We start from the raw sequence: 55559 nt of genomic DNA, 5'->3' as shown, positions 1-55559 counted from the left end.
GTCGTACCGGATCGCCCTGACTCCTAAGTCATTGGCCGTCCATTCTCCGCATATCAGTTCCAAAGGCTGATCGGTAAATTTTGTTTTCTGCCCATCCTGTTTCTGACGCTGAGCATAGTCAAGGACGAAGGATTTGTAAATATTGTTAAACTCAGTAATTCGCTTTAGTTTCCTGGCTACATTCCGCAGAGACTCTATGTACTGGGTCCTTTCAACATTGTCCTCAATCTCAAAAATCTCATAAAAGATTTCATCTGGAAATGGATCCGTCTGGTTCAATTCGGATATACCAGTTATTAATTCGTCCTTCGATCTCTCCAATCCTTCTCACCGCCTTTTTATCGTCATAAACTTCTTCCGGACATTCTTCCAAGTTCTCAAGCAGATATTCTATAAAAGTAATGTTCTGCAGGGCCTCTGTAAAATGCTCATTCTTTTCATGGATTGCTTCACAGAGTAAGATCCAGTACATGCGAACATACATTTTTGCTCTTTTTCTAAAAGCGGCAACCTCCTTCTGCCGCTTCCTTTTGCGCTCTGCTTCCCTCTTTTCCCGGTAGGTAACCGGCACTGATATTGGAACATGAAACGCTGCCGCCAATTCCTTTGCCGCTTCTTCATTGCGGATTCCCTGATACAGGGCCGCAAACTTGATCTGATCTCCTCCAGTGCCGCAGGTAAAGCAGTAAAACCCTTTTCCGTTAGGATATATCTTCATGCTGGGATCCGTATCATGGTGAAAGGGGCATAAACAAAGCCCCTTTCTATTCACCTGAAGCCCATAGTATTCTGCAACCGCCTGCATGGACACAGACTCCTTGACCTTACGAAACAGATCCGGATCACATGAATGGAATTCCCTCATCGCCGGCTCCTTCCGGAATGCTCACAAAACCGTCGCTGTCAGTAAAAGAAGGGGGTGCTGCATCTGCAGGACTTGGACGGCTTCCGCTCTGTGCCCCAACGGAAAGAAGTTCATCTTCCGGTACTTCTGCTTCATCAAGTCCCGCAACACTTCTGATTCTCCACAGCTCTGTCACAAAGGGAGTTGTCCCATCATTAGCTTCAAATTGTCTGCGGCGGAAGATTCCTCCAAATTTTTTACCTACCAGGGTCTTTTCATTTCCTTCCTTGTCCCACTGAAAAGTAAAGTTATTCGACCGTTCAATACTGGTAATTATGCCTTTCAACCAGGAAGTTCCCTTCCCGTCCATGTTCTGCTTAAAAACGCCTTTCCATTTTGCATTTTTACCATTCTGGGCCTTGGCTGCTTCAAACGCCTTTTTATAAAAATCTTTGTGTTCCCCTTCGGCAATATCGAAAAGAATTACAAACTGTTCATTACCATTCTGTGAAGTCTGTGTAGCCACCTGTACGATGGAGCAGACATATTTCCCCTTAGGAAGTTGTATAGACTCTCCGGTGTAAGCCTGGGCCTCGTCATACCCTGCTGGTTTCTTAATCATGCTTTGCATCCTCCTTGTTTATATTCTTTGGGTTTTGAATCTCATAGTATTCCCGAATGGTGTTATCCACCATTAATAAATCGTTATCTATCTCTACGCTTTCAAACATGCCCATAGGTGATTTTGAGACAGCGTTCCCATCTGACTGCGTAATAAATCTATGCTCAGATAGATTGTTCGTACATCGAAGAACAATGGTACAAAGTCCTTCAATCGTTACTTTTTCATCAAGAAGTTTTCCAATTGTTTTTGGCTTTACATTTCCGTAGTCATCCGTATCTTCGTGCATAATGATATAAACAATTTTGTCATTCGGAAGATCATCAATTACAAACTGGATCAATTTCCAAAACTCATCTGCCAAAGTATTATAGAAAGAATAGATTGCGTTTCCCGCTCCTTTGGAGCTGTGATTTCTCATAAATTCATTCGTAATCAAGTACCCTGCATCGTCAACAACAAATGATTTCTGGGGAGCTCCTTTTATAGCTCTTTTAATTTCCTCATATTTATCTGTTTCTACCTTAGGGATTTTCCCTCGAAAAGGAAGAGGCTTTTTTAGTACGTTAATCAATCCAAAATCTTTTCCAGGGCAGTTTCTCATACTAGTAGATTTTCCGCTCCCGGACTTTCCAATAATCAATACAGGTATTCCCATTATTGCCCTCCTTAATATGGCAGTTCTTCTTCAAAGTCTGCTTCCTGATCCGGTTCATTCTCTTCTCTTAAACGCCAGTCCGTCTGAAAAAAGTCCAGCTTTTCCATGCTTGGAAAAAGAACGTCCCTGGCCTTTTCTCCCGCTTCTGTTGTATGTACCCAATAAATGGTAGTGTCATTTTTCCAGTATAGGATTCCAGCACTATAATTGGGCCTGCCGGGCATACTCTCCACCGTTGTGTCCAGTTCCTTGCTGCTTATTACATCAGCAGTCATGCTCTTGTCTGCAATCTTGTAGCTTAGATTGCTATGTATCTGCAGCACAATGAAGGTGTGTGGCCATACACAATAATTTAATGGCACATAGGCTGCGTAATCTTTGGCTTCCTTCCATAATTCATAAACATTTGGATACTCTGATTGAGAATCTTGAACCACTTCCCCACCTTGATGCGAATATTTGTAATACTCTCCGGACTCCGGAATGTCTCCAATCAGTTCCATAAGGGCGGCTTTGAATTTATTGGATGCGTACAAAATATCCGTACTCAATCCCCACGTCCCGGCATGAACCAAATAGCTTCCATTGATATTTCCAACGTACAGGCCGCCGCTTTTAAGGGCTGCCTTCATGATCTTTTTTAATTCTCCTGTTTTTAAAAACATATTTCTCCCTTCTATCTTCCCTCCTGGCTCCGTTCGGCTGCCATTCGGACAAGATCAAGCACAATGTTCAGTTCATCGTAGGAAAGGTGCCAGACACCAGTTACCATTAGATCAGTGACTTTTGATGATACCTTGACGAGCTGCGCCATCCGGAGCGGCGATATCTCCAGACCGGATGTATCTGGCAGCCTGTCCATGCTCATCGGATCCGCAAGTGCTCCCCACGGGGTTCTAAGTGCGCCCAATCAACCTGTTTCTCAGTAAGAAGCTGACGGACCGCTTCTTTATTTACTACTGGCGGCTGCGGAATGGTGTATTTTGGCGGAATATCTTCCACGGTGCCGTCAATCACAAGCGGCTCTGCTCCGCCATTCTTGCAAATGGAATAACTGAACAGGGCAGTTTTGAATTTCTCTTTTCCGGTGTAGCGCATATTTTCCATAAGGTACTGCTTGATCCACTGATCCTTACTCTCCAGCTGCTTTGCCCGGAAAGCAAGCCTGTCCTGCTCTTTTTTAATTGCCTCAATGCTGGCCTGAATCTCCATATGTATCTTGGCAAGGTTATCTGATTTTTCTTCAAACTCCCCAAAGATTGACTCCAGAGTGTCCTTCATGATCTGCGGATCAACGTCCTCCGCATAGCATAGTTCTTCAAATGCTTTGTATTCCTCCGCAATGACATATAATTTTTCCATTACTGCTTTTCTCCTCTCTTTGTTTTAGTTGTTACCTTTTCTATGTAAAGTGTCTCTGAAACTCTAAAAACATTAAAATCGTCCCGGTTTTTCCGTCTCTTCCACGATTGAATTGTAGAAAGTTTTCCTTTTGCTTGTTTCGGATCATCGTATTCAAAACTCATGTTTTTGTGATTAGATAAAAGAAACTCTAATACAGTTTCGATTTCCACACTTGGGGTACGACCAAGCCTTGCTGCTTCCGGGATTTTTACATCAAAATTTATTTTCATTCCCACTTCTCTCTTACCTCCTGTCAGATACCTGACATTCTCCTCTGTGACGGTATCCTTATAAGTCAGATCATCGGTTCCCGGAATCACATCATCCAAGCTGATTGCCTGGATCTGCCTCTCTTGCTTTCTTCGGTTATTGCTTAAGGAACTGCGCACCGATTGACGTACAATAGTTTTAAAGGACCACTTCCTGAGCTCCGGCCGGGCAAACCATTTCTTCACCGCTTGGAGATAGCCAAACACCGCCACATCGTACAGGTCATCATCAAGTCCTTGGAGCCTCATGCACCATTCCAGGGCACTGTGATTCTCTTCCGCAAAGGCCTGCTCCTCCGGGGTAAGTGGGGTAAGCATGATACGTTCACACATGATTTACCCCCCCCCCTGAAAATCTGCTTCTCATAGGACTATTCCTTATTGAGATTGCGCATTACATCATCGTGTAATAGTTCAAGGGTAATCATCCGCATGGTCTTATCAGGATTTTTCTTTATTGCGGCATAAACCAATTCACACAGACCTGCAAAAATGGCAGCATCCGGTCCCTTAACAGTTACAGATCTTTTCCCATTCATACCCGATTCCTTGCAGAAACACATGACCACAGGAGCTTCCGCATCCATCTTTGCCGCTTTTTCCATAGATTTTAATAAATTTAAGAACTCATCCATCTTGATTTCCTCCGACTCTCTACGTATAATAGAGGTGAATAATATTTATCAGTTACCTTGATTCCCTGGGAGTTGCAGCTCCTGGGGTTTCTGCTTTCTCAACTTCTGTAAGGCCTCTAAGAATTGCATTAATCCATAAATCTTCATGGTTCCAGTTGATCTGTACAGGTGCTTGTTCTGCAATGGCCTGTAAAATGATCTCCGCTGCTTTACGCTTGTCCATCATTGCCCTCCTTTCTTAGCACTCTTTTATTTCAGACCTTTCAATTGTCTTGAATATGTCAACAGTTTGTCCCAGATTGAAACTTTCACCAGGAGCATAATACGCTTCCACTTCACTTCTGGTTCCGTTGATTTTGGTTGTCATGAAATCTCCATCAGTAAAAAATACCTTTACAAAGAATAGCTTCGTCTCGCTCATTACGACCTCCTTGGAACCGCCCGGCCTATCGCCCTGTAAAAATCCCTAACAATCATTTCTCGGTTTTCCGGCGTGTCTGGTGCATTACCTCCGCTAAAATCATCACCAATAAATAACTCACCATCACCATTTATTCCGCACTGCAAACCCGTTTTTTTGTCTTCCATCCAAATCTCTATCACTGCTTTCCCCTCCCTTTCACATCACTTCCAACGCACCACATACCGCAAACATCAAGATCATACTGCTGACAAATATTACCGCCGGTATAATCCGCTTGGTAATCTCCATCAAGTGTGACGGGCGGGTGTCGGTGTAATCATCTAAATTGTCATAGTACTTTCGCATGGGGCCTCCTTTCCTAAAAGGCTTGTCCTTAATTACCGGCATCAGCCGGATTTCTCTTTCTGTTCTTTTTCCTGATAAATGCTGCTTGCAATGCGTCCCATATTATCAAGAATCTGTTGAAGCTCTTCTTCAGTTTTAACAAAACAATCATCATGAGCACGAATAATAGAATTGCCTATTTTTCTTTCCAGGACTACCATATGTAACACCTACCTTTCTTTTAAACCTATGCGGCACCGGTTGTACTTGTTGCTTATTTGCAACCTTCCTTTCATAATCTTTGCATGGGTACTGTCTGCTACAATCCGGGCAACGCCCGCGGTACCGGCAGGACTTCCAAGATAATGTAATTTCTATATGTATCACCATTCTTTTCTTGTAAAATTTTCCAGTTCTCCTTATAATGTAATTACCAGACAACTATCTGGAATACTTACAAAGGAGCACTAATATGATTGACTGGTCTGCCACTGCTGCATGGGTAACTCTTGCTCTTACTTTAGTAATATCCATAGTATCTCCCGTAATCAGTACCTATTTATCGAATAAGTTTCAATTGAAAATTCGAGAATACGAAAAATCCGAGAAGGAAGTAGAACAACACTATCTTGAAAAGCGAGAAATTCTTCAAGGCTTTATAAGCAATACCGGTAAATTATTAAACCGAAGAGATTCTGACAGCCTCAAAGACTGTGGGGAGCACTTTTACTTAGTGTATACTTACCTTCCGAAAGAACATTGGAATAAAATAGACCTTTTGCACCAGCACATTCAAAACGTGGACTATGCTTCAGCACAAACCTTACTGCTCGAAGTTTCTAAAGTAATAGCCGAGTTATTAGAAGAATCAGACCGCACAAATCAACTAATAAAATCCATATAAGGCTTATTAACCATTTCTTTTTCCATATTTTCTTACAAATAGCTCCTAATGCGAGTGATAATAAAAGTAATAATAAAAAACATACAACATTTGTTTGGTCTGTCATTGTAAGCTTGTGGATCTGCCAAAACCACATCCTCTCTCACCTCCTTTGGATGATTTTGGGGTTAGTGCTTCTTCTATTTAATTTTTAACACCTCCCACCTGATTTTTATTAGTTTTAGATGATTTTAAATCATCTATTTAACAAAAAAAATATCTTCTTTTTCTTTTAAGGATTTAATATTCAATAACTCGCAAAGGGCGGAAACTTCACTAGTTTTAAATTCCTGCTTATTTTCCAATTTCAGTTGAAAACCATATGGAGATAGCCCCAAATAATCTGCTACGAACTTCATCTTCAATCCTTTTTTTGAAATTAAACTTCTTAAAAGTTCTGTATTAGTCAAAATATCACCTCCTTACTTCGATGATTTTAAATCATCTAACCATAATATAGCATCATGATGATTCTAAGTCAACTGTTTTTTTATAATCTTACAAATATAATTGATTTTAAATAAACTTTGTGCTATATTTATGTTATCAACACAGGAATGGATGGAAAATTATGGCGGATATTGGAAAGAGAATACGTGAAAAAAGAGAAGCTCTTGGAATAACGCAAGAGGAATTAGCAGTGAGACTTGGCTATAAAAACAAATCAACTATCGCCAAAATAGAAAACGGTACTAATGATATCGTTCAAAGTAAGGTGGTTGAGTTTGCAAATGCGTTAAACACATCTGTATCCTACCTTATGGGATGGAAAGAAGAATTACAAGCACAATCACAACTTCAGATTAGCCAATCGGAGCAATCTCTTCTACATAAATACCATTCATTAGATGATAAAGGCAAACACACCGTGGACACTGTGCTGGAAATGGAATATAATCGTTGCAAAGATAATTGCTCAGAAGAGTTAATAATAAAACCAAAAGAAGATAAGTCACACCTCCTCCCAATGGCTGCTCATAATGATACCATTACAGAGCCGGAAGAACTAGAAAAGACCATACGTGACCTTGCCAAACTAAAAAGACCAAAAAAATGACAAAATACAATTTAACCAGGAAGTGATTTTTATATGGAGTATGAAGAGCTGCTGACTGAGGCTGATTTAAATGGAATCTATGTTATTGAAGATTTGGAATTTGAGTCCCAGGCTTCCGGGCTCATTAACGGAGATGTAATTGGGTTAAATAAACGCCTTTCTACATATTCCGAAAAGACTTGCGTCCTTTCAGAAGAACTGGGACACTATCACACAAGCGTAGGCAATATTCTTGATCAGACGTCAGAAGGAAATAGAAAGCAGGAATATAAAGCAAGGCTCTGGGCCTATAATAAAATGATTACAATAGAAAAATTAATTTCTGCCAAGGAAGCCGGTTGCCGAAACCGATATGAAATAGCCGAACACCTCAATGTCACAGAGCCTTTTCTTCAGGATGCTATAGATTGTTACCGTTCAAAGTATGGCCTGGGATTTCAAAAGGGAGAATACATAATATTTTTTGAACCATTTAATATCTGCCGTATGGCAGAATAAATACGGTTTTAAATAAGGAAGATTAAAATAGCCTATGGCTTTTTAATAAATACAAAAGAATGAAAGAGGGAATGAATATGAAAAAGAAGTTATTCGTACCAGTATTATGTGCTGTGGCACTCAGCGCAACCGCATGTGGCAGCAACGCTTCATCTGAAAAAGCAGAAACCACTACTACCGAAGCAACAACAGCTGCTGAGACCACAACTGCAGAAGAAACCACCACTGCTCCTGAAACAGAAGCAGCAGCCCAGGCAGTTCCAATAGGACAAGCTGCTAAAATTGGAGAATGGACTGTCACTGTAAGTAATATGCAAATATTAGATAGTATTCCAGACAATTATGGAAGCTTTAGTCCTGATGAAGGAAACAAATATTTGTTAGTAACCATGACAGCATCTAACGAAGGAAAACAAGCTGATTCCTTCCTTCCCTCTTATCCTATGGATGATGATGATACCACTGCAAAAATCCTTTATGGAGATGGGTATGAATTTATTCATACAAATCTGCTAGGTTATAGTAAGTCCATGCTTAGCACTACTGTTAATCCACTATCCTCAAAAGATGGAGATATAGCATTTGAAATCCCAGATAGCGTAGCATCTGCAACAGATCCTATTACCTTAGAAATCTCTAATGGAAAAGAAAAAGTCAACTTTTCATTGAGATAAAATAACGTAAACTAATTGCTTATAAGAAAAAAATCGAATAATTTGCTGCCTTTAATTTTTTAAAGGCAGCCCTAAATATCAGGTTACTATTTTTTCTACAAGTAATACGGAATTTTAATGAATATAATAGCCTAATGCTTTAAATGTAATAACAAAAGAAAAGAGGAACGAGTATGTCAAAAATCATTCAGATTAGCAATGACATTGTTACAGTGGGGATGGACAATGGCTCAATAACAGAAGTTCGCATGTGTGATTTAAACTTTATTCCAAAAGTAAATGACGAAGTAGAAGTATTTCAGAATGAAACTAAAACTATAGTTTCAAAAAAGGAAACTCCAAAACAACAGGATATACCTGGCGGAATTAATATCAATGTTAATAATTCAAACACGGTTGGTAGTCAACAAGTAGTAGTTCCAAGTGGTAAGAAAGCTGTAAATAAAGTTGCTTATTGTCTATTATCCTTCTTTCTTGGAGGATTCGGTGTCCATAAATTTTATTCAGGCAAAATAGGATTAGGTATTCTCTATCTTGTTTTCTGCTGGACATATATTCCTGCAATTGTATCCATTATAGAATTTATTATTGCCTTGTGCAAAAAAGCAGATGATAATGGAATGATAATAGTATAACACTTAATACATAAAAAATATAAAAATGCCATGCTGATATCAATTTATCATTAAGCTGACAAATTAAAAGCAAAACCGCCCGGCGCTACCAACACCGAACGGCTTCACATAGATTTCTCTTATCAGGTATGCCCCGAAAAGATACAATCGTTCCCAAACAGATTATATCATTTCTAAAGCGTCCTGACAAGAGGGCGTATTTTTGTACCCAAATTTAAGTAAACTATACAAGGAGATGATATAATGCTTGACCCATCAGGAATCTATTACATGTACCTCCGTAAATCAAGGGAAGACCGGGAAGCCGAATCCCACGGCGAAGGTGAAACTCTGGCAAGACACGAAAACCGCCTAAAGGAATTAGCGGATCAATTAAAGATAACAATCTCCCAAGTATACCGTGAAGTAGTATCCGGAGAGACCATTGCTGCCCGGCCGGAGATGATGCGTATGCTCTCCGATATTGAAAGCGAACAGCCTGACGGGGTTCTGGTTGTAGAACTTGAGCGTTTGGCACGCGGGGACACCAGAGACCAGGGGCTTATCATGGAGACCTTTAAATATGGAAACACTAAAATCATCACCCCTTTAAAAACCTATGATCCAAACGATGAATTTGACGAAGAGTACGCAGAGTTCGGGCTCTTTATGAGCCGCAGAGAATACAAGATCATCAACCGCCGGCTGCAAAATGGACGCAGAGCCTCCACTAAAGAAGGAAAGTGGATTGGCAATGTTGCTCCTTACGGCTATGAGCGAATAAAACTTCCTCATGAAAAGGGCTATACCCTAACTCCTCTTCCGGAAGAAGCAAAGATTGTCCAGTTCATATTCCAGCTCTATACAGAAGGAACGAAAGAATCAGACAATCTTCCGATCGGTGCGACCCAGATCGCCCACCTTCTTGACGACATGAACATCCCTCCCCGCAAATCCGATCACTGGGAAACCGGTGTTATCAAAGGAATTTTAAGAAACTACGCTTACATAGGTAAATTGGAAGTCGGCAAGCGCAAACAGATAAAAACCATTGAAAATGGTGTAGTAAAGCGTTCCCGCCCGATTAACACCAATTCCGAAATATTAGATGCCCTACACCCTCCTATTATTGAAGAAAGCAAATTTTATGCGGCCAAAAGAAAATTGGACGCAAACTTCCGCCCCACAAACTTTTCTACAATAAAGTCTCCTCTGGCAGGCCTGATCTACTGCAGCGAATGCAAGAAGACCCTATACCGCCGTCCTGCCGGCGCAAAGAACCCTTGCGATACCATTCTGTGTAAAACACATGGCTGTCCCACGGTAGGCTCTTTCTATTATCTGGTGGAAGAACATTTGATTAAATTCCTTGAAGAGACACTAAAAGATTATAAAATCAAGATCAAGGGAGACAATTCCGGTGACTGGAGCGAAATGCTGGAAAGAAAAAAGATAATTTTAGACCGCAAAAAAGATGAAATACAAACCATCACCAAGCAACTGGAATCCGTATATGATTACTTTGAGCAGCAGATCTACTCTCTTGAATTATTCCGAAAAAGATCAGCAGACCTGACGAAAAAGCTGGAAAAAAGCCAGGCTTCCATGAAAGCCATAGAAGATGAAATCTCAGACATTGAAGATCGTATTGTGAGGAAAGAACAGTTTATTCCCTATTTTGAAAATATATTACATTCCTATGCCGATACCGAAGATCCTCTGAGAAAAAATGCTTTGCTGAAACAGGTCGTTGACCATGTTTACTATTCCAAAACAAAAAAAGGCAACCGCCTGGGTAATGGAGTGGACTCCTTCACCCTTGACGTATACCTGAAATTACCCTTCCGGGACTTTTGACGCTTATTACTGATATCTATTAAGTACTAATTCTTCCGTCCCAATATCCGTCAAAAGTCCTTTGCACTCCTTATAAGGCATTGCATACCTTTGAGAAAGATAACGCATGGAAGCACCCATTTCTCCATCTGGCCCACCTGATTGTAAAAACTGATAAGATTCTCAAACAGTAATCTTCACACAATATTAACTTAGACACCGCAGTTTTACGTCGATATTATAATGTAAGATACTTAAAAAATACAACAGGGAGAATATGACTATGAGAAAAGCATTATGTTACTTGACACTGACAGGCGTTCTGGCATTTGGCGGAGCATTTACAAGTTTTGCACAGGGAACCGGCTGGATTCAGAATGAAAACGGCTGGCGGTATGAAAAGACAGAAGGAAGCTATTCTTCAAACGAATGGTATTCTGTAGATGGAAAATGGTATCATTTTGATGCTAACGGAATCATGCAGACCGGATGGCTGCAGGAGGGAAACGTCTGGTATTATTTAGATCCCGCCAGCGGTTCCATGCTTTCCAATACATCAAGAACCATTGACGGAGTAAGCTATAGCTTCAATCAAAGCGGTGCCTTAACCGATAATTCCAACACCTCATCCCAGAATGACATAAGCCTGGGACACTGGGAAGGAAGAACATTTGTAAATGACTGGTCTGAATACCGTATTACCGCTGCTGACAACTATAATATTGCTGCTCCGGGTACTTCAGATGATGAGACAACCCCACTTATTTCAGATTTTTATATTGAATCACAAGATGGATACAGCGCCATTCAATGCTATTATATTAATGATGAAGGCGATGATATTTTAACCAGTAACCAGCTTATTCAATATCTTTTTAAAGAGTTGAATAATGATAATGATGTCCTCAATACTAAGATGGATCAGGATGTAACATTAGGCCGCCATACTTACAGTAAAGGTTATGCTTATCTGAAAGATAATGCTGTCATTGAGTGTTATTCCCGAAAAACAGGAAATTATTATATGCTTCTTTTAGCAGGATACTATCCGGAACAGGCGGATAACATCCATAAGATGATCAGCAGCATCCAATAATAATCTTTTAGTTCAAAAAACAGGAGGGAGCCCTCAACCAGCTTCCTCCTGCTTTTTTAATTGCTCTGCTGTTAATCTTCTTCTTCGTACACCCTTCTGTTCTCTTCATATCTCAAGGTATTTGGTCCCAGAAACTTTCCAGTCTGCCAGTGGTCCTGAAAGGTTTGAGGCCGCTTTTCTTTCTCCTCTTGTTTATTAGGAGTCTGCTCTTTGTTTTTGTCTTTTTCCATTGTCATCACCTCGAATTTAGTCTGTCCCAATGTAAAGGAAATATGTAAAGACCTCTGCTTCCATTTCTGCTTTATAAACTTACATAATTGCCCAAACCTATCCATATATTATAAAAACGATCCTTTTATGAGGCTCTTATGCAGAATATTACCAATCAGACACTTACGGATACCATGCTTTATCAGGATGTCCCTGTTCTGACCTATACAATTCATTATCCCTATTTTACCACCAACTGCAGTCAGGCAGCAGCCATGCATGTGAATAACTATTACAAATATCAGGCCAGACAAAAAGAGGACTATTGCCGGAACGTATTATATAAGGAAGCCGTGGAACAGGCAACGTATGCAACGGATCATGAATTTCCATTTAATAAATACGAATTTCTTTCCGTTTATACGGTTACATACAACAATGATTGTGTGACAAGCCTTTATTCCGACCAATACACCTATCTGGGAGGCGCTCACGGAAATACGGTGCGGGATTCTCAGACATGGGATTTTCAAACCGGCTATCAATTGAGCCTTTCCGATTATTTCCCCAACAACCAGACATTTACGCAAGATATTATTTCAGAAATCAATAAACAGATTACGGAAAGAGAAAAACAGGATCCCTCTACCTATTTTGAAGACTTTCCCTCCCTTGTACGGGGAAATTTTAATTTAGAAGGCTTTTATGTTACACCTGACGGTATTGTTATTTATTATCAGCAGTACGATATTGCCCCTTATTCTACCGGGATTCCGGAATTTTTCTTTCCATTTAGTGAATCCTCTTCCAGAACTTAAACATCGAATGTCCTGGCCGCTTTCGGCCGGGGCATTCTCCTTACCGCTTATTCCACGGACGAAAGGTCCGGATCTGGCGCAACAAAGAGGAGGGGTCTCCCCGAAAGCAGATGGCCCGGTCATCGATATAGCAGATGGCAGGAAGCTTCACCGGGGTTATGCTGTCCACCCGAATTCCATACCGTTCCAGATATTCCCTGATTGCTGCTTTTCCTTCCTCACTCGCAGCTCTGGAGGAAACCACTGCCACTTCATATCCTGCCCTTCGGATTTCAGCAATTGCATCTTTGATTCCATCTACCGGCTCATCCGGAATAATATCAGCTCTTTTAAATCCGCTTACATAACTGTGAATGACTCCGTCAAAATCAAAAACCACTGTCCTTTTCAATGCATTCTCCTTCTATTCCGGTCATATTAGTGTTTCTCTCATTACATTTTGACCCGTTCTTCCTTCTCCTATTCTTACATTCTCAGTATTTTCATCGGTTATTTTATCTTTCACTAATTCTTCAGATTGTCAGCAAAATATTTACACCGTCTTTTTGGTTCCTCCCTTTTATGGGCTATCTTTGTGCAGCAATCCGTTTCAATCCTGCAGACTTCATGATATTTTCATCCAGCATGAGCGCAATTTCTTTTCTTCGCTCTACTGACAGGGAATCCATGGGAATTTCCTCTCCATTTATTTCTATGTAATTTTCAATTTCCGGGTTTTTTAACATATTCTGCTCCCCTTCCTGGTAAAATGTATGTGACATGGATTGTACTTGTTTCCATGTTTTCAAAGCCATAACCGGAAAGAAGTGATATTGTTTGAAAGAACAGGAAATACCCGCCATCGGTGCCGCTTATATTCGTGTAAGCACAAACGACCAGACGGAGCTTTCTCCTGACGCCCAGCTGAGGGAGATAAAAAAGGCAGCAAAAGCGGACAGAATTCTGATACCGGAGGAATATATTTTTATAGAAGAAAAAGGAGTCAGCGGCCGGCGCGCGGACAACAGGAAACAGTTTCAGAAAATGATATCCATTGCCAAATCACAGCCATCCCCCTTTCAGTATCTTTACCTTTGGAAATTCTCCCGTTTTGCAAGGAACCAGGAGGAAAGCACGTTTTACAAAAGTGTTCTTCGAAAAAAATGCGGAGTGACGATCAAAAGCGTATCAGAGCCTATTATGGAGGGAATGTTTGGCCGGCTGATCGAAAGCATTATTGAATGGTTTGATGAATACTATTCCTTTAATCTCTCTGGGGAGGTCACCAGAGGAATGACAGAAAAAGCATTGAGAGAAGGTTATCAGACCACCCCTTGCCTCGGTTATGATGCGGCTGGCGGCGGAAGACCCTTCCTCATCAATGAAGAGGAATACAAAATTGTGGAATTTATCCATAAAGCATATCATGACGGCATGGATTTATCCTCCATTGCAAGAAGTGCAAATCAACAGGGCTATTTGACCAAAAGAGGAAATCCTTTTGACAGGCGTTCCGTTGAGCGTATTCTAAAAAATAATTTCTATAATGGGATTGTCACATGGAAGGACATTTCCTTTCATGGTTCCCATGAGGTAAGAAGCTCCATTTCTTCCGTTTTTATAGAAAACCAGACACGTCTGAAACAGGAGTACCGACCCAAAAGCAGGCGCGAAGCATCCGACTGCAAGCACTGGGCATCCGGCCTTTTGCGGTGCGGCTATTGCGGTGCAAGTCTGGGATTTAATAAAGCATCAAAGACCGGCAGCGGCAGCTTTCAGTGCTGGCGGTATTCCAAAGGCTTTCACAGGGAATCCTGCAGCATCACTGCACAAAAAGCAGAAGCTCTGATTCTGGAATCACTGGGAAAGGTCCTTATTGCCGATGAAAACCGATACGAATATGTACATTCTGCCACCTTTCATAAAGCACCCGAAACTGAGCTTCTAACAGCAGCCCTTACAAGAATTCCATCGAAGATGCTGCGCATAAAAGAAGCATATGAAAACGGTATCGATACGCTTGAAGAATATAAAAAAAACAAAGAACGCCTGGAAAAGGAAAAAAGTGAAATAGAACGAAAACTAAATGAGTTAAAAACCAAACAGGCATTGGAAGAAAAAGTGAAAAAAATCCAGCATATGAAAAAGCTGCAGAATGCTTATGACCTGATTTCAGATCCAGATACAGATTACGAAACAAAAGGAAACGCTTTGCGGAGCGTAATTAAAAAAATTGTTTACGACAAAGAAGATAATAAACTTAAGTTCTACTATTATATATCTTCTTAGGTCCTGACAATATAACAATACAACTTACTATCCTTTTTTGCAAAAAGGTCCACCGTACTGACTCATAATAAAGGTAGCAATCTTAGGATTGGGAGTGGTAATATTTACCGGATACTGTAATCTTTTTTCATATCTCCACATCAGCCGCACACTCCTTCCCATGGCCAGGGATCCTGAATCCAGGTCCAATAGTTCTCGTCCATGACTCCATCGGTTAACAGAGGACCACATTGCTTCTCATAAGCCTGCAGTGCCTGCATCCTTAAATCATTTACATAATGATAATAGTTTAATGCATCTTTATCGTCCGGATGAGTGTCAAGATATAAAACCACATCATCCACTGCGAAGCTGGCCTTATACACCTGCATTAATAACATATCACAATCAACATTACAATTCATCAGCGGCACCCTCCCATCGTAAATGGCTTATATAAATCCGGGAAAATGGTTCCCATGCTCAATGCCACATCAACGGAATAAACTTCCTGCCAGCACTGCCACGGCACATAGGCCATTGCAATGGGATACTTGTCGATGCATTCCGCTGCTGCTTTTGCAGCTGGAACCGGAGATACATCCGGATTTTTATAACAAGACATATCCGGACATTTCATGGGCTTTGTATAGGCTGGTTTTTCACATGCGGGCTTTTCATATGCCGGCATTTCACAGGCAGGCTTCTCACATGCGGGCTTTTTATACATCGGCCTTTCACAGGACGGTTTTTCATAGGCTGGTTTCACACAGGCAGGCTTTTCATAGGCCGGCTTTTCACAGGCAGGCTTCTCATATGCGGGCCTTTTATACATCGGCTTTTCACAGGACGGTTTTTCATACGCTGGTTTTGTACATGCGGGTCTTTCACACGCTGGCTTCACGTACGCAGGTCTTTCACACGCCCGTTTTTCATATGACGGCTTTTCACAAGCCGGTTTTTCATACGCCGGTCTTTCACATGACGGTTTTTCACAGGCAGGCTTTTCATACGCTGGTCTTTCGCATGATGGTTTTTTGCACGCAGACTTTTCACAGGCCGGTTTTTCCGGACATTTTGCAGGCATTACATAAGATGGCATCTCCGGACATTTCACAGGCTTTTCACAGGCCGGTCTTTCCGGACACTTCATTGGTTTTACACAGGATGGCCTTTCGGGACATTTCATAGACATTGGAGAAACATCCGAGGCTCTGTCGTCCTCTGTACATACAGGTCTTTTGACCTGATACCAGGGACACGGACCTGCTGGCATTTCCTGACGGCTCACCGGTATGGGAGAAGGTACTTGCCCGGAAGATTTTGCCGGGCCCGAGCCAAGGGGCATATCAGGACGAATAACTGTACCCGGGCTCATTGACATATCAAGACCCATGACAGGCTCCCATGGGGATGTACCGGTGCGGTCAGCCTCACCGGGATACCCCTGTTTCGCATAAATATCCATAGGATATATGACTCCTTTCATAACTGAAAAGTTTCTAATATCAATCTATGAAAGGAATGCTCCGTTGTGCAGGGCCAGCGCATATTTTTCCATTAATTTCAAATCCAGACCCATGACAGGGGCATTCCCATCGCTTATCATACCGGTTCCATACCAAACGGCAGCCCAAATGAGGGCAATTGACCGCCCCAGGCATGGCTCCAGCTGTCAATCCCTTTACAGACTCCAGACCGTGACTCATAAACTCCATGGCCGAAGCTTTTAAATGGTGCCTCTGGGGAGAAAATACAGCATCATAGGGCGTTCTTTTTCCTGTAATCTGCATGCTTAAAATCTTTGCTGCTGCCATGGAGGAACTCATTCCCCATTTGCCAAAGCCGGTAGCAACATACCAGTCCGGACGCAAGGAGGAATATGTCCCGATATAGGGAATTCCATCAAGCGTTTTGCAGTCCTGGGCTGTCCACCTTCCCATTTCCTTGGCCTGAGGGAATATATGCTCTGCCGTCTGTTTCATGGTTATGAAAGGATTTTTATCAGGTAACTTCCCGGTTCTGTGACTGCCATAGCCCATCAAAAGCTTATCTCCGTAATTCCGAAAGGAATATGCCTTTTGATCCACCCCAAGATACATTCCGTCAAGCGCATCCACAGGTTCCAGCTCCATTACATAGCTCTTATCCTGATACATCTTTGCAAAATAAAATCCGGGTACATTAACAAAGGGATAGTGGGAAGCAAAAACCACCTTTTCGGCCTTAATCACGCCTCTGTCCGTTACAACCTCATTCCCCCGCACGTTTAACACTCTCGTCCGTTCATAGACAGTGAGCCCGGCTGACACATCACGCAAAAATTCCAAAGGATTAAACTGTGCCTGTCCGGTAAACCGCACCGCACCGTGAACCCGGAACGGAAGCTTTGTTTCCCGGACAAAGGAAGCCGGTAGTCCAAGCCTTTTAGCAGTCTCTGCCTCTTTTAAAAGCTTTTCCGATTCCTGAACCGAATATAGATAAGCATCCTTTTGTTCATAATGGCACTGAATGGAATATTTTTTGATCAGCTTTCCGTACTCCTCCACTGCCAGCTGATTGGCCTTGCCATAAAGCCTGGCTGCTTCTTTTCCGACCGTTTTTTCTAACTTACTGTAGATCAGATTGTGCTGAGATGTAATCTTTGCAGTTGTAAATCCCGACTGACCGCTTCCGATCCGGTTCGCTTCCAAAACCACCACATGAACCCCATGTCTTTGTAAATAAAATGCCGTCAGTATTCCTGCCATTCCGCCGCCTATAACCACCACCTCCGTCCGCTTGTTCCCGGTAAGCGGATTCCGTCTGGGTATTTCTGCGGTTTCCATCCAAATTGATTTCATTGTTCTCACCTCGTACTTTCTTTCCTACCCCTTATTATTCTCCCGATTTTTAGAATAATGCCTGTAATTCTTCTGCCAATTATTTCTTGCTTTCAAATATAATCCGAATAAAAAAGCGCCCCCCAATGACTGCTCTATGGGAAACGCTTTTTTATTATTAATTTGTTCCTAAAATCAACTGGCTTTTGACAACCGTTTTTTGAACATCCTGGGACTTCTCGTAGAAATAGCGGATGATATCTTTGCGTGTAATGATTCCTATAAAATTTTCCTGGTCATCCACTACAGGGACAAAATTCTGATTCAGGGCTTTATCGATCAGGCCCTCCATATCGGAATCTGCATATACCGGACGGTTATCTGATCTTCTGTCAATCTCTGTCACCGTCACTGATTCCGACTCTTTAAGACTTAAATTCAATTTGTTCTTGATCCCCCAAAGCATGTCCCCTTCTGTTATGGTTCCAACGTATTTCCCCGTCTTGTTAATCACAGGTATGGCTGAGTACTTATGATACTCCATCTTCTCAAGCGCCTGGCGCAGAGAATCATCCTCGTAAATATAAGCCACTTCGTTCTTTGGTGTTAAAAAAAATAATATGTTCATAGCCACACTCCCCGTTTATTTATCCGTTTCAGTATAGCAGACGACTCTTAATCGCGTATGAACAATTTATTATTTTTTTATAACATTTTCCCATGGATCTTTTGGTACTTATTTCATCTGATTCAGAGGATCAACCGCTTTGTCCTCATGAGTGAGTTCAAAGAATATGTTGGCACCTTCTACGGAATAATACTTGGTAGGTTCTGCAACATAGCCCAAAACCTGTCCTTCTTTCACATATTCATTTTCTTTGATCTGCAGCTCCTTTAACTGGCCGCAGACGGCTGTATATTCGTTGCCCATATCTAAGACAACGTAGTTGCCAATCTCTTCATTGGCTCCGATTTCCTTCACCTTTGCATTGGCAGGTGCTACAACGGGTGTGCTTACATCACCCTGGATGACTACTCCTGGATTGCACTTATACTGATCCAGGGTCGGGAAATAGATGGTTGAATCCATGCTGTAGTCCAAAAGGACATTTCCCCTTACCGGCCATGTCATTCTGGTCGCGTCGGTAAAATTAAGTACCAGAGACTGGGCAGCATCTTTGTCTGTTCCGGCTTTTACTGCGGGAGCCTGTGTTTCCTGTTTGGCAGTGGCATTTCCTGAATCAACTGCCTGCATATTCTCTTCATTACTTTTTGTTGCATTTGAGTCTCCTGCAACTGCTACCTGTGTTTCCTGGGGAATGGACTCCTGAACAATCATATTGCTCTGGTCCGGCACTTTAAGATAAGGGCTTTCTCCTCCACCATTTCCTCTTTGAACAGTAATAACTCCTGCTGCAGCTACTATAGTCAGCAGGCCTAGAACCAACAGGACAAGGAATACTTTATCCTTGAACATTTGACCTATTCTCTCTTTCACGTTTATCACCTCGGTAATATTCTTACCAAGAGTGAAAGAGTTATACAGAACTTATAACAATATTTTTATAAAAATATGAGAGAATTTTTTCCGCCGTCCATCCATCCTCCGCTTTGCATTTTGCTCCAAACTGACTGAAACCGTACCCGTGGCCGATTCCCTGGCAGACAATACGGACACCTCCATCATATTCTTCAAAGGAATAGGCACAGGAAGGAAGGCTGAGCACATGCTGGACCTCTTCTCCTGTGTAGGTTTTGGTTCCGATCTGGAGCTGGCTGACATAGCCTCCTTCGTCCCGGCTGATTATCTGGATGCTTCCCGGAATCTGGTCTGCCTTTATAGGCGTATCTCCTGCGATCTGGTTGATTTTTCCGGCAAAATCCTCTTTGCTTAATTCCACGGCCGAAAGAAAGCCTTCTGCTTCCACATCCCGCTTGCACTCTACCGGCTGTAAGTAGGGGTGATTTTCATCTCCTGCCCTGGTCTTTCCAGTACTGGCCCGGTGAAAAAGGGGATCAATCAATGCATCATTATAGGTAATGACCATTTTGGCAGTCGAACGAACAGCTTCCTCGATGGCCCCGTAGCTGGCCACAAAAGCCTCGCTGCCCCATAGCTTTTCCATCTGTTTTTGTTCCAGGTATTCCATACGAAGCTCTGATTCCTTTATTTCATTCCGGCCATTCATTTTACCGTAAATATAGGTCCGCGCAATTATCGCCTGAGCTCTTAAGGCTTCCTTTCCATAATCGGCTGGAATCTGCTTCGCCACCACACCCGGTAAATATTCCTCCACATCCATGGAGGATTGTATGCCTTTCCGGTCGAGGATTACGGTTTTTCCGCTGGATTCCATTGGTAGATCCTTTTTTTCTTCAATCTTCCCTGTCCATGCCAGAGTCATAATATATGGAAACAACAGCGCAAGAATACATGCAAGGATCATTTTTTTCATCATAATCTTTCACCACCTTTATATGCGGAAACCAGCTTCCTGTTTTTAAAAGACAAAACAGACCAGACCTTGTTCAATATATGCAAAAAAACGCCACGGAATCACTTCCGAAGCGTTTTTTGAATCTTAACTTTCTTCCAGTTCCACCGTTACCTTTTCCAGATGCCAGATGTCTCTTACATATTCTTCGATGGTGCGGTCTGAGGTGAATTTGCCGCTGCATGCCACATTTAACATGGCGGCCTTTGCCCACCAGGCTTTATCCCGGTACGCCTGATCGATCCGGCCTCTTGCATCTGCATAAGACCGGAAATCTTTCAGGATAAAATAAGTATCCGCACGGTCACTGCTTTGGGTATTCAATAAGGAATCATAAATATCCCGGAACAGTTCCGGATCATTTGGAGAATAATATCCATTGATCAACTGCATTAAAACCCGGCGGATCTCAGAATCGTTGCGGAAGATTTCCATGGGATCGTACCCGCCTTCTCTCTCATAGCGGATAATTTCATCGGAGGACAGACCAAAGATAAATGCATGTTCCGCTCCCACTTCTTCTACGATCTCCACATTGGCGCCATCCATGGTTCCAAGTGTCAGGGCGCCATTGAGCATGAATTTCATGTTTCCTGTACCGGACGCCTCTTTGCTGGCTGTGGATATCTGTTCACTGACATCGGCAGCTGCAAAAATGATTTCTGCATTTGACACCTTATAATCTTCAATGAAAACCACCTTGATTTTTCCGCCAATGCTGCGGTCACGATTGATTACCTCTGCAACAGCGTTGATCAGCTTGATGGTCAGTTTGGCTCTCTTATAGCCGGCCGCTGCCTTGGCGCCGAAGATAAATGTCCGTGGCACCATATCCATATGGGGGTTATCCTTCAGCTGATTGTATAAATACATGACATGAAGAATATTCATCAGCTGGCGTTTGTATTCATGAAGACGCTTTACCTGCACATCAAAGATGGAACCGGGGTCCACATCTATGCCGTTATGCTCTTTGATATAAGCCGCCAGACGGACCTTGTTCTGATATTTGATATCCATAAATTCCTGCTGGCATTTGGGATCGTCCGCGTAAGCAGCCAGCTGGTGGATATGAGGAAGATGAACGATCCAGTCATCTCCGATCTTGCCAGTGATCCACTGCGCCAGCAGCGGATTTCCATGGAGCAGGAAACGTCTCTGGGTAATGCCGTTTGTTTTATTGTTGAATTTCTCCGACATCATCTGATAGAAATCCTTTAGCTCCTGATTTTTTAAAATCTCCGTATGGAGCCTTGCCACACCGTTGACTGAAAAGCCTCCTGCAATGGCTAAATGGGCCATACGGATCTGCCCGTCATAGATGATAGACATACTGCGTATCTTATCCTGGTTTCCCGGATACATCTCCATGATCTTCTGCTGGAACCGGCGGTTTATCTCCTCCACGATCTGGTAGATTCTTGGAAGCAGCCTGGAAAACAGATCAATGGGCCATTTTTCCAGTGCTTCCGACATAATGGTGTGGTTGGTGTATGCACAGGTTCTTGTGGTGATTTCCCATGCCTCATCCCAGCCCAAACCGTAATCATCAAGCAAAATCCTCATAAGCTCCGGAACTGCTACGGTTGGATGGGTATCATTGAGCTGGAATACCGTTTTTTCATAGAACCGGTGAATGTCTTTATGGTTCTCCATGTATTTAATCACTGCTCTCTGAACGCTGGCAGAGATGAAAAAATACTGCTGTTTTAAACGCAGCTCTTTTCCGGCATAGTGGTTGTCGTTGGGATAAAGGACTTCTACGATGGTCTTTGCAAGATTTTCCTGCTCTACCGCCTTTTGATAGTCGCCTCTGTCAAAGGAATCCAGGCTGAAAGTATCAATGGCTTCCGCATCCCAGATACGAAGGGTGTTTACCACATTGTTTCCATAACCGACGATAGGGATATCATAAGGAATTCCACGGACAGACTGGTATCCTTTCTGGACAAACCGTTCTCTTCCGTTCTCCCATACCGTATCCACGTATCCTCCGAACTTTACCTCGGTGGCATATTCCGCCCGGCGGATCTCAAAGGGATAGCCATTCATCAGCCAGTTATCCGGTACTTCTATCTGATAACCGTCTTCTATTTTCTGTTTGAACATACCGTAACGGTAGCGGATGCCGCAGCCGTAAGCCGGATATCCCAGAGTTGCCAGAGAATCTAAAAAGCAGGCAGCAAGGCGGCCCAGGCCACCGTTCCCAAGAGCCGGATCCGGCTCCTGGTCCTCGATGGCATTTAAGTCAAAGCCAAGCTCCTCTAAAACCTCTTTTACCTCCTGCTGCGACATGATGTTTATGATGTTGTTGCCAAGAGCCCGGCCCATCAAAAATTCCATGGACAAATAATACAGGGTCTTTACATCCTTTTTTTCATACGCTTTGTGGGTTGCGATCCACTCATCGATGATCACATCCTTTACTGCATAAGCAACTGCCTGGTACATCTGCTGGGGCGTCGCCTCTTCCACTGTCCTGCGAAACAGATTTTTCATATTAAACAGAACGCTTTTTTTAAAGGTTTCCTTATCAAATCCCATACTCATTCCACAAAACCTCCTGACCCTTTACCCGATCTTTTCCACACCTAAGGTTACGTTTTCCCCGTTAATGTTCCATTCCTTCACATATCCGGAGGTTTTATCAAGTATTACATTTTCTGCAAGAACTTCACTTTTTACTTCTTCTTCATGAGCCCTTAAGATCTCTGCAATCTTTTCATTATCCTTGCTGTACACCACAATGTGATCCATAACTTCAAATCCTGCTTCCTTACGCATGGTCTGTATCTTGCTGATCAGCTCACGCACAAAGCCTTCTGCCAAAAGCTCCGGTGTTAAATTCGTATCAAGTACTACGGTTATGGTATTGTCTCCTTCCGATACATATCCCTCTGTCTGGGCGGTATCGATTAACAGATCTTCTTTTGTCAAGACCACTTCGGTTCCGTCAAACGTAAAGGTGAGGGCACCTGTTTCATTCAGGGTATCCATGGCCTCATTGCCGTTGACCGCAGCAAGCGCGTTTTTAATATTACCAAGCTGCTTGCCGTACTTCGGCCCTACTGTCTTTAACTGAGGCTTGAAGCTGTAGGAGGTGAAAGCACGTACATCGTCGGTAAATACCACCTTCTTCACGTTTAATTCTTCCTCAATGATCTCCTGATAAAAGACCGGCAGGCTGTGAGGTGCTTTTACGAACATCTGTCCGATTGGCTGGCGGTTCTTGATATTGGCTGCATTTCTGGCGGCACGGCCCATGACCACAATCTTTAAGACCTCATCCATATCTTCTTCCAGCTGTTTGTCAATTTTTTCTTCCTCCACTGCCGGATAATCACATAAATGAATGCTTTCCGGTTCGGATTGATTCACGCTGCAGACCAGATTCTGATAGATCTGCTCCGTCATAAACGGAATCAGCGGAGCCGCCGTCTTGCTGACGGTCACAAGAGCGGTATAAAGCGTCATATAGGCATTGATCTTATCCTGCTCCATCCCCTTGGCCCAGAAACGTTCTCTGCTTCTGCGGACATACCAGTTGCTCATATCATCTACAAATTCCTGAAGGGCTCTTGCAGACTCAGGAATCTGATAGTTTGCAAGACAGGAATCCACAGTTTTTACCAGAGTATTCAACTTGGATAACAGCCATTTATCCATGACGGGAAGTTTTTCATACTCCAGGGTATATTTTGTAGGATCAAATTCATCAATATTCGCGTAAAGCACAAAGAATGCATAGGTATTCCACAAGGTACCCATGAATTTGCGCTGTCCTTCCATAACAGCTTTTCCGTGAAAACGGTTTGGCAGCCATGGCGCGCTGTTTATATAAAAGTACCATCTTATGGCGTCAGCTCCGTAAGTTTCCAGTGCTTCAAAAGGATCTACGGCATTTCCTTTGGATTTGCTCATCTTCTGACCATTTTCATCCTGCACATGCCCCAGAACGATTACATTCTTATAAGGTGCCTGATTAAAGATCAGAGTTGAAATGGCAAGGAGGGAATAAAACCAGCCTCTCGTCTGGTCCACAGCTTCTGAAATAAAGTCAGCCGGGAACTGCTGTTCAAACAATTCTTTATTTTCAAATGGGTAATGATGCTGGGCAAACGGCATGGAGCCGGAATCAAACCAGCAGTCAATCACTTCCGGAACTCTCTTCATCTGCTTCTGACACTTTGGACAGGTAATGGTCACCCCGTCAATATATGGGCGGTGAAGTTCGATATCGTCAGGACAGTTGGAAGACATACTCTTTAATTCTTCAATGCTGCCGATGGAGTGCTGATGACCGCATTCACATTCCCAGACATTTAAAGGAGTTCCCCAGTAACGGTTTCTGCTGATGCCCCAGTCCTGTACATTCTCAAGCCAGTCGCCGAAACGGCCTTTTCCGATGCTTTCCGGAATCCAGTTGATGGTATTATTGTTGCGGATCAAATCTTCTTTTACCGCCGTCATCTTAATGAACCAGGATTCTCTTGCATAGTAGATCAAAGGAGTGTCACATCTCCAGCAGTGTGGATAGCTGTGCTCAAAGACAGGAGCAGAGAACAACAGTCCTCTTTCTTCTAAATCCTTTAAGATCATTGGGTCTGCCTTTTTACAGAATACCCCGGCCCATTTGGTCTCTTTGGTCATCTCACCGGCTCCGTTCACAAGCTGTACAAACGGAAGGTCATATTTTTTCCCTACTTTGGAGTCATCTTCACCAAAAGCCGGTGCAATATGAACCACACCGGTACCATCTGTCAATGTGACATAGGAATCACAGGTGACATAGTAGGCTTTTTTATCTGGTTTCACAAAATCAAACAGAGGCTCGTATTCCTTATATTCCAGATCCTTGCCTGTAAAGGTTTCTAAAATGGTGTAATCCTCTTCCAAAACCTTTTCACAAAGTGCTTCTGCCATATAATAGGTATAATCTTTGCTTTTTACTTTTACATAAGTCTCAGCCGGATTGACACAGAGGCCCACATTGGAAGGAAGGGTCCATGGAGTTGTGGTCCAGGCAAGAATATAAGCATCTTCTCCCTTAACCTTAAACCGAACAATGGCAGAACGTTCCTTTACATCCTTGTATCCCTGGGCCACCTCATGGCTGGACAATGGAGTTCCGCAGCGGGGGCAGTAAGGAACGATTTTAAATCCTTTATAAAGAAGTCCTTTTTCCCAGATCTGCTTTAAAGCCCACCATTCGGATTCAATAAAATCATTTTCATACGTGACATAAGGATCATCCATATCCGCCCAGAAACCTACGGTCTTTGAAAAATCCTCCCACATGCCTTTGTATTTCCAAACGCTGTCCTTACAATACTTAATAAACGGCTCCAGACCATATTCCTCAATCTGTTCCTTGCCGTCAAGTCCCAGCATCTTTTCCACTTCCAGCTCCACCGGAAGTCCGTGAGTATCCCAACCGGCTTTACGGGGAACATCATAGCCCTTCATGGTACGGTATCTGGGAATCATATCTTTGATGACACGAGTCAATACATGCCCGATATGAGGTTTGCCGTTGGCGGTTGGCGGGCCATCATAGAATGTGTAGCTTTCTGCTTCTTTCCGGTTTTCCATGCTCTTTTTAAAGATCTCACGGTCTTCCCAGAATTTTTCTACCTCTTTTTCTCTCGCAACAAAATTCAAGTCTGCAGGGACTTTTTTATACATCTTTTGCGACCTCCATTTCTTTTTTCATAAAAAAAAGCCTCATCCCGTAATCAGGACGAAGGCTGCACTTACTCTTCGTTATACCACCTATTACCGCATACCAACATATGCTTTTCTTTAACGCAGAAACTACGTCCTGACCTACTGCATGCGCGTTCAGCCGGAAACTCCGGAGTGATATTCGTATCCTGCTACTGTCACCAGGTTTCCACCCTCCCCGGCTCTCTGTGGATTTTGCTTAAGACCTACTGTCTCCATCAAAGTTTTTCTTCTTCATATATAAGTGAAATATTATCTTATATATCTCATAATTATAGGGATTAAAAAATAAAATGTCAAGGCTAATTTTATATCATGGTTTATGCCTGTAAACAAAGAACGGGTACCGACTCACTTTCATGAAATTCGATACCCGCCCTACATGCTTTCATCCATTGGTTCCTTAATACCTTTCTCTTGTTATTTTAATACGGCACGTTTTGGATGCTCTATATGAAATTGTTCCCGTTCCTTTCGCTTAAAGTACCATTTCCAATCTGCTTTTTCTGCTTCTATCATTTCATTCTTCTATACGGTTACCCATCTGCTTTGGAATCCTTATTCCAAGAACCAATTTCTTAATCCTTAAAACAGTCCTTTACAGTGTAACCAGCTATAGGCATATATGAGACTGGTAAATTACGTCCTGGCTTCATCCATGCTTTCACATTTATTCATCACCCGGAATTCTTCTTGCAAAAGCGTAACGGTTTTTCCTGTTGCCTGTTTTTCTATTCAAAGAAACAGGCGAAGTTTACATTTTTGGTGGAATCACCCTCCTTTTATCGTTCCATCCTTTTTACCTATTATGAAAAGGTGGATGTTGTATTTATCTTTTGTTATGGCTTTATTATACCCGATAGCGCCAGCTTTTGCAAGACTTTTTTGTATTTATTTTAAAATAAATAATTTATTTTCATATTGCATATAATTATTCAGATAATTTAATTTATTAAAAAAGTTTATTTTCTTTTGACAAAACCTTAACAAGTCATTTTTTACCTTGCTTTTACTTAGGACCGTAACCGGCTCCATAAAATGTTTTATCCTCTTACCAAAGGTTACTGAACCAACCGGTTTTTATAAGTTTTTGTATACAATATCCATAATGTTTTAAACCGAAAGTTTTACATTTTCCCTTATCTGTGAAAGCATTGTTATTTTTTTATCAAACCCATTGTGTTTTTGTCATCTTATGGTATAATCCTTAAAAGGCATTTTCAGATTTAAAGTAATAAAGCAGTTTTAATCCCTAAAACTGTTTTACATATCATTCTTTCCCAATGTACTGATTGGCAGATAGGTACCTGAAATATAATCGCTGCTGAATGAAAAAAACATGATATATGGGTATGATAATAATATCCTATTCCGTATGTTGTAATTCCCTGTATGTTTAGGAATGAAGAGCCCATTTTCAGCCGCAGTACTTTATTGGACCGCTGTTTCAGTGATTCTGTATAATACGGGAAATGAATTTGCAAAAGGAGAATAATTATGAGCCAGCGCAATTTGACTTTATTAACAGACCTGTACGAATTAACCATGATGCAGGGGTATTTCAAAGAAAAAGACGCCAACGAGACAGTCATTTTTGACGCTTTCTACCGCAGCAATCCCAGCGGTAACGGTTATGCCATCAGCGCCGGCTTAGAGCAGGTCATTGAATACATTAATGAACTCAGCTTTAACAAAGACGATGTCGATTACCTTAAGTCCACCGGACTGTTTGAAGAAGACTTTCTTGATTATCTTCTTAAATTTAAATTTTCCGGGGATATTTATGCCATACCGGAAGGCACTGTCGTATTTCCCCGGGAACCGCTCATAAAAGTTATTGCACCGATCATGGAAGCACAACTGATAGAAACGGCTCTTCTTACCATTATCAATCATCAAAGCCTGATTGCCACGAAAACAGCACGAGTGGTTTACGCCGCTGCCGGAGATGGAGTTATGGAATTCGGTCTGCGCCGTGCCCAGGGACCGGATGCCGGAATCTATGGGGCCCGAGCTGCCATAATCGCTGGCTGCGTGGGCACTTCCAATGTGCTGGCAGGCAAGATGTTTGGAGTTCCCATTAAAGGAACCCATGCCCACAGCTGGATCATGAGTTTCCCGGACGAACTGACTGCTTTCCGTAATTATGCAAAGCTGTACCCCACTTCCTGTATTCTGCTGGTAGATACTTACGATACGTTAAAATCCGGCGTTCCCAATGCCATCAAAGTCTTTAAAGAGATGCGGGATGCAGGCATTCCTTTATCCAATTACGGAATTCGTTTGGACAGCGGGGATCTGGCTTACCTTTCCAAAAAAGCGAAACGGATGCTTGTGGAAGCAGGATTTCCGGATGCCATTATTTCCGCTTCCAATGATCTTGATGAAACCCTCATCAACAGCTTGAAAATACAGGGTGCAACCATTAATTCCTGGGGTGTGGGAACCAATCTGATCACTTCCAAAGACTGTCCTTCCTTTGGGGGTGTATACAAGCTGGCAGCTATACTGGATAAGAAAACAGGCCAGTTTACTCCCAAGATCAAGCTTTCAGAAAATGCAGAGAAGATTACCAATCCCGGCAACAAGGAAATCAAACGAATCTACAGCCGGGAAACAGGAAAAATCATTGCAGACTTAATCTGTCTGTCGGGAGAAATTTTGAAAGAAAGCGATTCCCTGCTCCTTTTTGACCCCATTGAAACATGGAAGAAAACCTATCTGGCACCTGAAACGTATACCATTCGTGACCTTATGGTACAGGTATTTAAGGGCGGCGAATGCATTTATCATTCTCCGGCTGTTATGGACATCCAGGAATACTGCAAAAAAGAACTGAATACTCTCTGGGAGGAATCCAGACGTCTTGTAAATCCTCACCAGGTCTATGTGGATTTATCCAAAGCGCTTTGGGAGATGAAAAACAATTTACTGGACAGCTATCATTTCCCAATTTCTTAAACACTTTTATACAAAAGCAGCAGAAGCATGCATCGTTCTTAACATGCTCCTGCTGCTTTTCTTCAATAATAATCTTTTTCCCTGTATGACGGGAGTGCAGAGGATTATTTTTGATTGTTCAGGTAATGGTAAAGGGCCCCTCTTAAATTGGAATCATTGTAATACCGGCAGGCTGTGATTTCTGGCTTTTTCACTGCCATTCCTGCGTTGGCATTTGGATGTACCTCAAAGATAACATCCATCTCCTTTTGAATTGCTTCTAATAATATAGGCTGTTGGCTGATTCCTCCGCCTATGGCGATTACTTCCAGATCAAGAAGCGTTTGGAAATTATAAATACAGCCCGCCAGTTTTTTGACATATTGATAGAAAATCCGGCATGCGGTCTCATCCTTTTGGTTGATTAGTTCAAACATTTTGATCCCGTCGATTTCTTTCGGATCCCTTCCGGTCTCCCTGGCATAATTACGCCCCAGCACCAGGGAAGAACAGGAAACCGCCATATAATTGGGGGACTGCTCCGGCTTTTCAATGTCAAGCATAATAAAACTGATTTCTCCCGCGGTAAAATTGGACCCACGGTACAGCTTTCCGTCTAAAATAAGGCCCATTCCAACGCCGGTCCCCAGCACGATTGCCGCACCGTTTTTCACGCCTTTTAAACTTCCGTCCCATTGTTCTGCCATGGCTGCACACTTTCCATCATTGTCAACCGCAGAAGGCAGTCCATAGCGCTTCTTCACTTCTTCGCACAAATTGAGTCCCATTAAATAAACCAGTCCTCCTGCCGTATGTAAAAAACCGGTATTTACATCCACCTGCCCCGGTGTGCTGAATGCAATCCCTTCCACCTCCTGCTTCCTCGGCAGGACGATTTTGTCAAGCAAATCAAAGTAATCTTCTGCTGTCTTTGAGTAATCCGGCGTGGCCTCTTTTCCTTTTTCCAGGATATCTCCGAATTCATTCATCACAGCGTATTTAATAAAAGTTCCCCCATTGTCTATTACCAAATACTTCATCCTTCTCCTCCTGTTATGCTGATTTGGCAGACCCCATGCGTTAAAACCGTCAGGTAATGCTTAGAAAGCTCTAATTGGACTTGGCTGATTTCTCCAGTTACGTCCTATCTTATGCCTTTGTGAAAAAAAAGGCAATATCTTCTTATATGTTTTTTGAGAACCTTTATTAGTAATTCCCGTTGGTTCTATTTTTCATCGCATCATTGATATGCTCTAAAAACATTTGCTGTACGCCCTTATATTCTCCCATACCTTTTAAAACACATTCTACCTGGTAGCCCTCGGATATAAAGGCGGTCTTCCATGACTCCTCTTCGTCTCCTGCCATATCATTGTTGGCGTGATCCCCTGCAACAATCATGAGCGGAAATAAAACAGCTTTCTGGTAATCTCCTTTTTTCACTTCATCCAACACATCTTCAAGGGTAGGGGTCGCCTCTACGGTTCCGATATAATAATTGGCATATCCGGATTTTTTTAATTGACTGTTTAGCTTGTCATAGACCACATTGGCATCATGCTCGGTTCCATGGCCCATGAAAACAAGTGCTGTATTTTCTTTATTGAAAGCAGAGGTCTCTTCCGCCAGGATTCTGATCAATTTATCATAATCCGCTTCCTGGTTCAGCAAGGGCTCTCCATATTGTATGGAAATAAAGCTTTTTTCATAGGATGCCGCTGCTGCCATCATCTTATCATACTCGCTGCCGCTCATAACATGGGTCGGCTGAATAATAAGAGTATCGAATCCATCGTTTATAAGGCGCCTCATGGCCTCATCCATATTATCAATCTGATCTCCATCTCTCTGCCTTATCTTATCTATGATCATCTGGCTGGTAAACGCTCTCCGAATTTCATAATCCGGATACGAAGCAGCTATGGACCGTTCCACCGCGCCAATATTCCTTTCCAAAGATTCTCTGTAACTGGTGCCAAAACTGACCACTAAAATGGCTTTACTTTTTAAAACACTCTTTGATTTTCCCACTGTATCCTCCTGTTTCATTTCTTTATTCACACAAAAAAAGATGGTTCCTATCTTCCGCAGGAATCATTTTTATACTATTACAAGCAGTTCTCCTGACTTAAGTTCATCGCTCTGTAATGCCTTCCCGGATTTGTTTTAGTTCTCAAACTCCAGTGACCTGTTTTTACAGAACTCCCTATTTACAGTGACGGGATCGTACCGGATTCCCACCGGTTTATCTATGAATCCTTTCGGAACTTGTAACGGCTGACACTCTTCAATGTTCACATTCTGGTCATAATATTTTTACAACCCGGCCAAATTCTCTTCATATTTAGCCGATATACTTTAGATATCAGATAAAGATGTTGCCAACATCCTTTAAAGAGAAATTTTTTTCATAATAGCCGGTATTCTTCAGAGGGATACCGGCTCCTCCCTTTTTAAGGGATACTTTTCTATATCTGCTTTCTCACAATGGAATATTCGTCTCCAAATTTAAAGTGTGCGCATCTTTGACAGGAATTGCTTAAAAACTGCATCATTTCATCTTCATCTAAATTGATTCCACATTCATAACATTCATATTCTTCGTTATATTCATAATACATACAGCTTTCACAGTTGCTTGCCTGAGCCATGTTCATTCCTCCTTTTTCTCCCTGCACCACCATTTATAACAGCACCCGCTGACCTTTTTAACAGCTTTACCAGCGTCTCATCAAAAAAAACCGCTGCTGCCAGGGATATTATAAAAGTAAGTACGGTTTCAAAAAATATCCTGGGTATATAATAGTGCCGGATAAATGTCTTCTCTGCCATTTCCTTAACAATCTGTCCCAATACCAGATAATGAATTAAGTAGACTGAGTAGCTGTATCGGCTGATAAATCCGGCCGCCTTTATAAGGACCGGTACTCTTATATCTCCAAACCTTTCAAAAAAGAAAAAGATGGAGACTGCCATGGCTATCATTGAGAGTGCCATATCGTGAATGCCCGGAGTAAAAGCGGGTGTTACCCATTTTTGATATAAGGTCACCGCCAATCCTGCCGCCCCCAGTCCTGCATACAGAAGATAGGAAACGCTGGGATACAACCGCTTGCAGATATACCCCAGCACAAAATAGATCAGCCAGCCTTTGAATACCATGTAATCCAGACCAGGCCCTACTTCAAAGCCCAAAGCCGGCAGATAAGTACATATTCCCTGAACCAAAAGAATCAATCCCAGAAAAACCTTAAGCTCCCGGTCCGTCATGGCTTGAAACATACGCGCAAGAAACGGCGCACATAAATAAAGAGCCATGATTACGTACATAAACCACAGATGGGGGGCCATTGGAATGGTTTCCGTAAAAAGTGCACAAAAATATTCCTTCACATGCTCATACCATGGAATCGGGTCCAAGGAAAGGTAAATATTATAATACCAGTAATAAATACCGCAATAACACGCAAATGGAATAAAAATAGCACAAAACCGTTTCCAGTAAAAGTCTATGATATTTTCCGTACCGGATTGTAAAAGGAAAAAGCCGCTGAGCATAAAATAAATACCCACAAAAGCCAGAAGCACCGGCGTCATAGCTGCCGAGAACAGCCTCTGCTTCCAGTTTACAGCCTCTGCCGGAATTGCATGTACCATAATAATAGCAAAAACTGCCAGGGTTCTCAAGTAGTCGTATTTCACTTCACGTTGTTTAAGTCCCATAGGCTGATCCTCCTGCTTTTTCTATGGAAAAGTATAGCATAAAACATTTGATTTTGACAAATTTTTTATTTATCTAAAAAAAGTGTAGACAAATGAATCATCCTATGGTATTATAATGAAGCTGTCAGCAACGACAGCAAATAAGGCCTATTGGTCAAGCGGTTAAGACGCCGCCCTCTCACGGCGGAAACCCGGGTTCGATTCCCGGATAGGTCATAAAACTAGCACTGTGTTTTCCTTATAAACAAAGGGATTTACAGTGCTTTTCTCATTTTTATATTAATACAGTTGACTACAGTTATATATTAACACCACAATTTCTTAATGAAAGTTATTTTAATTCATACCTGTCACTGAATCCTCTTTTTTCAATAATACCGTCAATTCCCTTTGAACTCTTGATTGAATATTTCTCACCTTTTGAAAAGAAACCAGAAATATCCTCCAGTTCAAAATTTTCTCCTAAGAAATTATTCGTTTTAAGTTTTCCGGTAAACGTCTCTGTAAGTTTTCCTAAATCCTCGTCAAAAAATCCATTTTCTCTGTATAGGTGCAGTTCTGCCCCTTTTGTCTTAAAATAAAATTCCATTATATCTTCCTTTCTTAATGTAATAAAATGAATTTATTCAATTTCGCTTTCTGTTGTGGTCAAACATTTTTGTAACACTTTAACCTAATATTTTTAAGCTACATATCGTGCCTGAAAAGGCGTTTTATAATTATTGTAAGAATAAGGTCTTACATAATTGTACCAGATATATGCGATATATTCAATTGCTGTATTTAATTCTTCATCTGTATGATAATAATGTAAATTAATTCGCTCATCTTTTAACGTATTATAATATCGCTCCATAGGAGCATTATCCTATGGATAACCAGCTTTGCTCATACTTTACGTAATACCTGCTGATTTACAGAAATTAATGAAGTCTTTTAATGTATATTGACTTCCCTGGTCGTTGTGAAGTATTAATGTATCCTTAATTTGGTGCTGTGATTCAAGTGCCTTTTTCAGCGTTTTTATTGTTAAATGGCTAGTTATATTCTTATCTGTAATACTGGCGACAATGCTACGATCATAAAGGACTAAAATAGAACAATTATACCGTTTACTGTCATCTATAAAAAATAGTTTTGTAAAATCAGTGCACCATTTCTGATTAATTTCATTAGCAGAAAAATGGTCGGGATATGGAGGCTTATTTGGCGTACCCAAAAACAGCATACAGTAAAATAAACCACAAAAATGGCTCTAAGTAAAGAATGGAGCGGGATTCATACGAATCCCACCCCAACTATTGACAAAGAACCAGAAAACCATGAATGAGTTACCCCCTGACGGCAATCATCCATGGTTTTACCTTATAGAAATCAGATTTCAAAGTTTATGCAAGTGATTTTCCAAGCTCGATGCACTGTGCTTCTCCATCAGCATCAGGCTCATTGTTGCAGATTACGGAATCGTGAGCAAACACTGCACCGTCTCCCTTGCAGGTATCTTCCCAGTTGCGCATCCATTCTCCGTCTCCCCAGCCATAGGATCCAAATAAAGCAATTTTCTTTCCTGACAGCTTGGATTCGCAGCTCTGGAACATAGGCTCAAACTCACCGTCTTCTAATTCCTCACTTCCCATGGATGGACATCCGAATGCTACTGCATCGAACTCATCCATCTGTTCTGCCTGGAATTCAGAAGCGTTAAACAGGGAAACCTCCGCTCCTGCTTCCTTTGCTCCCTCGGCTACTTTATTTGCCATCGCTTCTGTGTTTCCTGTACCGCTCCAAAAAACAACTGCTACTTTACTCATCTTATCCTACCTCTTCTTTCCTATTTATTTGTTCAGGCAGCTACTGTTAGCTGCCAGACCGTTCGTCCGTTCTGCCACAGGCGTGCGTATATGGTTCTGCACTTTTGATAGCGTGCAAATTTTTTTACCGCCTCGCACTCATTGCAGTATACTTTCCAGCAGCCGATGCATTTACAGTTTTTTCCTGCATTCTGGATAAATCCTATGACATCACCAAGAGGATATCCAAGAAAGATCCCTATCTCATGGGGAAAAGACCCATCGGCCTTGAGCCGTTCTTTTAATCTGCCAAGGGCATACTCTACTTCCATATGCTCATAACCGTATTTTTTTAGAAATCTGCCTACGCCCGGACTTTCCAAATCTGCTTTTAAATGAGAATTTCTGTAAACATAGATCAGGGCTTTGTTATTGCGCCGGTATAATTCCATGAGAGAAATTCCTTTTTCACCAAGCTGACTGTTTAAGTGCGCCAGCTGCTTATTAAGCTCTTCATCCGATGTAAAGGAATGATTGAACAGGCTTGCCGTCTTAATGGAAGCCAGTGTCGGGGAACAATATTGAATTAGATGCCTTTCAAGTAACATATCCGTACCTCCACAGTCTTTATTTGTTTCCCATCATTCCGAAAAGCAGGTATCTAAGGTTAGCACCAACTAACTATATATATAAATACCACATTTTATTCTTGCAATCAATACTGATTTGGCTTAATGGGAAATTTTCTACTATATCTTATTATCCGCAGGATAAGCACGTATACTTTTCCAATTTTTTACAGAATTTCTTCATTAATTTTATGCTTTCTTTAGGAGCCGGACAAAATTTCTTCACAATTTTGCAGTATTATATAATTACAAACATAGAAAAAACCCACAAAGCCGTCAGAGAGCTTGCATACATATGTTTTTACTAAGTCGGTGAAGTCGCCCTGAATGGCTTCTTTGCCGGCTCAACCTAATTATAAGTCCGGGGAGTTTGGATCAAACACCTGGATTTTACATAAAAAAGAAAGAAGGAGTCCAGGCTCCTTCTTTCTTTTTTCAATTTTGCTTTTACAGATTTTTATGAATTTTTTCCCCATAAACCTCATCAACTGCCCGAATAAATTTATCCGGCGCTTCCGTACAGGATATCAAGATATCCTTTACTCCCCGGTTCTTTAATCTTTCCAGAATTTTGATCCAGAACTCTGTTTGATCTTCTTTTTTTATGTAAACTCCAAGAAGTTCATTACACCCATTGAGCGTAATTCCGTATAACATATATACCGTACGTTTGGGGTCAGTACCTTCCGGTTTTATATAATAAGACATGGAATCTAAAAAAGCAACTGCATATACCTCTTTTAAGGGACGCTGCTGCCAGTTGCTCATTACGGACCTGACCTTTTCTCTGATACTGTCCGCCAGTTGCTTTGAAATCTCTTCTTCGTATAGGCTCCGTACCTGGTCCTCCATCTCAAGGTCTGATAAATTCTCTGCATATAAAGAAATCAGTTTTTTCTCCATTCCATAGTTAATGGAATTCTGATATTTTTTAATAATTACAGGCTCAAACTTTCCCTGACGGTCTCTGGGCATATTGATTTTTATATCACCGGCACTTGTGTGGATATATTTTATAAAATGACCGTTTCTGATATTTTTGGTATCCTTATTCCGGTTGTCATATCTGGAATAACCGAGCACTGCATCCATTTCTTCATCAAGAATTCCGTTCACAAGAACCGAAATCATGTCCGATCTGGTGGCTTTCATATGCATTTCATCTAACAGCTTATTGCCGTGCTTTTTAATATAAGTACACAGAAAATCTCTGATAGCAGTCTTTATCGGCATGTATGTTTCGTTCTTCATAAAAGTACCTTTCGTAATTCTGCTCTTTTCTTTGCAAGCAAAAAACCGGGCAATGTACCTGATAACAACCGCCTGTTACTCTTAGCGGAAGCCTTTAAGGGCTGGACACTGCCTGGCATTTTAATTGTTAAACTTTCTGCTGTATCGTCTTACTGTCCGCGGTTATCAGCCCCAATGCAAGAGCTGCGCTTTTTTCCAGTTGCTTTACCGTAGTGAATTCCTTAGGAGTATGGACTTCATTCATTCCGCAGGCAACCACAATCCCTCGAATTCCGTTGCGAACAAAATGATTGTTATCGCTGCCTCCCAGAGTATACCGGGTCTCTGCTTTGAGATGAAGCTCCTTACAGACCTTGCGGAAGCGCTTTACGACCTCTTCTTCCTCTCCAATCTCATAGGCTTCGATCTGCTTTTCATACTTCAATTCCACACTTCCCTGAAAACGGGCAGCTGTCTGTTCAAAAATGTCTCTTAATTTTTCCAGTTCCTCCATGGCCCGGTGATCCTTTAGGCTTCGGATCTCACCCAAAGCGATGCACTCATCGGAAACAATATTGGTCTGTTTTCCGCCGCTTATTCTTCCGATGTTGACAGTTGTCTCCTCATCCACCCACCCCTGCTTTACTTGGGCTATGGCATGGGCACCGATTTCAATGGCATTGATTCCAAGCTCCGGGCAAAAGCCGGCATGGGCATTTCGTCCTTTTACCCTTATTTCAAAAGATATGAGGGTAGGTGCCGCAGTTGCTGCCAGTCCGATCTCTCCGCTCAAATCGAATACGTACGCCTGTTTGGAACGAATTCTTGAATAGTCAAGCAGCTGGCTTCCTTTTCCATAATTTTCTTCTGCAACCGGAAATAATACTTCAATGTCGGGACAGGATAGATCTTGTTCTTTTGCCACCCGCACAGCTTCCAATATGGCTGCAATCCCGGAAAGGTCATCGGCGCCTAAAACCGTATCTCCTTCTGATGTGATCACTCCATTTTCATCTTCCACCGCACGTTTTCCGATTCCTGGTCGGACGGTATCCATATGAGCCGATAAAAGGATGGGAGGGGCATCTGCAGTTCCCTTTAAAAAACCGTAGAGATTTCCGGCAGGGGTCTGGCTGCCGTATCCGGCAACACACTCTTTGAGCCGTATTCCTGCATCATCTTCCCAAACCTCAAATCCCAGCTCTTTTAGTTCCTCTGTCAGATAATCTGCCAGCTCTCTCTCATGATAGGTTTCGGAATCAAATTCCACCATTTTTTTAAATTGGCTTACCAGCCTGTTCTTATTAATCATGTTTTCACCTGCCTGGGTTATTGATTTCCTTTTTCATGCCGTTTGAACTTCTCTTCCGGGGTCTTGCTTAACTCCTTTCTGTTTTGGGGAGCCGACCAGATGCCTTCATAATCGATCTGGCTGACAAAACGGGAATTGAAGTCCTGGAAAAAGGATTTATTTTCTGACTGCGGCGCCGCAATATCACGAAAATATGTATTGTTGCGGAATGCCGGTATGACATATAAGTCTCTCAAATACGCCCAGATGTTCTTATAATCGACCACCCGGTGTTTGATCGGGCCAAGATTGCGGTAGTAGTGGGTATCGAACCTGGCCAGTGTTACAAAAAGTCTTACATCGCTGTCCGTCACATAATCTCCGAACAGAAAACGGTTCTTTGAAAGCCTCTCCTCAATCTGGTCCATAGCGCGGTAGAAATCTTCAAAGGCTTCCTCGTAAGCGGCAATGGACTGGGCGAACATCATACGGTAGGTGGCGTTGTTTATGTTCGGAAAGAGCCAGTCATTGTAATCATCAATTTCCTTCCTAAGCTCCACCGGATAAAGGTCCGGCGCATCCGGAGCCTGGAATGGACGGAAGGCCACTTCAAAATAATTGGTCAGCCTGTGATAATCATTATTCACCACTTTTTTGCTCGTAACATCCACAAGAGCCGGCACCGTGCAGCGTCCCTCATAATCCGGGTCCGCATTGTAATAAAATTCGCTTAAAAACTGCGCACCAAGAACCGGGTCCCTGTTCCCTTCATTATATACGAATTCCCATCCAAATGCACGGTTTTCTTTGCTGTGTCCTACTAAATTAATGCCAATGGCATCGGTCAAGCCTAAAAGTTCCCGCACAATGGAGGCCCGGTTGGACCAGTGACAGCCTTTTGCCCAGAATAAGCGGTACTTTCCGCTCTCCGCTTTTAATTCATTCTCTCCATCTCCAAAGGGCGTGGTAAAGTGATTGGGCTGTCTGATGAATGCACCTCTCTCATCAATTTCTTTTTCGATTTCTTTGGGGCGAACCTTTTGCCCTATGCTGCAGCCAGACATATATTATCCTCCTTTACTGATACAACCGTTTATCTCTTTCATGAGGCGTGTTCCAGCCGGAAAGATCCGGTCCTTTTGGCAGCAGGCCAAAGGGATTATTGGACACAGCACACAGATGATAATGTTTTTTTATGGCATCAAAATCTGTAGTATCTCCAAATCCAGGCTGATGGTATAAGTCTCTTACATATCCCCAGAGATTTGGAAACTCAGAAATCCGATTGCGGTTTAAAAGAAATCCATTGTAATAAGCGATATCAAAACGGACCAGGGTCACATACAGACGGATATCTGATTCCGTGATCTTATCACCGAAGAGATAACGGCTGTGGCTTAAGCGCTCTTCCAGCCAGTCCAGACGGTCAAATACCAATGCATAAGCCTCTTCATACGCTTCCTGGCTCCTGGCAAATCCCGCTTTATAAACCCCGTTATTGATCTCATGAAAAAGGATATCATTTAATTCGTCTATATCTTCTCTTAGCTCTTCCGGATACAAATCCGGAGCACCTGGCTTATGATATTTGCTCCACTCCACTTCCCAGTATCTGGTTAAATTAAAATAATCGTTATTCACCACTTTTCCTGTGGTTAAATCCACAACTGAGGGAACGGTAAATCTTCCGCTGTACTCCGGATCAGCTTTTAGATACGCCTCGCTTAAATACCTGATCTTTAATACAGGGTCTTCCTCATTTTCATCTAATGTAAACGCCCAGTCCGTACGCCCCACATCCGGTCTTATGGGATCCAGTGTTCCCAGACTTATGACCTCGGTAAGCCCAAGAAGACTTCTTACGATTACAGACCGGTGGGCCCATGGGCAGGCCGGAGACCAGATTAAGCGGTATCTTCCGGCTTCTATCGGAAGCTGACCTTCTTCTATTCCAAAGGGAGTTGTAAACCGGTTGCCCTGGCGTTTAAACTTCCCGTCTTTTTCTACTTCATTGGTTATATATTTTTCTGACATGGCAATTCCCTCTTTCCTCTTTCACAACTGGTTAATGCTTCATATCTTCTCTTCCGTACTCATCCACAAACCGGTATTTTTCCGGCAGCAGAAATCCGGTCTCTTCCATCCACCTTCTGGTGTCTTCCGGTCCGCAAAAGATACACATGGCAGTCTTGCTTCTCCGAAAACCCATCTTTTCGTAAAGAGCCACAGTCCTGGGGTGGGTATAAAGAATGACGTTCTGTCCTTGTACCTGATCAAGGAGCAGCCCGATCAGTCTTCTTCCGATCCCATATCCCTGATATTCTTCTTCAAGAGCAATGTTATAGACAGCGGCCTGACAGACTCCGTCAGATAAGGCCCTGCCAACCCCTATAATTTGATCCTTGTCATAGACAAACACCACCGCATAGCTGTTGGTGAAAATCATTTTCTGTTCCTCTGGGGTATGATCCGACAGCCCTGACCGGCGCAAAACATCGGAAACCTCCTGCCAGTTGATGTTATCCTTTGTTGTTTTATAAGTTATATCATTCATTCTTCTGCCCTTCCATTTTTCCTAAATCGTATAATCCGGACTCTCCAGCATATGGATTTTTACAAGGAACTCTTTCAACCGCTCATTTTTCGGGTTGTCGAAAATTTCTTTTGGTGTTCCGTCTGCAACGATTTTTCCATTTTCCAGGAAAAGGATTCGGTTTGCTACATTTTTAACAAAATTCATCTCATGTGTGACCAGTAAGATGGTATTGCCTTCCTTTGCCGCATTTCTTATGGTCGTCAGTACTTCACTGACTAATTCCGGGTCAAGTGCGGAGGTCGGTTCATCCATGAGAAGCAGGCTTGGATCCATAGCCAGTGCTCTTGCTATGGCTACCCTCTGCTGCTGGCCTCCGGATAAATGTCTCGGATAATGGGAAAGCCGGTCTCCCATTCCTACCTTTTGCAAATGCTTTAATGCGATCTCTCTGGCCTCGCTTTTCTTTAACTTCTTTACGACCATCAGCCCTTCCATTACATTTTCCAGTGCGGTGCGGTTTTTAAAGAGATTAAACTGCTGAAATACCATTTCCGTATATTGACGCAGCTCCAGCTTTTCTTTGGAGGATTTGGTGGTAAGACTAATCTCCCGTCCATTGATGACGACGGTTCCTTCTTCCGGTTTTTCAAGGAGATTGAGGGAGCGCAAAAGGGTGGACTTTCCGGTACCGGAAGGACCGATAATGGCTACTACATCTCCCTTATGAATGGTTAGGTCCACTTTATCAAGGACCACATTTTCTCCGTATTTTTTACTCAATCCGCGAATTTCAATTGCGCTCATTTTTCAATCCTCCTTTTACGGCTGCCACCTGCTCGGGTATACTCATCTTCTTCTCGATGTATGTAAACAGCCTTTCGATGAAAATGGTCAGTACCCAATAGATAATGGCCAGAGAACAGTAAATTTCAAAATAACGGTAGCTGCTTCCTGCAAGAATCTTTCCCTGTGCGGTGATTTCAACCACGGAACAGGTAAATGCAAGAGACGTTCCTTTTACCAATCCAATCAGAGAGTTCCCAAGGGAGGGAATCGCAACGGTAACCGCCTGAGGAAACAGCACTCTCCTAAATATCTGGAAGCCATTCATCCCTAAGGATTTGGCGGCTTCCACCTGGCCTTTTTCCACAGACTGTATGGCTGCCCGGATGGTCTCTGAGTCAAAAGCAGACTGATTCAGTCCCAATGCCACGATAGCAAAAATAATTGGCGGTATCCCATTGACGTTATAGCTGGTTCCGTTGTAGAAATTGTAGTATTTTAAGGCAATGGGGATGCCAAAGTACGTAAGGTACAGCTGAACGATGATAGGTGTACCTCTTACTACGGAAACAAACAGGGAACATAACTGCCGTAACACCGGTATGTTGTGAATTTTTACAAATGCGATCAAAAGCCCTGCCACCCACCCGATCACAAGGGCGATTAACGTCAGCTGCAGCGTAACCGGCAAGTATTTTAATAATGCGGGGATTTCTGTAAATACCAGCTGCCAATCAAATATTTTGCTCATCTTGCTCCTCCAGATCTGCCTTCTTTATTCATAAGAAGGGGAATAATCGGAACCAAACCATTTTAAGTTGATTTCCTTTGATGTTCCGTCCTCAATAACTTCTTTTAACGCTTTGTTCAGATCTTCAACCAGCTGTTCATTTCCCTTGCTTACAATCAGATAGCTGAACGGTTCACCCATCAAATCCTTGGAAACATCATTATTAATGGGAACTCCGGTTGCGTTAAAGTTGAATTCTTTCTGGTAATACTCAAACATGGGTTTATCCATTAATACGAAATCATATTTTCCTGCCTCCACATCCTGAATCTGAAGGACAAGGTCTTCTTCGCTGTATTCAATGTTAATAGGGTTCTGGGGGTTTGCTGCATTATAATTTTCTAGAGCTGTGGTAATATTGATGCCTGCCTGGGAAATGGTCTTTAAGCCTGCAAGGTCATCCCAGGAACTGATACTTTCTGCTTTCTTATTGTCTTTTGCAAAGATGGCAACATACTCATTAGCAAAAATCGGATCGGTGAATAAGTATTTTTCCTGGCGTTTTTCGTTCTTTGCGAAGTTGTTCACGCCGATCTGATACCGGTCGGAATCAAGCCCTGCAAAAATAGATGGGAAATCAGTTACTTCGATCTCCAGTTTATACTGGGGAAGCTTATCAAACACAGCTTTGATCAGATCTATGTTGTGTCCTGTCAGCTGATTATCCGTGTCTACAAAGGTAAATGGCTTTGGAGAACCGCCTGTTGCCGCATAGATAGTAATGGGCTCTGCGGTGCCTTCTGCCTGTTTTGATTCCTCCGGGGACGCGGCATTTGTCTTGCTGGTTTCCGAAGCGGAAGATTTTACTTCCTGCTTGCTGCATCCGGCCAGTGCACCGAGAACCGTCACTGCTGCCGCCAATCCCAATATGGCCTTTTTTACATTATTTTTCTTCATAATTCTGTCTCCTCTTTTTTATATTCTAATACTCAAATTTTCTCTTTCCAAATTTTTCATCTCTGTTATGGGGTTCCTCCCATATGGAACTATCAGGTCCCAATGGAAGAATATTGTATGGATTGTGTGCGTGATTTCCAAGGTGATACCCCTTTTTAATGGAATCAAAATCCGTTGCTTCTTTAAATGCAGGAATCGTATATAAATCCTTTGCATAGTTCCATAGATTATCAAAGTCCGTAAGCCGGTTTCTGTTTGTCTTAAAGCAGAAATAATAGGCCACATCAAATCTTGCCAGAGTCACATAAAGGCGGATATCCGAATCCGTGATTTGATCCCCAAATAAGTATCTGCTTTTGGATAAACGTTCTTCCAGCCAGTCAAGCCTCTGAAACAGCACATCATAGGCCTTTTCATACTCTTCCTGGGACTGGGCAAATCCAGCCTTATAAACTCCGTTATTTACTTCATGGAATATGACGTTGTTTAATTCATCAATATCCTTTCGTAACTCCACCGGGTACAAATCCGGTGCACCTTCTTTATGAAGCGGCTTCCACGCTGTCTCCCAGTAATTGGTCAGATGATGATAGTCGTTATTTACCACTTTCCTCGTCTTTACGTCGACAATCGTGGGAACTGTGGCTCTTCCCTCATATTCCGGAGCTGTCTCTGCGTAAATCTCCGGAAGAAAACGAATCTTTAACACCGGATCCACACCGCCCTCATCAAGAGAGAATTCCCAGCCGTTTTCTGTTCTTACAGGACCTACGGTTCCAACGCTGACCGCATCTTCTAAGCCCAGCAGCTTCAATGCAATGATCTGTCTGGTTGCCCAGGGGCAAAGAGGCGTCCAGATCAGGCGGTAACGTCCGGCTTCCACCGGAAGCTTTCCTTCCCCGTCACCAAATGGGGTAACAAAGTAATTATCCTGCCTGACAAAAGCACCTGTCTTTGATACTTCATGAGTATCTTCTGAGGTTGATACCTTTCCGATTTTTTCTTTTATTGCCATATTTTTTATCCTTCTTTCCGATTTTTGGGTACAAAAAAAGCAGATGCCCTCAGACGCCTGCTCATGGAAGCATAAATGCCATGCATAGGATCATCAGGTTTTAAAACGTGCTTAAATCCATCCGTCTGCCATTGGTACAGCAATACCGGAGTCCGCTCATAATAATTGAAACTGTTTTCATATTCTTATTGCTGTCAGCCATTTTAAAACTCCTTCCTTCATGTCTTTCCTTCTCGTAAATCATATCATTCCTATAGGTTTTTGTATAATATATAAAAAATACAGCTGGCAATAAGTTTTACTTATAACCAGCTGCTAAATCCACCAGTCACCGCGTTTATTACACCGTATTAACTAAATAACGGGGTTGACAGATAACGGTCACCGGAATCAGGCAATAACACAACGATGGTCTTTCCTTTATTTTCCGGTCTTTCTGCCAGGAGTTTTGCTGCTTTCAATGCGGCTCCTGAGGAAATACCTACCAGAATTCCTTCCGTCACTGCGAAGGTCTTGCCTTCCTTAAATGCATCCTCATTTTCAATTGTAATGACTTCATCATAAATCTTTGTATCCAGTACGTCAGGAATAAAGCCTGCTCCGATTCCCTGGATCTTGTGAGGCCCCGGGTTTCCTCCGGAAAGAACGGGACTGCTTGCCGGCTCTACAGCTACGATCTTCACAGCCGGATTCTTTTCTTTTAAATAAGCGCCTACACCGGTAACTGTACCACCGGTTCCTACACCGGCAACGAAGATATCAACGGTTCCATCGGTCTGCTCCCAGATCTCAGGCCCTGTAGTCTCTCTGTGTACTTTCGGATTGGACGGATTGACAAACTGTCCCAGGATTACAGCACCTGGAATGGATTCCTTTAATTCTTCTGCCTTTGCAATGGCTCCCTTCATTCCCTTGGCGCCCTCTGTTAAAACCAGTTCTGCACCATAAGCCTTTAAGAGATTTCTTCTTTCCACACTCATGGTATCCGGAAGTGTAAGAATGGTTTTGTAGCCTTTGGCTGCTGCAACAGCTGCAAGACCGATTCCTGTATTTCCAGAGGTAGGTTCAATGATGGTTGCACCTGGCTTTAAAACACCGGTTTTTTCTGCATCCTCGATCATCGCCAATGCGATACGGTCCTTTACAGAACCTGCGGGATTTAAGTATTCCAGCTTTGCAAGAATGGTTGCGTCCTTCACCCCTTCATGTGCACTGTAACGGTTTAATTTAAGTATCGGTGTTCCTCCAATAAGTTCTACTGCGCTTTCTTTGATTGTTCCCATATCCTTACCCTCCATTTTATTTTTTTATTTTTATGAAAAAAGAGCAGCTGCCAATCCTGGCACCTGCTCTTTGGTCTCAATGAAATAGATATCCATTTCAAACCTTAAGCTGTCAGGCATCACTACCGGCATTACAACAAAACTGTACTCATTCCCATACATACAGCCTGACAACAACATTTATTAGTTAAAAATACATGATTTCCAAAAACATTGATCTTCTTCATATGAAATCGCCTCTTCTATTTACATATAAGTTTAATATGTTTATATGTTATATATTAATACAAGAAAAGGAATGTGTCAATATTATTTTTATAATTTTTTAAAGACTTTTCAGCGCATTTTTTAATTTATCAAGTGCAAGTGTTAAAGTTGCCCTCGGGCAGGCAATGTTGATCCGTTCAAACCCTTCACCTGCCGCACCAAATATAGCACCGCTGTCCAGCCAAAGACCCGCCTTTTTTACGATCAGATTCTCCCGCTCCTCTTCCGTAAGTAAAAGCTCCCTGAAATCCAGCCAGATCAGATAAGTTCCTTCCGGCTCTATCAGCTTGATGCCCGGAAGGTTCTCTTTTAAGTATTCTCTTACATAGGCAAGATTTCCTTTTAGATATTCCATCAGTTCATCATGCCACGCTTCTCCATACCGGTAAGCCGCTTCACAGGCCGTAAGCCCCAGCGTGTTAAGCTGACTGTAGCCGGCGGCTGCCACCTGCTTTTTAAACTTTCCCCGTAATTCCCCATTGGGAATAAAGATATTGGAAACCTGAAGGCCAGCCACATTAAAGGTCTTGCTTGGAGCGGTGCAGGTAATGGTGATGTTGCTCAGTTCTTCACTGAGATTGGCAAATACCTGATGTTTTCCATTATATACAAAGTCCTGATGGATCTCGTCACTGACCACGAGGATGTGATGCCGCAGACAGATTTCGCCCAGCTGTTCCAGTTCCTCTCTATGAAACACTCGTCCTACCGGATTATGGGGATTGCATAAAAAGTATAATTTCACCTGATTTTCTATAGCCTTTTTCTCAAAGTCTTCCAGGTCCATGCGGTACACGCCATCCGCTCCGAGAACCAGAGTGTTGTCCACAATTTTCCGGTCATTATCTTCAATGACTTCACTGAATGGATAATAAACCGGCTGCTGAATCATCACTCCATCCCCTGGTTTTGTAAAAGCCTTCACTGCCATTGCCAAGGCAAAGACCACACCTGGGGTCTTCACAAGCCATCTTCGTTCCACGGTCCAGTCATGCCGTTTCTTCATCCAGTTCTTAACGGCTTCAAAATACTCCTCCTGTACTTCGCTGTAACCGAAAATACCATGCTCTGTCCGCTTTATGATGGCATCAAGGATGGGCTGTGCCACCTTAAAATCCATATCTGCCACCCACAAAGGAAGTATGTCTTCCGGTTTCCCTCTATGAACCGCAAAATCATACTTCAGAGAGTTGGTATTCCTCCGCTCAATCTGTTCATCAAAATTAATTTTTCCTTTACTCATGAAACACCTGCTCCAATTCTTTTATTAAATCATCAACCGCTTCAATTCCAACGGATAATCTTAAGATACGGTCCGTAATTCCGTTGGCTGCCAGCACATCCTTTGGCACATCGGCATGGGTCTGTGTAATAGGATACGTAATCAAAGTCTCTACACCTCCCAGGCTTTCCGCAAAACGGATCAGGCGGACATTCTTTAATACTTTATATGCCAGTTCCTTTGATTCCACTTCAAAGGTCACCATACAGCCAAATCCTCTTGCCTGTTTTTTACAGATTTCATGACCCGGATGGTCTGTAAGACCAGGATAACAGACCCTTGTAACCTTCTCTTCCTGACAAAGCCAGGAAACAAGTTTCTCCGCATTTTTCTCAGAACGTTCCATGCGAAGGGCCAGCGTCTTGATTCCTCTTAAGATGAGCCAGCTGTCAAAAGGCGCAAGGCCGGAGCCGACGGTCTTAATAATAAAACGCAGCTTCTCAGAAAGCTCTTTTGTCGAAGTGACCAGAAAGCCTGCAATGGTATCATTATGTCCGCCCAGATACTTGGTTCCGCTATGAACCACAATATCCGCTCCCAGTTTCAGCGGATTCTGGAAATAAGGGGACATAAAGGTATTATCCACGATCAGAAGAAGGCCGTGTTTTTTTGATATCTGTGCCAGCTTTTCTATATCAATGACATTCATCATGGGATTGGTAGGCGTCTCAATAAAAATCGCCCTGGTATTCTCCCCTACCAGCTTTTCAAATTCTTCACCGGAGCATTGGCCGCAGTCTACAGAACTGATTAATATTCCGTTCTTTTTGCTAATATTGTCAAAGAGGCGTATGCTCCCGCCGTATAAATCACAGTCCGTAATGATATGATCGCCCGGACGGAATAATTCCATTAAAGCTGTAATCGCAGCCATTCCGCTGGAGAATGCCAGTGCATCCGCTCCATATTCCAGCGCAGCCACAATTTTCTCCAGGTGCTCCCTGGTGGGATTCTGAAGACGGCTGTAATCGTATCCTGTGCTCTCTCCTACTCCTTTATGAGCAAATGTTGCCGTCTGATAAATAGGAAAGCTGATTGCCCCCGAGTGATCCGCAGACTCCTCCAGTCCATTTCCATATAAACATTTTGTTGAAAATCCATATTCCATACTCATTCACCGCTTTCTTTTATTTTAACTTCTGCTTTCAGTATACCAATATGGCTTTATAAAACGCTAATACTTAAAAACAATAGCCCGCTATAATTTATTTCTATGGTTCCCATTCCGTCTGCTAAAGAAGCTGTGCTTCATATTTCTTTAATTCATCAATATATTTTTTTCCGAGAACGCTTAGCGGCATCTTTTTCTTCTTTATATAACCGATCCTCATCTTGTCATTGGTGTCAAGAGGTATGGCTTTGTATTCATCTCCATTTAAATCCTCGCAGATGATTCCGGAGCATAGCGTGTAGCCATTTAATCCTACCATCAGGTTCAGGAGCGTGGCACGGTCATCTGCCTTGATGATCTGTTTGTATTCATACGTACTGAATACTTCTTCCGCCAGATAAAATGCATTGTTATTCCCCTGTTCAAATGACAGGCAGGGATAATTTTTCAAGTCTTCAAACCCGATCCGTTCCATCTGGGCAAGAGGATTGCCTTTCCACAGATAAACATAGATTCCGCACTGGAACAAGTCTACAAACTCCAGATCATTGTCCATGAGAAGCTTTTCAATTGCTTTTTCATTGAAATCATTCAAATACAGAATTCCCAATTCACTTTTCTGATTCTTCACATTCATTATGACTTCATAGGTTTTTGTCTCATGAACAGCAAATTCATAATCATCCATGCCAAATTCTTTCGCCATATGAATAAAAGCCTGTACCGCAAATGTATAATGCTGCATGGAAACACTGAATTTCTTTTTAAACTTTTCCTTTTTTACAAACCGTTCTTCCATCTGCCGGTATTGCTCCAGCATCTGTCTGGCATATCCTAAAAACTCTTCTCCTTCCGGAGTGATTTCAATTCCCCGGTTGGAACGGATAAATATCGGAAGGCCAATCTCATCTTCCAGATCACGGATGGTACTTGATAAACTGGGCTGTGTGATAAACAGTTCCGCTGCCGCCTTGTTCATGGATTTCTGATTTGCAATGCATATGGCATAACGCAGCTGCTGTAATGTCATAGTTCCTCCTTTCTATTGCGCATTCAACAAGGCTGCCATAAATTATGGCAGCCTGCACATGGTTATGTAATACTATTGTACCGCTTTGAATGCTTCCTCTAAATCTTCAATTATATCTTCTGCATGCTCCGTTCCTATGGAAAGGCGAATGGTATTTGGAAGGATTCCTGAACCTAACAGTTCCTCCTCTGTCATCTGGGAATGGGTCGTGGACGCCGGGTGAATGACCAGGGATTTTACATCAGCCACATTTGCTAAAAGCGAGAACAACTCCAGCTGGTCAATAAAATCCTTTGCCTTCTTTGCATCTCCCTTAATCTCAAAAGTAAAAATGGAACCGCCTCCGTTAGGGAAATATTTTTTGTAAAGTGCCCGCTGCTCCGGGTCTTCTGATATAGAAGGATGATGGACGGTTTCTACCTGCGGATGGTTCTTTAAATAATCCACAACCTTTAATGCATTCTCCACGTGGCGCTCTACCCGGAGAGACAAGGTTTCCAGTCCCTGTAAGAAGATAAAGGAATGAATGGGGGAAATCGTCGCTCCCGTATCACGGAGTAAAATGGCACGGATCTTTGTAATATATGCAGCGGCTCCTGCTGCTTTTGTAAAGCAGATTCCATGATAGCTTGGGTTAGGCTCTGTCAGCGTGGAAAATTTACCGGAAGCTTCCCAGTCAAAGGTTCCGCTGTCAATGATCACACCGCCGATGGTCGTTCCGTGACCTCCGATGAATTTGGTTGCGGAATGCACCACCACATCTGCACCGTATTCAATCGGTCTTACCAGATACGGAGTTGCAAATGTATTATCCACAATTAACGGAATTTTATGTGCATGTGCGATTCCTGCAATCTTTTCAACATCGACCACATCAGAGTTTGGATTGCCCAGGGTCTCAATGAAAACCAGTTTTGTATTTTCTTTGATGGATTTATCAAATGCTTCATAATCAAAAGGATCTACAAAGGTGGTTTCAATCCCATATTCCGGCAGGGTATGTTCCAGTAAGTTATAGGTACCGCCATAGATATTCTTGGCTGCCACAATATGATCTCCGTTTTTTGCAATATTTTCAATAGAATATGTAACGGCTGCTGCTCCGGATGCGACTGCAAGTGCTGCAACACCGCCTTCCAATGCTGCAATTCTGCGTTCAAATACATCCTGAGTAGGATTGGTCAGCCTTCCGTAAATATTACCGGCATCCGTTAAACCAAATCTTGCGGCTGCATGCTCGCTGTTATGAAAAACATAAGAGGAGGTCTGATAAATGGGTACTGCTCTTGCGTCCGTAACGGAATCTGCCTCTTCCTGGCCTACGTGCAACTGTAATGTTTCAAATTTAAAATTTCTTTCTGTTCTTTTCTTCTTTGTCATAGGAAACTCCTCCTGATTTTATTGGTTCAAATATTTTTCATTGCCTTCTGGTTTTTATTATACCCTGGCTGCAGAATAAGCGTTAATATATATAATTACTATCTGGTTATAGGAAAAACCTATACCAATACAAGTTTGCATCTTTATCCCTATCTTCTGTTCCGTTTTATTATACAACACCGGCTGGCTGATTACACTAATTTTTTCTTCCCTTGCTTATCCATCATATATCAAATGCATTTGAATATACATATACAAAAATGCAAAAGGATAACGATCCATGAACGAACATTACCCATTTGTGAATCCACCGCTTCCATACGCATATGACGCTCTGGAGCCTTATATTGACACACAAACCATGTATCTTCATCATGACAGGCATTTACAGCGGTATGTGCTTGAACTCAATACGATCTTAAGAGATTATCCTGAACTGCAGAATATGTCACTGCCAGAACTTATCTCCCAACCGGAAAATCTTCCCGAAGAAGTCCGCCAGGCCATTATCAACTATGGCGGGGGAGTTTATAATCATATTTTATATTTTTACGGCATGACCAATTCTATGAACCGTTCTCAGGCAGATAACCTGTATCCCGCACTGATACAGAATTTTGGAACACTGGAAGAATTCTTTAATGAATTCAAAAGAAAAGCCTTATCTGTGTTTGGTTCTGGATTCACCTGGTTAGTAGTCGCTCCGGATGGAAGTCTCGAAATTATTACGACCCCTAATCAGAATACACCTTTGACCGACGGTTACTGCATAGTTGCAGGCCTGGATGTGTGGGAGCACGCCTACTATCTGACAAGATTCAATGACCGGGCGGCATACATAGAGGATTGGTTTCATGTTGTAAATTGGGCGATGGCAGACGAACTCTACCAGCAATGCATAAATGCCATTGAAAACCGTGGAGAAGCCGCTCCCATGCCAACTCCGGAACAGGCGCCTGTCGCAGGACCAGGTCAATCCCCAGCCCCCGAAACATCTTCCACGGTACCAATCCCTGAAACGCAACCGCCTGCCGCTCCCCTGCTTGTGACCGGACCAGCCATGCCCCTTTCTCCTGGTACCGGACCTGCCGGGGCTACTGCTCCTGGTACCGGACCGGCTGGGGCTACTGCTCCTGGTATCGGACCGGCTGGGGCTACTGCTCCTGGCATTCCTGGTACAGGGCCAATCATCGGCCAGCACTGGCATCAAAACCAAACATGTATCCGAATGCTGTAATAAAACCATTGCTAAAATCAAAAAAACAAATAGTTGTGAAAGCCAAAAATGGAGCCGGATTAACGGCTCCTGTTCTTGCTTTAGCGGTAAGGGAATTATTGAAGGCAGAAGCGCTGGTTTTTGTACAGGCGTTAGAGTTTGGTGTATCTTATGATTCTATATTTATTTTCCTGTCAAAGTACTGGAAACGGAGGGGTTGATTACTCCCAATAGACCTACCGCATTTGTTTATTTTGTCAAACTATACCATTTACGGCATTTCAGACACGTATTTTTGCATACTTTATTATTCTTTTCACATACTACATCCTATGATAGAATTAATTATTAAGAATTAGAGAGGATATATTATGAAATATTTTTTGAATCATGAATGGAACCTGCTTGAAAAGCAACTGATAATAGCAACCTGTTTTATGTCAGGAATAATCATTGGCTTTATGTTTGCTCCAATCAAAAGGGGAATCTACTGTGGAAATCATAACGGAAATACCGATATAACCAGAGATTAATTAGCTTTTCCTTTCAAAGTTTTGCTTATTTTAAGAAGGCACCAAATAACCAATGCCGCCAACTGATCTTTTAATTGGCGGTATTACCGGTATATTATTTATAGAAGTTCATCTACCTTCTTTTTCGCTTCTGGCAGACTCGCTCCTGTCATGTCACTATAATATTTGATTGCCATAACTTTTGACCGTGAATTAAAGTTACTTTTAATATAATTATCAATTCCATTGGCTTTTGGCTTATACATGGCCGGATATATGCCACTAGCCCCATTACGGATCAATTGAATCCATTCAGGACCTTTTCCTTTGCAAATAAAACTTATTTTAGAGGGATTTTCTCCATAAATAAATTCAAAGCCCCCAATAGACAATTATAGATTCTTCAACCATCTTAATTTAGTATTGGATGTAGATTCACTATTATCGGATTCTCCGGCTTTTTCCACCTATTTTCCGCACTTCATACAAAATCTTTCCCCTTCCATCAATTGGGTACCACAACTAACACAAAACATACTTTCCCCTCTCAATCATCATCATTGGTATGGCAAAACCATCTCCAGTTTTACCAGTTAAGGTTATCATAAACAACCTATTATGAAATGAAAAGATTATATTCAATAAAATCTACGCAATACTGCATGATACCAGGAAGCTCTGATGGACATATTTATACTAAGACCCTCCATATATATTTAACTGATGCTGGTACTCTTTTTGGTGTTACTGTTCCTTGTAATATTTGCAACAGCTTGACTGGTTGTATTAAAGCTGCATGGAAAATCGCAGATAGGAATTCATTAATAAATCTTTTCTTTATAATTTAATTAATTTTTTGAAATTTAGGTTGACATCTTTATTGCAGCATGGTATACTCCAATAGTATTTTAAATAAAGTCTTGATTTCGCATGTATTTGTAAGTCATTATTCTATTGGTGATTTACAAATATGTGCGATTTTTGTTTTAGATAAAATACACTATAATTTTAAGGAGGTATCTTTCATGAAAAAAGGTACAGTAAAATGGTTTAACGCACAAAAGGGTTTTGGTTTTATCTGTGATGAAGAAGGCAACGATATTTTCGTTCATTTCTCCGGTCTTGCTATGGATGGTTTTAAATCTTTAGATGATGGTCAGTCCGTTATTTTTGAAACAACCAATGGTAATCGTGGCCTTCAGGCTGTTAATGTTCAAATCGCATAATCTTACGCCGAATTAATTAACATATCTAATCTATTCATTTTAAAATACCAAATTGATAAAGTAGACATAAGCCCACATTCTGTATATTAAAAAGTCAGAGCAATGTTTAATTATAACAGCTAAGTCAGCAAGGTTTATCCCATATTCCTTGCTGACTCAACCTAAAACATCAGTGATTAACGTCCTTCACTGTCAGCAGCTAATGGCTTATATGCAATTCCATCCATCTGGCATAAGCAGGTCTCCCCAACAAATTCTGTGGTGGTAGTCATTCTCGCAGGTGCCCCGTCCTTATAATATTCTCTAAATACATCAGCAGCTAAACGAAAATCCCCAATATTCCTAAGATAAAGATTAATTTGAACCACATCATCAAGTGTCGCGCCTACAGAAGCAAGTGTTTTCTTCATACTTTCAAACGTTTTTCGCATTTGGTAGACAATATCTTTCTTGTCATGACCTCCTGCATGATGAGCCAGGAAAATGTAATCTCCTGCAATTACACATGATGAACAAGTATCATCCCCGCAATGGGTCGGCATTCTTTTTATCATCTCAAAATCTCCTTTCGCAATACAGAACTGGTGTTCTGTTATTATAACACATTCAATATTAACATTCAATTACTTGTGGTATAATTGCTGATTTTTAATCCTGATCAGCTTACTGGTCTAAATTTTATATTGGCACGTCGGATATTCCTCATAAGAATCAACACCAGCCCATTATGAAAAATCAGATGAAGCATACATTCATACCAACAATGGGTTACTCACCATTGTTATAAATTAATCCTTCATATGATCCTATTTTTTGGAGATTATTACTGTATACATTATATCAATAAATATGATATAATGATAATATTAAACGTGTAGTTTGCTTTACAGAGACGTAAGTCCGGCTTTAGTGAACCACGCTTTTTTAATTTAATAGAAAGAGGTGAGATATTATGAATATAGGTGATGTCATTATATACGGAAGTCATGGTATTTGTAAGGTTACCGGATTACAGGATATGTGCATGGATGATAAAATCCGTCCATATTATGTACTCAAACCTGTTTACCATACTGCCTCCACCGTATACGTCTTAGCTTCCAGCAGCAGCAAAAGGACTGAAGTTCGCCGCATTCTCTCTGCCGATGACATCTTTTCTTTGGTAAAGAAAATGTCAGTGAAAGATTTTACCTGGATAAAAGATAATCGTAAGCGCAAAGAATTGTACGGTCAGATTCTTGCAGAGGGCAACCGTTATGAACTTGTTAATATGATAAAAACATTACGTTGGCACAAACAAGAGTTGAAAATCACAAATAAAGATAAGAAACTGCAGATCATTGATGAGGACTTTCTTAAAAATGCTGAAAAAACTCTTTGCGAGGAATTTGCTTACGTATTGAATATTAAACGCGAAGAGGTCATACCGTTAATTTATGGGCAAAACTCTTAACCCAGTTTAAATACTCCCTTTAATTCTAATCAAATGCATTTCATTTACTTTCTTTAAACCCACGTCAAGACACTTGAACTCATTTATTTCAACCACTATTTATATATCTATCCCACAGATAATATCTATGATTGATCCACAAAAATTGCCCAAATTCTTATATTTGTAATTTTCTTTGGCTGCGCGGCTTTCTTGCTTCCCAACTATAACAATAATTCAGTACATGAAAACTGCAATTTACTACATTGTTTATATATTTATTAGTAATACGGGATATTATTAATACGGAGAAAGAACAAGTACTGTATTTTATTTTTCAGCTTGTTACCTTCGCCAAGCAACTTTTATACTCAGCCGGCAGAGTTTTCCCCTTATGCCGGCTTTCTCCCTTCCCTTTTGGATTTGTTTCTGAAATCAAGTGAATACTTGTGTAGGAGACTACATGGAATTTTACTAAAAATATTATGGATTTTCAGAAGGAAATGAATAAAGATAATCAAATTTTTCACCAACTTACGCAAAAGAGAGGAGCCGTCAAAACGAGCTCCTCTCTTTTGTCTATCTATTAAAACTTCTTATAAAATCAAGCTTTTTTCTTAGAACTTACCAGCATTTGCTGCTTCTTCAATCCCGACAGCTACAGCCACGGTGGCGCCGACCATGGGGTTGTTACCCATACCGATCAGACCCATCATCTCAACATGAGCCGGAACGGAAGAAGAACCTGCAAACTGGGCATCGGAGTGCATACGTCCCATGGTATCTGTCATACCGTAGGAAGCCGGACCTGCGCCCATATTATCCGGGTGAAGAGTACGTCCTGTACCGCCGCCGGAAGCTACGGAGAAGTACTGTTTGCCCTTCTCCGTACATTCCTTTTTATAAGTACCTGCAACCGGATGCTGGAATCTGGTCGGATTGGTGGAGTTACCGGTGATAGAAACGTCAACGCCCTCTTTCC

The 55559-nt window shown here is 42.0% G+C and carries 65 protein-coding genes, 1 tRNA gene, 3 pseudogenes and 1 riboswitch (2 of these 70 cut by a window edge); of the genes and pseudogenes, 15 read left to right on the top strand and 54 right to left on the bottom strand.

Annotation, left to right across the window (positions count from 1 at the left end):
• The 14 genes in view from ACLTWA_RS10080 to ACLTWA_RS10015 are tightly spaced (at most 52 nt apart) and all read right to left on the bottom strand, a layout consistent with a single transcriptional unit that may run on beyond the window.
• A protein-coding gene (locus ACLTWA_RS10080) for a DUF927 domain-containing protein (RefSeq protein ID WP_412327572.1) crosses the window boundary here: on the bottom strand, positions 1–321 show its start. The gene continues 1575 nt to the left of window position 1, outside the view; the window shows 321 of its 1896 coding nt (coding positions 1–321); its start codon is at positions 319–321; its stop codon lies off the left edge, out of view.
• Entirely contained in the window at positions 251–865 is a 615-nt protein-coding gene (locus ACLTWA_RS10075; protein WP_412327571.1) for a CHC2 zinc finger domain-containing protein, read from the bottom strand. The genes ACLTWA_RS10080 and ACLTWA_RS10075 overlap by 71 nt, the downstream gene beginning before the upstream one ends.
• On the bottom strand, positions 843–1466 hold the full coding sequence (locus tag ACLTWA_RS10070) for a hypothetical protein (RefSeq protein ID WP_412327570.1): 624 nt from the start codon (positions 1464–1466) through the stop codon (positions 843–845). Before ACLTWA_RS10070 ends, ACLTWA_RS10075 begins: the two co-directional genes overlap by 23 nt.
• Positions 1459–2124, bottom strand: coding sequence for an AAA family ATPase (locus ACLTWA_RS10065; protein ID WP_412327569.1), 666 nt, complete (start codon positions 2122–2124; stop codon positions 1459–1461). Before ACLTWA_RS10065 ends, ACLTWA_RS10070 begins: the two co-directional genes overlap by 8 nt.
• Positions 2125–2135: 11 nt before the next feature.
• Positions 2136–2789, bottom strand: coding sequence for a hypothetical protein (locus ACLTWA_RS10060; RefSeq protein ID WP_412327568.1), 654 nt, complete (start codon positions 2787–2789; stop codon positions 2136–2138).
• Between the two features lie 11 nt (positions 2790–2800).
• Positions 2801–2992 carry a hypothetical protein gene (locus tag ACLTWA_RS10055; RefSeq protein WP_412327567.1) on the bottom strand — a complete coding sequence of 64 codons (192 nt, stop codon included), beginning with the start codon at positions 2990–2992 and terminating at the stop codon, positions 2801–2803.
• Positions 2989–3486, bottom strand: coding sequence for a siphovirus Gp157 family protein (locus tag ACLTWA_RS10050; protein WP_412327566.1), 498 nt, complete (start codon positions 3484–3486; stop codon positions 2989–2991). The genes ACLTWA_RS10055 and ACLTWA_RS10050 overlap by 4 nt, the downstream gene beginning before the upstream one ends.
• The gene (locus ACLTWA_RS10045) at positions 3486–4130 is read right to left on the bottom strand and encodes a hypothetical protein (RefSeq protein WP_412327565.1); all 645 of its coding nucleotides are present in this window, start codon (positions 4128–4130) and stop codon (positions 3486–3488) included. The genes ACLTWA_RS10050 and ACLTWA_RS10045 overlap by 1 nt, the downstream gene beginning before the upstream one ends.
• A gap of 38 nt (positions 4131–4168) precedes the next feature.
• Entirely contained in the window at positions 4169–4432 is a 264-nt protein-coding gene (locus ACLTWA_RS10040; protein ID WP_412327564.1) for a hypothetical protein, read from the bottom strand.
• Between the two features lie 52 nt (positions 4433–4484).
• Complete coding sequence (locus ACLTWA_RS10035) at positions 4485–4655, bottom strand: hypothetical protein (protein WP_412327563.1); 171 nt, start codon at positions 4653–4655, stop codon at positions 4485–4487.
• Positions 4656–4670: 15 nt separating this feature from the next.
• Positions 4671–4853, bottom strand: a complete 183-nt coding sequence (locus ACLTWA_RS10030; protein WP_412327562.1) for a hypothetical protein — start codon at positions 4851–4853, stop codon at positions 4671–4673.
• Positions 4853–5035 carry a hypothetical protein gene (locus ACLTWA_RS10025; protein WP_412327561.1) on the bottom strand — a complete coding sequence of 61 codons (183 nt, stop codon included), beginning with the start codon at positions 5033–5035 and terminating at the stop codon, positions 4853–4855. The genes ACLTWA_RS10030 and ACLTWA_RS10025 overlap by 1 nt, the downstream gene beginning before the upstream one ends.
• A gap of 16 nt (positions 5036–5051) precedes the next feature.
• On the bottom strand, positions 5052–5243 hold the full coding sequence (locus ACLTWA_RS10020; protein ID WP_412327560.1) for a hypothetical protein: 192 nt from the start codon (positions 5241–5243) through the stop codon (positions 5052–5054).
• Complete coding sequence (locus ACLTWA_RS10015; RefSeq protein ID WP_412327559.1) at positions 5243–5401, bottom strand: hypothetical protein; 159 nt, start codon at positions 5399–5401, stop codon at positions 5243–5245. Before ACLTWA_RS10015 ends, ACLTWA_RS10020 begins: the two co-directional genes overlap by 1 nt.
• 251 nt (positions 5402–5652) lie before the next feature.
• Here ACLTWA_RS10015 and ACLTWA_RS10010 point away from each other — a divergent pair, with 251 nt between their 5' ends.
• Positions 5653–6084: a hypothetical protein gene (locus ACLTWA_RS10010; RefSeq protein WP_412327558.1), complete on the top strand. Its 432-nt coding sequence runs from the start codon at positions 5653–5655 to the stop codon at positions 6082–6084.
• Between the two features lie 239 nt (positions 6085–6323).
• On the opposite strand, the gene ACLTWA_RS10005 is transcribed toward ACLTWA_RS10010, so the two are convergent.
• On the bottom strand, positions 6324–6533 hold the full coding sequence (locus ACLTWA_RS10005; protein ID WP_412327557.1) for a hypothetical protein: 210 nt from the start codon (positions 6531–6533) through the stop codon (positions 6324–6326).
• Between the two features lie 161 nt (positions 6534–6694).
• Between ACLTWA_RS10005 and ACLTWA_RS10000 the strand changes: the two genes are divergently transcribed.
• From ACLTWA_RS10000 to ACLTWA_RS09980, 5 genes are all read left to right on the top strand, one after another.
• The gene (locus ACLTWA_RS10000; RefSeq protein ID WP_412327556.1) at positions 6695–7180 is read left to right on the top strand and encodes a helix-turn-helix domain-containing protein; all 486 of its coding nucleotides are present in this window, start codon (positions 6695–6697) and stop codon (positions 7178–7180) included.
• Between the two features lie 33 nt (positions 7181–7213).
• On the top strand, positions 7214–7678 hold the full coding sequence (locus ACLTWA_RS09995) for an ImmA/IrrE family metallo-endopeptidase (protein WP_412327555.1): 465 nt from the start codon (positions 7214–7216) through the stop codon (positions 7676–7678).
• A 77-nt stretch (positions 7679–7755) separates the two neighbouring features.
• Positions 7756–8352: a DUF4352 domain-containing protein gene (locus ACLTWA_RS09990; protein WP_412327554.1), complete on the top strand. Its 597-nt coding sequence runs from the start codon at positions 7756–7758 to the stop codon at positions 8350–8352.
• Positions 8353–8525: 173 nt separating this feature from the next.
• Positions 8526–8987, top strand: coding sequence for a TM2 domain-containing protein (locus tag ACLTWA_RS09985; RefSeq protein WP_412327553.1), 462 nt, complete (start codon positions 8526–8528; stop codon positions 8985–8987).
• Positions 8988–9230: 243 nt separating this feature from the next.
• Positions 9231–10823 (top strand): recombinase family protein, encoded by a 1593-nt coding sequence (locus tag ACLTWA_RS09980; protein WP_412327552.1) that lies wholly within the window; start codon positions 9231–9233, stop codon positions 10821–10823.
• Positions 10824–10850: 27 nt separating this feature from the next.
• Here the strand turns inward: ACLTWA_RS09980 and ACLTWA_RS09975 are convergent.
• Positions 10851–10976: pseudogene (locus ACLTWA_RS09975) on the bottom strand (manganese catalase family protein); the annotation flags it as partial.
• 109 nt (positions 10977–11085) lie between these two features.
• Between ACLTWA_RS09975 and ACLTWA_RS09970 the strand changes: the two are divergent.
• Positions 11086–11898, top strand: a complete 813-nt coding sequence (locus ACLTWA_RS09970; protein WP_412327551.1) for a hypothetical protein — start codon at positions 11086–11088, stop codon at positions 11896–11898.
• A 71-nt stretch (positions 11899–11969) separates the two neighbouring features.
• On the opposite strand, the gene ACLTWA_RS09965 is transcribed toward ACLTWA_RS09970, so the two are convergent.
• The gene (locus ACLTWA_RS09965) at positions 11970–12128 is read right to left on the bottom strand and encodes a hypothetical protein (RefSeq protein WP_412327550.1); all 159 of its coding nucleotides are present in this window, start codon (positions 12126–12128) and stop codon (positions 11970–11972) included.
• A 138-nt stretch (positions 12129–12266) separates the two neighbouring features.
• On the opposite strand from ACLTWA_RS09965, the gene ACLTWA_RS09960 reads away from it, so the two are divergent.
• Positions 12267–12926, top strand: a complete 660-nt coding sequence (locus tag ACLTWA_RS09960; RefSeq protein ID WP_412327549.1) for a DUF3298 and DUF4163 domain-containing protein — start codon at positions 12267–12269, stop codon at positions 12924–12926.
• Positions 12927–12966: 40 nt separating this feature from the next.
• Here ACLTWA_RS09960 and ACLTWA_RS09955 read toward each other — a convergent pair whose 3' ends face one another.
• Both ACLTWA_RS09955 and ACLTWA_RS09950 read right to left on the bottom strand, forming a co-directional pair.
• Positions 12967–13317, bottom strand: a complete 351-nt coding sequence (locus ACLTWA_RS09955) for a hypothetical protein (RefSeq protein WP_412327548.1) — start codon at positions 13315–13317, stop codon at positions 12967–12969.
• 175 nt (positions 13318–13492) lie between these two features.
• On the bottom strand, positions 13493–13651 hold the full coding sequence (locus tag ACLTWA_RS09950) for a hypothetical protein (protein ID WP_412327547.1): 159 nt from the start codon (positions 13649–13651) through the stop codon (positions 13493–13495).
• Between the two features lie 91 nt (positions 13652–13742).
• Here ACLTWA_RS09950 and ACLTWA_RS09945 point away from each other — a divergent pair, with 91 nt between their 5' ends.
• Positions 13743–15194 carry a recombinase family protein gene (locus ACLTWA_RS09945; protein WP_412327546.1) on the top strand — a complete coding sequence of 484 codons (1452 nt, stop codon included), beginning with the start codon at positions 13743–13745 and terminating at the stop codon, positions 15192–15194.
• Positions 15195–15239: 45 nt separating this feature from the next.
• On the opposite strand, the pseudogene ACLTWA_RS09940 reads toward ACLTWA_RS09945, so the two are convergent.
• The 9 genes and pseudogenes from ACLTWA_RS09940 to ileS form a co-directional block, all read right to left on the bottom strand.
• A pseudogene (locus ACLTWA_RS09940) lies at positions 15240–15335 on the bottom strand (manganese catalase family protein); the annotation flags it as partial.
• Complete coding sequence (locus ACLTWA_RS09935) at positions 15335–15598, bottom strand: spore coat protein CotJB (RefSeq protein WP_412327545.1); 264 nt, start codon at positions 15596–15598, stop codon at positions 15335–15337. The gene ACLTWA_RS09935 and the pseudogene ACLTWA_RS09940, both read right to left, overlap by 1 nt.
• Positions 15598–16641: a spore coat associated protein CotJA gene (locus ACLTWA_RS09930; RefSeq protein ID WP_412327544.1), complete on the bottom strand. Its 1044-nt coding sequence runs from the start codon at positions 16639–16641 to the stop codon at positions 15598–15600. Before ACLTWA_RS09930 ends, ACLTWA_RS09935 begins: the two co-directional genes overlap by 1 nt.
• A 40-nt stretch (positions 16642–16681) precedes the next feature.
• Positions 16682–18016 carry an FAD-dependent oxidoreductase gene (locus ACLTWA_RS09925; RefSeq protein WP_412327543.1) on the bottom strand — a complete coding sequence of 445 codons (1335 nt, stop codon included), beginning with the start codon at positions 18014–18016 and terminating at the stop codon, positions 16682–16684.
• Positions 18017–18173: 157 nt separating this feature from the next.
• Positions 18174–18623: a CBS domain-containing protein gene (locus ACLTWA_RS09920; protein ID WP_412327542.1), complete on the bottom strand. Its 450-nt coding sequence runs from the start codon at positions 18621–18623 to the stop codon at positions 18174–18176.
• Positions 18624–18731: 108 nt separating this feature from the next.
• The gene (locus ACLTWA_RS09915) at positions 18732–19493 is read right to left on the bottom strand and encodes a peptidoglycan DD-metalloendopeptidase family protein (RefSeq protein ID WP_412327541.1); all 762 of its coding nucleotides are present in this window, start codon (positions 19491–19493) and stop codon (positions 18732–18734) included.
• Positions 19494–19533: 40 nt separating this feature from the next.
• Positions 19534–20454: a SpoIID/LytB domain-containing protein gene (locus ACLTWA_RS09910; protein ID WP_412327540.1), complete on the bottom strand. Its 921-nt coding sequence runs from the start codon at positions 20452–20454 to the stop codon at positions 19534–19536.
• Positions 20455–20577: 123 nt separating this feature from the next.
• Positions 20578–23040: a glycogen/starch/alpha-glucan phosphorylase gene (locus tag ACLTWA_RS09905; protein WP_412327539.1), complete on the bottom strand. Its 2463-nt coding sequence runs from the start codon at positions 23038–23040 to the stop codon at positions 20578–20580.
• 21 nt (positions 23041–23061) lie between these two features.
• Positions 23062–26175 (bottom strand): isoleucine--tRNA ligase, encoded by a 3114-nt coding sequence (gene ileS / locus ACLTWA_RS09900; protein ID WP_412327538.1) that lies wholly within the window; start codon positions 26173–26175, stop codon positions 23062–23064.
• A gap of 1536 nt (positions 26176–27711) precedes the next feature.
• Here ileS and ACLTWA_RS09895 point away from each other — a divergent pair.
• Positions 27712–29175, top strand: a complete 1464-nt coding sequence (locus ACLTWA_RS09895) for a nicotinate phosphoribosyltransferase (protein WP_412327537.1) — start codon at positions 27712–27714, stop codon at positions 29173–29175.
• Between the two features lie 104 nt (positions 29176–29279).
• Here the strand turns inward: ACLTWA_RS09895 and ACLTWA_RS09890 are convergent, their stop codons facing one another.
• The 4 genes from ACLTWA_RS09890 to ACLTWA_RS09875 form a co-directional block, all read right to left on the bottom strand.
• Positions 29280–30194 (bottom strand): ROK family protein, encoded by a 915-nt coding sequence (locus ACLTWA_RS09890; protein WP_412327536.1) that lies wholly within the window; start codon positions 30192–30194, stop codon positions 29280–29282.
• 166 nt (positions 30195–30360) lie between these two features.
• Positions 30361–31185, bottom strand: a complete 825-nt coding sequence (locus tag ACLTWA_RS09885) for a sirohydrochlorin cobaltochelatase (protein WP_412327535.1) — start codon at positions 31183–31185, stop codon at positions 30361–30363.
• A gap of 64 nt (positions 31186–31249) precedes the next feature.
• Positions 31250–31441, bottom strand: a riboswitch (cobalamin riboswitch).
• A gap of 181 nt (positions 31442–31622) precedes the next feature.
• Complete coding sequence (locus ACLTWA_RS09880; RefSeq protein WP_412327534.1) at positions 31623–31805, bottom strand: DUF6472 family protein; 183 nt, start codon at positions 31803–31805, stop codon at positions 31623–31625.
• A complete protein-coding gene (locus ACLTWA_RS09875; RefSeq protein ID WP_412327533.1) occupies positions 31783–32877 on the bottom strand; it encodes an acyltransferase in 1095 nt (364 codons plus the stop codon). Before ACLTWA_RS09875 ends, ACLTWA_RS09880 begins: the two co-directional genes overlap by 23 nt.
• A 144-nt stretch (positions 32878–33021) precedes the next feature.
• Between ACLTWA_RS09875 and ACLTWA_RS09870 the strand changes: the two genes are divergently transcribed.
• Positions 33022–33093: transfer RNA gene (locus ACLTWA_RS09870), tRNA-Glu, on the top strand.
• Positions 33094–33208: 115 nt separating this feature from the next.
• On the opposite strand, the gene ACLTWA_RS09865 is transcribed toward ACLTWA_RS09870, so the two are convergent.
• The 18 genes and pseudogenes from ACLTWA_RS09865 to ACLTWA_RS09780 form a co-directional block, all read right to left on the bottom strand.
• Positions 33209–33466 carry a hypothetical protein gene (locus ACLTWA_RS09865; protein WP_412327532.1) on the bottom strand — a complete coding sequence of 86 codons (258 nt, stop codon included), beginning with the start codon at positions 33464–33466 and terminating at the stop codon, positions 33209–33211.
• A 93-nt stretch (positions 33467–33559) separates the two neighbouring features.
• Positions 33560–34063, bottom strand: a pseudogene (locus ACLTWA_RS09860) (transposase); the annotation flags it as partial.
• Between the two features lie 202 nt (positions 34064–34265).
• On the bottom strand, positions 34266–34688 hold the full coding sequence (locus tag ACLTWA_RS09855; protein ID WP_412327531.1) for a flavodoxin: 423 nt from the start codon (positions 34686–34688) through the stop codon (positions 34266–34268).
• Positions 34689–34720: 32 nt separating this feature from the next.
• Positions 34721–35275 (bottom strand): DUF3793 family protein, encoded by a 555-nt coding sequence (locus ACLTWA_RS09850; protein WP_412327530.1) that lies wholly within the window; start codon positions 35273–35275, stop codon positions 34721–34723.
• Positions 35276–35743: 468 nt separating this feature from the next.
• Positions 35744–36547, bottom strand: coding sequence for a transposase (locus ACLTWA_RS09845; protein WP_412327529.1), 804 nt, complete (start codon positions 36545–36547; stop codon positions 35744–35746).
• 127 nt (positions 36548–36674) lie between these two features.
• Positions 36675–37838, bottom strand: a complete 1164-nt coding sequence (locus ACLTWA_RS09840) for a M20/M25/M40 family metallo-hydrolase (protein WP_412327528.1) — start codon at positions 37836–37838, stop codon at positions 36675–36677.
• 17 nt (positions 37839–37855) lie between these two features.
• The gene (locus tag ACLTWA_RS09835) at positions 37856–38881 is read right to left on the bottom strand and encodes a glutathione S-transferase C-terminal domain-containing protein (RefSeq protein ID WP_412327527.1); all 1026 of its coding nucleotides are present in this window, start codon (positions 38879–38881) and stop codon (positions 37856–37858) included.
• A gap of 13 nt (positions 38882–38894) precedes the next feature.
• Positions 38895–39851 carry a glutathione S-transferase family protein gene (locus tag ACLTWA_RS09830; RefSeq protein ID WP_412327526.1) on the bottom strand — a complete coding sequence of 319 codons (957 nt, stop codon included), beginning with the start codon at positions 39849–39851 and terminating at the stop codon, positions 38895–38897.
• 31 nt (positions 39852–39882) lie between these two features.
• Positions 39883–40371, bottom strand: a complete 489-nt coding sequence (locus ACLTWA_RS09825; protein ID WP_412327525.1) for a GNAT family N-acetyltransferase — start codon at positions 40369–40371, stop codon at positions 39883–39885.
• Positions 40372–40392: 21 nt separating this feature from the next.
• Positions 40393–41157 (bottom strand): amino acid ABC transporter ATP-binding protein, encoded by a 765-nt coding sequence (locus tag ACLTWA_RS09820; protein ID WP_412327524.1) that lies wholly within the window; start codon positions 41155–41157, stop codon positions 40393–40395.
• The gene (locus tag ACLTWA_RS09815) at positions 41144–41887 is read right to left on the bottom strand and encodes an amino acid ABC transporter permease (protein ID WP_412327523.1); all 744 of its coding nucleotides are present in this window, start codon (positions 41885–41887) and stop codon (positions 41144–41146) included. Before ACLTWA_RS09815 ends, ACLTWA_RS09820 begins: the two co-directional genes overlap by 14 nt.
• Positions 41888–41911: 24 nt before the next feature.
• Positions 41912–42823, bottom strand: coding sequence for a transporter substrate-binding domain-containing protein (locus ACLTWA_RS09810; protein WP_412327522.1), 912 nt, complete (start codon positions 42821–42823; stop codon positions 41912–41914).
• Between the two features lie 25 nt (positions 42824–42848).
• Positions 42849–43838 (bottom strand): glutathione S-transferase family protein, encoded by a 990-nt coding sequence (locus ACLTWA_RS09805; RefSeq protein WP_412327521.1) that lies wholly within the window; start codon positions 43836–43838, stop codon positions 42849–42851.
• Between the two features lie 350 nt (positions 43839–44188).
• Positions 44189–45121, bottom strand: a complete 933-nt coding sequence (gene cysK / locus ACLTWA_RS09800; protein ID WP_412327520.1) for a cysteine synthase A — start codon at positions 45119–45121, stop codon at positions 44189–44191.
• Between the two features lie 325 nt (positions 45122–45446).
• On the bottom strand, positions 45447–46631 hold the full coding sequence (locus tag ACLTWA_RS09795; RefSeq protein WP_412327519.1) for a MalY/PatB family protein: 1185 nt from the start codon (positions 46629–46631) through the stop codon (positions 45447–45449).
• On the bottom strand, positions 46624–47778 hold the full coding sequence (locus tag ACLTWA_RS09790; protein WP_412328118.1) for a trans-sulfuration enzyme family protein: 1155 nt from the start codon (positions 47776–47778) through the stop codon (positions 46624–46626). Before ACLTWA_RS09790 ends, ACLTWA_RS09795 begins: the two co-directional genes overlap by 8 nt.
• 124 nt (positions 47779–47902) lie before the next feature.
• A complete protein-coding gene (locus ACLTWA_RS09785) occupies positions 47903–48811 on the bottom strand; it encodes a LysR family transcriptional regulator (RefSeq protein ID WP_412327518.1) in 909 nt (302 codons plus the stop codon).
• Between the two features lie 72 nt (positions 48812–48883).
• Positions 48884–50191 carry an O-acetylhomoserine aminocarboxypropyltransferase/cysteine synthase family protein gene (locus tag ACLTWA_RS09780; protein WP_412327517.1) on the bottom strand — a complete coding sequence of 436 codons (1308 nt, stop codon included), beginning with the start codon at positions 50189–50191 and terminating at the stop codon, positions 48884–48886.
• Positions 50192–50471: 280 nt separating this feature from the next.
• Here ACLTWA_RS09780 and ACLTWA_RS09775 point away from each other — a divergent pair, with 280 nt between their 5' ends.
• Positions 50472–51428: a Fe-Mn family superoxide dismutase gene (locus tag ACLTWA_RS09775; RefSeq protein WP_412327516.1), complete on the top strand. Its 957-nt coding sequence runs from the start codon at positions 50472–50474 to the stop codon at positions 51426–51428.
• Between the two features lie 350 nt (positions 51429–51778).
• Positions 51779–51940 carry a hypothetical protein gene (locus tag ACLTWA_RS09770; protein ID WP_412327515.1) on the top strand — a complete coding sequence of 54 codons (162 nt, stop codon included), beginning with the start codon at positions 51779–51781 and terminating at the stop codon, positions 51938–51940.
• 98 nt (positions 51941–52038) lie between these two features.
• Here the strand turns inward: ACLTWA_RS09770 and ACLTWA_RS09765 are convergent, their stop codons facing one another.
• Both ACLTWA_RS09765 and ACLTWA_RS09760 read right to left on the bottom strand, forming a co-directional pair.
• Complete coding sequence (locus ACLTWA_RS09765; protein ID WP_412327514.1) at positions 52039–52311, bottom strand: hypothetical protein; 273 nt, start codon at positions 52309–52311, stop codon at positions 52039–52041.
• A 75-nt stretch (positions 52312–52386) separates the two neighbouring features.
• Entirely contained in the window at positions 52387–52455 is a 69-nt protein-coding gene (locus ACLTWA_RS09760; protein WP_412328117.1) for a zinc-ribbon domain-containing protein, read from the bottom strand.
• 489 nt (positions 52456–52944) lie between these two features.
• On the opposite strand from ACLTWA_RS09760, the gene ACLTWA_RS09755 reads away from it, so the two are divergent.
• A complete protein-coding gene (locus ACLTWA_RS09755; protein ID WP_412327513.1) occupies positions 52945–53145 on the top strand; it encodes a cold-shock protein in 201 nt (66 codons plus the stop codon).
• Between the two features lie 176 nt (positions 53146–53321).
• Here ACLTWA_RS09755 and ACLTWA_RS09750 read toward each other — a convergent pair whose 3' ends face one another.
• Positions 53322–53699, bottom strand: a complete 378-nt coding sequence (locus ACLTWA_RS09750; RefSeq protein ID WP_412327512.1) for a RidA family protein — start codon at positions 53697–53699, stop codon at positions 53322–53324.
• A gap of 398 nt (positions 53700–54097) precedes the next feature.
• Between ACLTWA_RS09750 and ACLTWA_RS09745 the strand changes: the two genes are divergently transcribed.
• The gene (locus ACLTWA_RS09745) at positions 54098–54598 is read left to right on the top strand and encodes a CarD family transcriptional regulator (RefSeq protein ID WP_412327511.1); all 501 of its coding nucleotides are present in this window, start codon (positions 54098–54100) and stop codon (positions 54596–54598) included.
• 596 nt (positions 54599–55194) lie between these two features.
• On the opposite strand, the gene ACLTWA_RS09740 is transcribed toward ACLTWA_RS09745, so the two are convergent.
• On the bottom strand, positions 55195–55559 hold the 3' portion of the coding sequence (locus tag ACLTWA_RS09740) for a GGGtGRT protein (RefSeq protein ID WP_412327510.1). It continues 646 nt past the right edge of the window; the window shows 365 of its 1011 coding nt (coding positions 647–1011); its start codon lies beyond the right edge, outside the window — the gene reads right to left on this strand; its stop codon occupies positions 55195–55197.

This window comes from Lacrimispora sp. (assembly GCF_046972725.1).
Taxonomy (GTDB): domain Bacteria; phylum Bacillota; class Clostridia; order Lachnospirales; family Lachnospiraceae; genus Lacrimispora.
The sequence above is the reverse complement of the archived record's forward strand: the minus strand, read 5'-3'. Positions and strand labels throughout refer to the sequence as shown.

Bases quoted from the DNA above. Each gene is read 5' to 3' on its own strand.
- ACLTWA_RS10075 (WP_412327571.1), bottom strand. From the start codon at position 865: ATGAGGGAATTCCATTCATGTGATCCGGATCTGTTTCGTAAGGTCAAG.
- ACLTWA_RS10070 (WP_412327570.1), bottom strand. From the start codon at position 1,466: ATGATTAAGAAACCAGCAGGGTATGACGAGGCCCAGGCTTACACCGGA.
- ACLTWA_RS10065 (WP_412327569.1), bottom strand. From the start codon at position 2,124: ATGGGAATACCTGTATTGATTATTGGAAAGTCCGGGAGCGGAAAATCT.
- ACLTWA_RS10060 (WP_412327568.1), bottom strand. From the start codon at position 2,789: ATGTTTTTAAAAACAGGAGAATTAAAAAAGATCATGAAGGCAGCCCTT.
- ACLTWA_RS10055 (WP_412327567.1), bottom strand. From the start codon at position 2,992: ATGAGCATGGACAGGCTGCCAGATACATCCGGTCTGGAGATATCGCCG.
- ACLTWA_RS10050 (WP_412327566.1), bottom strand. From the start codon at position 3,486: ATGGAAAAATTATATGTCATTGCGGAGGAATACAAAGCATTTGAAGAA.
- ACLTWA_RS10045 (WP_412327565.1), bottom strand. From the start codon at position 4,130: ATGTGTGAACGTATCATGCTTACCCCACTTACCCCGGAGGAGCAGGCC.
- ACLTWA_RS10040 (WP_412327564.1), bottom strand. From the start codon at position 4,432: ATGGATGAGTTCTTAAATTTATTAAAATCTATGGAAAAAGCGGCAAAG.
- ACLTWA_RS10035 (WP_412327563.1), bottom strand. From the start codon at position 4,655: ATGGACAAGCGTAAAGCAGCGGAGATCATTTTACAGGCCATTGCAGAA.
- ACLTWA_RS10030 (WP_412327562.1), bottom strand. From the start codon at position 4,853: ATGAGCGAGACGAAGCTATTCTTTGTAAAGGTATTTTTTACTGATGGA.
- ACLTWA_RS10020 (WP_412327560.1), bottom strand. From the start codon at position 5,243: ATGCCGGTAATTAAGGACAAGCCTTTTAGGAAAGGAGGCCCCATGCGA.
- ACLTWA_RS10015 (WP_412327559.1), bottom strand. From the start codon at position 5,401: ATGGTAGTCCTGGAAAGAAAAATAGGCAATTCTATTATTCGTGCTCAT.
- ACLTWA_RS10010 (WP_412327558.1), top strand. From the start codon at position 5,653: ATGATTGACTGGTCTGCCACTGCTGCATGGGTAACTCTTGCTCTTACT.
- ACLTWA_RS10000 (WP_412327556.1), top strand. From the start codon at position 6,695: ATGGCGGATATTGGAAAGAGAATACGTGAAAAAAGAGAAGCTCTTGGA.
- ACLTWA_RS09995 (WP_412327555.1), top strand. From the start codon at position 7,214: ATGGAGTATGAAGAGCTGCTGACTGAGGCTGATTTAAATGGAATCTAT.
- ACLTWA_RS09990 (WP_412327554.1), top strand. From the start codon at position 7,756: ATGAAAAAGAAGTTATTCGTACCAGTATTATGTGCTGTGGCACTCAGC.
- ACLTWA_RS09985 (WP_412327553.1), top strand. From the start codon at position 8,526: ATGTCAAAAATCATTCAGATTAGCAATGACATTGTTACAGTGGGGATG.
- ACLTWA_RS09980 (WP_412327552.1), top strand. From the start codon at position 9,231: ATGCTTGACCCATCAGGAATCTATTACATGTACCTCCGTAAATCAAGG.
- ACLTWA_RS09970 (WP_412327551.1), top strand. From the start codon at position 11,086: ATGAGAAAAGCATTATGTTACTTGACACTGACAGGCGTTCTGGCATTT.
- ACLTWA_RS09965 (WP_412327550.1), bottom strand. From the start codon at position 12,128: ATGGAAAAAGACAAAAACAAAGAGCAGACTCCTAATAAACAAGAGGAG.
- ACLTWA_RS09960 (WP_412327549.1), top strand. From the start codon at position 12,267: ATGCAGAATATTACCAATCAGACACTTACGGATACCATGCTTTATCAG.
- ACLTWA_RS09950 (WP_412327547.1), bottom strand. From the start codon at position 13,651: ATGTTAAAAAACCCGGAAATTGAAAATTACATAGAAATAAATGGAGAG.
- ACLTWA_RS09935 (WP_412327545.1), bottom strand. From the start codon at position 15,598: ATGAATTGTAATGTTGATTGTGATATGTTATTAATGCAGGTGTATAAG.
- ACLTWA_RS09930 (WP_412327544.1), bottom strand. From the start codon at position 16,641: ATGGATATTTATGCGAAACAGGGGTATCCCGGTGAGGCTGACCGCACC.
- ACLTWA_RS09925 (WP_412327543.1), bottom strand. From the start codon at position 18,016: ATGAAATCAATTTGGATGGAAACCGCAGAAATACCCAGACGGAATCCG.
- ACLTWA_RS09920 (WP_412327542.1), bottom strand. From the start codon at position 18,623: ATGAACATATTATTTTTTTTAACACCAAAGAACGAAGTGGCTTATATT.
- ACLTWA_RS09910 (WP_412327540.1), bottom strand. From the start codon at position 20,454: ATGATGAAAAAAATGATCCTTGCATGTATTCTTGCGCTGTTGTTTCCA.
- ACLTWA_RS09905 (WP_412327539.1), bottom strand. From the start codon at position 23,040: ATGAGTATGGGATTTGATAAGGAAACCTTTAAAAAAAGCGTTCTGTTT.
- ileS (WP_412327538.1), bottom strand. From the start codon at position 26,175: ATGTATAAAAAAGTCCCTGCAGACTTGAATTTTGTTGCGAGAGAAAAA.
- ACLTWA_RS09895 (WP_412327537.1), top strand. From the start codon at position 27,712: ATGAGCCAGCGCAATTTGACTTTATTAACAGACCTGTACGAATTAACC.
- ACLTWA_RS09890 (WP_412327536.1), bottom strand. From the start codon at position 30,194: ATGAAGTATTTGGTAATAGACAATGGGGGAACTTTTATTAAATACGCT.
- ACLTWA_RS09880 (WP_412327534.1), bottom strand. From the start codon at position 31,805: ATGGCTCAGGCAAGCAACTGTGAAAGCTGTATGTATTATGAATATAAC.
- ACLTWA_RS09875 (WP_412327533.1), bottom strand. From the start codon at position 32,877: ATGGGACTTAAACAACGTGAAGTGAAATACGACTACTTGAGAACCCTG.
- ACLTWA_RS09865 (WP_412327532.1), bottom strand. From the start codon at position 33,466: ATGGAATTTTATTTTAAGACAAAAGGGGCAGAACTGCACCTATACAGA.
- ACLTWA_RS09855 (WP_412327531.1), bottom strand. From the start codon at position 34,688: ATGAGTAAAGTAGCAGTTGTTTTTTGGAGCGGTACAGGAAACACAGAA.
- ACLTWA_RS09850 (WP_412327530.1), bottom strand. From the start codon at position 35,275: ATGTTACTTGAAAGGCATCTAATTCAATATTGTTCCCCGACACTGGCT.
- ACLTWA_RS09845 (WP_412327529.1), bottom strand. From the start codon at position 36,547: ATGAAGAACGAAACATACATGCCGATAAAGACTGCTATCAGAGATTTT.
- ACLTWA_RS09840 (WP_412327528.1), bottom strand. From the start codon at position 37,838: ATGATTAATAAGAACAGGCTGGTAAGCCAATTTAAAAAAATGGTGGAA.
- ACLTWA_RS09835 (WP_412327527.1), bottom strand. From the start codon at position 38,881: ATGTCTGGCTGCAGCATAGGGCAAAAGGTTCGCCCCAAAGAAATCGAA.
- ACLTWA_RS09830 (WP_412327526.1), bottom strand. From the start codon at position 39,851: ATGTCAGAAAAATATATAACCAATGAAGTAGAAAAAGACGGGAAGTTT.
- ACLTWA_RS09825 (WP_412327525.1), bottom strand. From the start codon at position 40,371: ATGAATGATATAACTTATAAAACAACAAAGGATAACATCAACTGGCAG.
- ACLTWA_RS09820 (WP_412327524.1), bottom strand. From the start codon at position 41,157: ATGAGCGCAATTGAAATTCGCGGATTGAGTAAAAAATACGGAGAAAAT.
- ACLTWA_RS09815 (WP_412327523.1), bottom strand. From the start codon at position 41,887: ATGAGCAAAATATTTGATTGGCAGCTGGTATTTACAGAAATCCCCGCA.
- ACLTWA_RS09810 (WP_412327522.1), bottom strand. From the start codon at position 42,823: ATGAAGAAAAATAATGTAAAAAAGGCCATATTGGGATTGGCGGCAGCA.
- ACLTWA_RS09805 (WP_412327521.1), bottom strand. From the start codon at position 43,838: ATGGCAATAAAAGAAAAAATCGGAAAGGTATCAACCTCAGAAGATACT.
- cysK (WP_412327520.1), bottom strand. From the start codon at position 45,121: ATGGGAACAATCAAAGAAAGCGCAGTAGAACTTATTGGAGGAACACCG.
- ACLTWA_RS09795 (WP_412327519.1), bottom strand. From the start codon at position 46,631: ATGAGTAAAGGAAAAATTAATTTTGATGAACAGATTGAGCGGAGGAAT.
- ACLTWA_RS09790 (WP_412328118.1), bottom strand. From the start codon at position 47,778: ATGGAATATGGATTTTCAACAAAATGTTTATATGGAAATGGACTGGAG.
- ACLTWA_RS09785 (WP_412327518.1), bottom strand. From the start codon at position 48,811: ATGACATTACAGCAGCTGCGTTATGCCATATGCATTGCAAATCAGAAA.
- ACLTWA_RS09780 (WP_412327517.1), bottom strand. From the start codon at position 50,191: ATGACAAAGAAGAAAAGAACAGAAAGAAATTTTAAATTTGAAACATTA.
- ACLTWA_RS09775 (WP_412327516.1), top strand. From the start codon at position 50,472: ATGAACGAACATTACCCATTTGTGAATCCACCGCTTCCATACGCATAT.
- ACLTWA_RS09770 (WP_412327515.1), top strand. From the start codon at position 51,779: ATGAAATATTTTTTGAATCATGAATGGAACCTGCTTGAAAAGCAACTG.
- ACLTWA_RS09755 (WP_412327513.1), top strand. From the start codon at position 52,945: ATGAAAAAAGGTACAGTAAAATGGTTTAACGCACAAAAGGGTTTTGGT.
- ACLTWA_RS09750 (WP_412327512.1), bottom strand. From the start codon at position 53,699: ATGATAAAAAGAATGCCGACCCATTGCGGGGATGATACTTGTTCATCA.
- ACLTWA_RS09745 (WP_412327511.1), top strand. From the start codon at position 54,098: ATGAATATAGGTGATGTCATTATATACGGAAGTCATGGTATTTGTAAG.